This window comes from Streptomyces sp. NPDC012835 (assembly GCF_042900885.1).
Classification (GTDB): domain Bacteria; phylum Actinomycetota; class Actinomycetes; order Streptomycetales; family Streptomycetaceae; genus Streptomyces.
Map to the genome: position 1 here is coordinate 168,192 of NZ_JBIBBW010000009.1, position 56,544 is coordinate 224,735.

Below are 56,544 nucleotides of genomic sequence, written 5' to 3' on the forward strand. Positions count from 1 at the left end.
GGCGGGCAGCGGCGCGCTGCGGGACCTGTCGAACCCGGTGGGGCGCGGGGACCCGCTGGAGTCCGCGTATCTGCTGGCCTCGCGGAGCGGGCTGCGGGCGGAGGAGGCGTACGGCGCGGTGAGCACGGCGGCCCGGGCCGCGATGGGGCTGCCCGGGATCCGGGTGGAGGCGGGTTTCCCGGCTGAGCTGCTGGCCGTGCGCGGGGAGGACGTCGAGGGCGCGCTGTCGCTCGCGTACAGCAGGATCGTCATCCACCGGGGCCGGGTGGTGGCCCGCACGAGCGCGGTGCGGGAGTACTGCGACTCGGCGGCCGCCGTCGCCCTCGAACTGCCGCGACAGGGCCGTTCGGACCTCGGTACGTGAGCCGCGCGGGCCCACCCGGCGTACGGTCGTGATCATGCGAATCGTGATTGCTGGAGGACATGGTCAGATCGCGCTGCGGCTGGAGCGACGACTCGCCGCGCGCGGACATGGGGTCGCGGGGATCATCCGCGACCCCGGACAGGCGGACGATCTGCGGGCCTCGGGCGCCGAACCGGTCGTCCTGGACCTGGAGTCGGCCTCGGTGGAGCAGGTGGCCCGGGAGCTGGAGGGCACGGACGCCGCGGTCTTCGCGGCGGGCGCGGGCGGCGGCAGCGGAGCGGACCGCAAGGAGTCGGTGGACCGCGGCGCGGCGGTCCTCTTCGCGGACGCGGCGGAGCGCGCGGGGGTGCGGCGGTTCGTGGTCGTCTCCTCGATGGGCGCGGACCCCGACCACGAGGGCGACGAGGTCTTCGACGCGTACCAGCGCGCGAAGGGCGCGGCGGACGCGTACGTACGGTCGAGGACCGCGCTCGACTGGACGATTCTGCGGCCGGGGCAGCTGACGGACGACGCGGGCACCGGTCTCGTGTCGCTGGCGGAGTCAACGGGGCGCGGTTCGGTGCCCCGTGACGATGTGGCGGCTGTCCTGGCGGAGCTGCTGGAGACCCCGGAGACTGCCGGTCTGACGCTGGAGCTGATCAGCGGGTCGGTGCCGGTGGCGGACGCGACGAGGGCCGTGGCCGGTCCCCGTTCCTGATCCCGCGCTGGCCCACGAAGACGGCCCCCGATCCACGTTTCCGTGGGTCGGGGGTCGTTCTCGTCACGTGGCGGCGCCAGGATTCGAACCTGGGAAGGCTAAGCCGGCGGATTTACAGTCCGCTCCCATTGGCCACTCGGGCACACCGCCATGGGATTCGCTGCCGTCCGGATCATCCGCTGGTGGGCGGTGCTCCTTGGCAACGACGTAAACAATACCCGATGCCCGGGGGTGCTCCGCCACTGGATTGATCAGCGCTGGACGCGGGCGCGGGTGACTAGGCTTTGTGCCGGCGGTCGGCGGTGTCCGCTCGCGCGGCGGGATGCGCGGAGCACCCGCGCCGGCAGCCCACAGCAACCCCACAGCACCGATGACAAGGAGCCACAGGACATGGCCGACTCCAGTTTCGACATCGTCTCGAAGGTCGAGCGGCAGGAGGTCGACAACGCCCTCAACCAGGCCGCGAAGGAGATCTCGCAGCGCTACGACTTCAAGAACGTCGGCGCCTCGATCGACTGGTCGGGCGAGAAGATCCTCATGCAGGCGAACTCCGAGGAGCGCGTCTCGGCGATCCTCGACGTCTTCCAGTCCAAGCTGATCAAGCGCGGTATCTCGCTGAAGGCACTGGACGCGGGCGAGCCGCAGCTGTCCGGCAAGGAGTACAAGATCTTCGCCTCGATCGAGGAGGGCATCTCCCAGGACAACGCCAAGAAGGTCGCGAAGTTCATCCGCGACGAGGGCCCCAAGGGCATCAAGGCGCAGGTCCAGGGCGACGAGCTGCGGGTCAGCTCCAAGAGCCGCGACGACCTTCAGACCGTGATCGCCCTGCTCAAGAACCAGGACTTCGACTTCGCGCTGCAATTCGTCAACTACCGGTGACGAGGGTGGTACGGGGACGGAGCGGGGGAACCGCTCCCGTTCCCGCGCCCGTCTCCGCCTCCGTCCCCGTCAGGACATGACATGACATGACGTCGCGTCACGTCCGAATTTCCGCCGGCGCGGCCGACCGCGCGGGCGGAGACCCGTAGCGGCGGCGGGCGACGGGCGGCGGGGCCTTCGGTGGTCAGCGGGACCGCGAGTGGCCGAAGAGAATCCGGTACACGATGAGCAGGATGAGCGCTCCGCCGATGGCGGCGGCCCAGGTGGCGGCGTCGAAGAAGTTCGCGTTGATCGGGTGGTCGAGCCAACGGGACGACACCCAGCCGCCGATGAAGGCTCCCGCGATGCCGATGAGGGTGGTGCCGATGATGCCGCCCGGGTCCCGGCCCGGGAGCAGAATCTTGGCGACGGCTCCGGCGAGCAGTCCGAGAATGATCCAACCGATGATGCTCATGCCCTGAGCCCTGCCTTTCGTGCTGTGTGACCGGGAAGACGCCCCGGAGAGGGGTGACGGTTGCGCAAATCGGCAACCAACGGCGCGCACACGGGAAGTCACGGAAAACGTGCCCCCGATATCGCCCCGGCCGATGATCGATCGGCTACCCCGCATCCGCCGGGCACACACACGGGGCGAGCCCGATCGCGGGCGAATCGGGGGCGAATCGGGGTTCGCGAGGAGGCGGGCTCAGGGGGGAACCAGGGTTCTCCCCTGTTTCGTCTCAGGTGGTCAAGGCCGGATAATCGAGTTGGACAGCAGCTCACGGCGATCTCGCGGAAGGCAAGTGATCATGAAGCTCATCGAGCTGATCCTCAACATCCTGTGGCTGGTGTTCTGCGGCATCTGGATGGCGATCGGCTACGTCATCGCGGCGGTCATCTGCTTCGTCCTGATCGTGACGATCCCGTTCGGCATCGCTTCCCTGCGCATCGCCGGTTACGTCCTGTGGCCCTTCGGCCGCACCACGGTCGAGCGCCATGACGCCGGGGCGCCGTCCTTCGTCGGGAATGTTATCTGGGTGGTCTTCGCCGGCTGGTGGCTGGCCCTCGGCCATCTGCTCACCAGCATCCCGCTGTTCATCTCGATCATCGGCATCCCGTTCGGCTGGGCGAACCTGAAGCTGATCCCCATCTCGCTGATGCCGCTGGGCCGGGAAGTCGTCTCGACGGACGAGCGCTTCGGGGCCCGCTGAGCCGGGCACGGACCGAAGCCGGCCCGGCCCCGCGTCGGCTCACGGCCGGTGGCTCACGGCCGGTGGCTCACGGCCGGGGGCTCACGGCCGGGGGCTCACGGCCGGGGGCTCACGGTCGGTGGCTCACGGCCGGGGGCTCACGGTCGGCGCTGACCGCCCGCCATCCGCTCCAGTCGAGCGACGCGCTCCGCCATCGGCGGGTGCGTGGAGAACAGCTTCGAGACCTCGCCGGGCCGGAACGGATTGGCGATCATCATGTGGCTCGCGGTCTCGATCCGGGGCTCGGGCGGCAGCGGAAGCTGCCGCGTCCCGGCCTCCAGCTTGCGCAGCGCGCTCGCCAGGGCGAGCGGGTCGCCGGTGAGCTGCGCGCCGGAGGCGTCGGCCTCGTACTCGCGCGAGCGGCTCACCGCCAACTGGATGACGGAGGCCGCGAGGGGCCCCAGGATCATGATGAGCAGCATGCCGAGGATGCCGGGGCCGTCATCGTCGTCGGAGCGGCCGATGGGGATGAGCCAGGCGAAGTTCACCAGGAACATCACGACGGAGGCGAGCGCCCCGGCGACCGACGAGATCAGGATGTCGCGGTTGTAGACATGGCTCAGCTCATGGCCGAGGACTCCGCGCAGCTCGCGCTCGTCGAGGATCTGGAGGATTCCCTCCGTGCAGCACACGGCGGCGTTGCGCGGATTGCGGCCGGTGGCGAACGCGTTGGGCGCCTGGGTCGGTGAGATGTACAGCCGCGGCATGGGCTGGCGGGCCGCTGTCGAGAGTTCGCGGACGATCCGGTAGAGCTGCGGTGCCTCGAATTCGCTGACGGGGCGGGCCCGCATGGCGCGCAGGGACAGCTTGTCGCTGTTCCAGTAGGAGTAGGCGTTGGTGCCGAGCGCCACGACGAGCGCGATGATCAGGCCCGTTCGGCCGAAGAAGCTGCCGATCCCGATGATGAGCGCTGAGAGTCCTCCGAGGAGGACGGCGGTCTTCAACCCGTTGTGCCGGCGGTGCACGGTACGCCCTCCAAATGGTGCGGCAGGGGAACCCTTCGCTGGGCCCTGCCCGCCGGTCGACGCCGGGTGGACAGGACCTCGTGCTGCTCCACTCTCCAGTGGACCCTTCCGTACTGGTCAACGCCAGGCGAGCGGTACGGGTTCCCCGGGCGCGTCCGGGCGGGGGCGCGGGGGCGTGCGGCCCCCGCGCCCTCGGCGTCAGAAGAGGCCGGATCCGGCGAAGCGCAGCACCAGCTGGGGCGCTCCGGAGAGCACGATCCCGGCTACGGCCGTCAGGGCGATGGCGACGGTGAGGGCGGGCGCCGGGGCGGCGGAGACGGCCGGGACGGTGGTCCCCGCGGGAGCGCTGTCCTCGGGGGCCGGGAGGGTCTCGGGGGCCGGGCGTGCGTCGGAGGTGCGGAAGAGGAGGGCCGTCCACCGCAGGTAGTAGGAGAGCGCGATCACGACGTTGACGGCCATGACGACGGCCAGCCAGCCGAGGCCCGCGTCGACGGCGGAGGAGAAGACGGTGACCTTGGCGAACAGGCCGATGACGCCCGGGGGCAGTCCGGCCAGGCAGAGCAGGAAGAAGGCCATCGCGAGGGCGGCGAAGGGCCGTCGCGCGTACAGGCCCCGGTAGTCGCTGACGCGGTTGAGGCGGTGCGTACGGGCCACCAGGGCGACGACGGCGAAGGCGCCGAAGTTCACGACGGCGTACATCAGGGCGTACGCGACGGTGGAGCCGATCCGCCGCTCGCCCGCGTATCCGGCGGACGCGATCGGCACCAGGAGGTAGCCCGCCTGTCCCACGGACGACCAGGCGAGGAGCCGTACCGCGCTCCACGCGCGGGTGGCGGACTGCCGCAGCGCGGCCACATTGCCGACGGTCATGGTGAGCGCGGCGAGGACCGCGAGGAGCGGGCCCCACACCGTCCCGTACGAGGGGAAAGCGACGACGGCCACCAGGATGAGCCCCGAGAAACCGACCGCCTTCCCCACGACGGAGAGATACGCGGCGATGGGCAGGGGCGCGCCGACATAGGTGTCGGGGACCCAGAAGTGGAACGGCGCGGCGGCCGTCTTGAACGCGAAGCCGACGAGCGTGAGGGCCACACCCGCCTTGGCGAGCGTCTCCAGCGGGCCGGACACGTCGTACAGCCGCTCGGCGATCTCGCCGAGGTGCAGGGTGCCGGTGGCGGCGTAGACGAAGCTGACGCCCAGCAGCATCACCGCGGTCGCGGTGACCGAGGAGAGGAAGAACTTCAGGGCGGCTTCGGAGGAGCGCCGGTCACCGCGCCTGAGCCCGACGAGGGCGAAGGCGGGCAGGGAGGCGACTTCGAGGGCGACGACCAGGGTGGCGAGGTCCCGGGAGGCGGGCAGCAGGGCCGCGCCGGCGGCCGAGGCGAGCAGCAGGAACCAGTACTCCCCTACGGGGAGTTCCCTGGTGTCCGCGAGCGAGAGCAGGACGGTGAGCAGCGCTCCGCCGAGCACCAGTGCCTGGACGACCAGGGCGAAGGGGTCGGCGGTGTAGCTGCACACGTCGGCGTTGGTGGTGAGGCAGAACGTCCGGTGGCCGCCGTCGCGCAGCGGTACGAGCGCCAGGAGCGCGAGGACGAGACCGGCGACGGCGATCCCGCCGAGCAGGGGTTTGCGGCGGGCCGGTACGAAGAGGTCGGCGACCAGGACGATCAGGGCGACCGCCGCCGTGATGGTGGGGGGCGCGATGGCCCGCCAGTCGACGGACTGGACGAGGCTGGCGGCGCTCTCGGCGGCCACGGTCACGACTTGCCTCCTGCGAGGAGCTTCTGCACGGCCGGGTCGGTGAGGCCGAGGAGGACCGCGGGCCAGAGGCCGGCGATGACGGTCAGAGCGACGAGCGGGGACCAGGAGGCGATCTCGTAGGTCCGGATGTCGGCGAATCCGACCGCCGCGCGCCGCTGCCCGGCTCCGGGGAGCGGCGCGGCCGCCGGCGCGGGTCCGGATTCCGGTTCCGGTCGCGCCGTCGGCTCCGTCCCGGCCGTCTGCTCCGGCTCGACCGGCCGCACGCCCATGCACACGCGGCGTACGACGATCAGAAGGTAGGCGGCGGTGAGGAGCGTGCCGAACCCGGCGATGGCCATGAAGGTGAGGAAGGCGGGACGGCTGAGCCCTTCCGCCGGGTCGAACGCGCCGAACATGGTGAGCATCTCGCCCCAGAACCCGGCCAGTCCCGGCAGTCCGAGGGAGGCGACGGCGGCGAAGGCGAGCAGCCCGCCGAGGCGGGGCGCGCGGCCGTAGAGCGCGGCGCCCGTCGCCCCGGCGAGGGTGTCGAGGTCGGCGGTGCCGTAGCGGTCCTTGAGGGCTCCGACCAGGAAGAACAGCAGGCCGGTGATGAGCCCGTGGGCGACGTTGGCGAACAGCGCGCCGTTGACTCCGGTGGGGGTCATGGTCGCGATGCCGAGCAGCACGAAGCCCATGTGGCCGACGGACGAGTAGGCGATCAGGCGCTTGAGGTCGCCGCCCGCGCCCTCCTTGGCCAGCGCGAGGCAGGCCAGGGAGCCGTAGATGATCCCGGCGACCGCGAGGGCCGCGAGGTAGGGGGCGAAGGTGCGCATCCCGTCGGGGGCGACCGGAAGGACGATACGGACGAAACCGTACGTTCCCATCTTGAGCAGCACCCCGGCGAGGAGTACGGAGCCGACGGTCGGGGCAGCGGTGTGGGCGTCCGGCAGCCAGCTGTGCAGCGGCCACATCGGCGTCTTCACCGCGAGTCCGAGACCGATCGCGAGAACGGCGGTGACCTGCACGGACGTACTGAGTCCAGCGCCGTTGTCAGTGGCGAGTGCCACCATGTCGAATGTGCCCGCCTTCAGCCCGATGAGGAGGAGGCCGAGCAGCATGACCACGGAGCCGAGCAGGGTGTAGAGGATGAACTTCAGGGCGGCGGCCTGCCTGCCGCCCGGGACGCCTTCCGATCCGCCCCAGCGGGCGATCAGGAAGTACATCGGGATCAGCACCATCTCGAAGGCGAGGAAGAAGAGGAGCAGATCGAGGACGGCGAAGGTCGCGAGTGTGCCGGACTCCAGGACGAGGAGGAGCACGACGAACGCCTTGGGCGAGGGGCCCGTCGGCATCTTGAAGTAGCTGTACAGCGCGCAGAGGAAGGTCAGCAGCGCGGTCAGGACCAGAAGGGGGAGGGAAATGCCGTCCACACCGAGGTGGATCCGCACGTTGAGTGCCGCGATCCAGCTGATGTCCGTGGTGGCCTGCATCCTGGACGCGTGGTCGCGGTCGAAGCCGAGGGCCAGGACGATCGTGGCGACGAGGACCGCTCCGGTCACGGTGACGCCGTGGCGCAGCACCGCCTGGTCGGGGTTCTTGCCCCGGAGCCCCGGCGGGGCCGGCAGCAGCGCGGCGACGGCGCCGACGAGCGGCCCGACGAGGATCAGCGCGAGAAGGAACTGCATCACGGATTCACTGATATCGATCACGGCTCACGCTCCGGCGGCGACGAGTACGGCGGCGATCGCCAGGACGACGGAGCCGGCGAGCAGGGCGCTGAGGTAGGTCTGCACATTGCCGGTCTGCGCGCGGCGCACGAGGGCTCCGAGGCCGCGCGCACCGGTTCCCGCGCCGCGTACGTAGGTGTCGACGACCTCGCGGTCCAGGAAGCGGACCAGTCGGGCCGCCGCCAGTACGGGTCGTACGAACAGCTGGTGGTAGACGGCGTCGAGACGGAAGCCGGCCGCCGCGTGGCGGTGTAGCGGTCCCAGCAGGAGCCGGCCGGGGTCGGCCGGGTCGGCGGCGGCCGAGACGGAGCCGTAGATCCGGGTGTGGTTCTCCATCGCCTCCCTCTCCGCGAGCGCGGGCTCGGCGTCGGGGTGGGCGACGACGGCCCCCATGGGGACACGGGCGGCCAGCGCCGTGGTGTGGCGCCAGCCGGCGTAGGTGACCAGGCCGCCGACGAGGGCGACCCCGGTGGACAGGACGGAGGTGGTGAGGTTCGGAGCGAGGCTGTGTCCGTCGAACCAGTCGGCGAGATATCCCACGGCCAGCCCCAGGGCGAGGGAGGGGATGGCGAGCACCCACAGAACGGTGTTCATGGTGAGCGGCTGCCTGCCGTGGTCGGGCGCCTCGGCGCCGCGGCCCCGGAAGGCGAGCAGCCAGAGGCGGGTGGCGTAGGCGGCGGTGAGCAGGGCCGTCAGCAGGCCGGCCACGAGCACCGTCCAGCCGGCGGCTCCGGGGGCGGCGCCGGACGGGTCGAGCGCCGTGTGTTCGGCGGCGACCAGGACGGACTCCTTGGAGAAGAAGCCAGCGAAGGGAGGGATCGCGGCCAGCGCCAGCAGGGCGACGGTCATCGTCCAGTAGGCGTCGGGGATGCGCTTGGGCAGCCCGCTCATCCGGGACATCGTGGCGAGGGAGTTGGTGCCGGCCGCGTGGATGACCACACCGGCGCCGAGGAAGAGGAGGGCCTTGAACGCGCCGTGCGAGACGAGATGGAAGACGGCCGCGCCCCGGTCGCCCACGGCCAGGGCGCCCGCCATGTAGCCGAGCTGGCCGATGGTCGAGTAGGCGAGGACCCGTTTGATGTCGTCCTGGGCCAGGGCGGCGAGCGCCGAGCCGACCATGGTGATCGCCGCCATCACCGCCAGCACCACCAGGGCCGCCGCCGAGGCGGTGAACACGGGAAGGAGCCGGGCCACGAAGTAGATACCGGCGGTGACCATCGTCGCGGCGTGGATCAGCGCGGAGACGGGCGTGGGGCCCGCCATCGCGTCGGGCAGCCAGGTGTGCAGCGGGAACTGCGCGGACTTGCCCGCCACTCCGGCGAGCAGCAGCAGGGCGATCAGGGTGGGGTGGTCGAGGCCGCCGTCGGCGACGGTCTTCAGGATGCCGGTGATCCGGAACGTACCGGCCTCGGAGGCGAGGGCGAACAGCCCGATGAGGAAGGGGACATCACCGAGTTTGGTGACCAGGAACGCCTTGAGGGAGGCCGCGCGCGCCTCGGGGGTCTCCCAGTAGTGGCCGACGAGGAAGTACGAGCAGATGCCCATGATCTCCCAGCCGACCAGCAGCACCATCAGGTCGCCGGAGTAGACGACGAGCAGCATCGCGGAGGTGAAGAGGGAGACGAGGGCCGCGTACGACGGATAGCGCGCGTCGCCGCGCAGATAGCCGGTCGAGTAGATCTGCACACAGGAGGCGACGACACCGACGAGGACGGCGACCAGGGCCGCGAAGCCGTCGATGTGCAGGGCGAGGTCGACGGGGACCGAGCCGGTCGGGGTGAGCCGGGTCGCGGCGTCCAGCGGCGGTGTGCCGTCACCCGCGCCGCCGCCCTGGCGTACGGCCACGGCGACGGCGAACGCGGCGGCGGCCAGGGTCGGCAGGACGGCCAGGGGACGGACGAACCCGGGGGCGGTGCGCCCGAGCAGCAGACCGCTCACGGCGCCGAGGAACGGCAGGAGGGGGACGAGGACGGCGAGGGTCGTGGTGGTCACGCGGTGGCCTCAGCCTTCTTGGCCGGAGCACCGGTCTCCGCCGGGCCCTCGGGGTCGTGCGGGGCATCGGGGTCGTGCGGGGCGTCGGGGCCCTCTGCGTTGTCGTCGTCGGGGCCCTCGGCGTTGTCGCGGAGGCTGTCGATGTCCGAGGTGCCGCGGTTGCGGTAGACCATCAGGACGATCGCCAGACCGATGCCGATCTCGGCCGCCGCGATGGCGATGACGAAGAGGGTGAGGGACTGGCCGGTGTGCAGGGTGTCGCGGAGCCAGACGTCGAAGGCGACGAGGTTGAGGTTGACGGCGTTGAGCATCAGCTCGACGGACATCAGGACCAGGATCGCGTTGCGGCGCGCGAGCACTCCGTACAGTCCGACGCAGAACAGCAGGGCCGCGAGTACGGCGGGATAGGCGAGATGCATCAGCGCTGCTCCTTGTCGCCGCCGCTGTTCTTGCGGGAGAGGACGATCGCGCCGACGAGCGCCGCCAGCAGGAGCACGGACAGCGCCTCGAAGGGCAGCACCCAGTTCCGGAAGAGGAACTGGCCGGAGACCTCGGTGGAGCCCTGCGCGGGCCCGTCCAGGTCGATCCAGGTCGCGCGGAAGGCGTCCACGACCACCCAGACCAGGCAGACGGCGGAGACGGCGGCCACCGCGACGGCGGCGGGGCGGTTGCCCGAATCGGCGTCGGGCGAGCGGCCGATGGGCGCCTTGGTCAGCATCAGCCCGAAGAGCAGGAGGACCACCACGGAACCGACGTAGATCAGGACCTGCACCCAGGCGATGAACTCCGCCGTCAGCAGCAGGTACTCGACGGCCAGCCCGCCGAGCGCCACCACCAGCCAGAGGGCGGCGTGCACCAGTTGTCTGGTCGTGACGGTCACCAGGGCCGCGCCGAGGGTCACCAGGCCGACCAGGACGAAGGCGATCTCGACGCCGGCCGGTGACAGGAACCCGGGTCCGGCGGCGTCCGGGGCGGCGGTCATCAGGGTCACTGCGCCGTTCACTCCCCGGCCTCCCGATCCGTCGGCGGCTCGGCGGCGGCACCGGAGGCGGCGGCCGCAGCTTCCGCCGCCTCCGCCGCCTCCGCCGCCGCCGCCGCCGCCGCGAGCTTGTCGGCCGTCTTGCGGGCCGCGCCCAGCTCCTTCGGCTCCTCGGCGCCCGGGTCGAGCGCGGGCGGGGCGGGCACCGTCCACATCCACTCGCGGAGCTTGTCCCGCTCGTGGGTGAGTTCGAGGATGTCCGTCTCCGCGTACTCGAACTCCGGTGACCAGAACAGCGCGTCGAAGGGGCAGACCTCGATGCAGATCCCGCAGTACATGCAGAGGGCGAAGTCGATGGCGAACCGGTCGAGGACGTTACGGCTGCGCTCACGGCCGCCCGGGGCGGCGGCGGGCACCGTCTCCTTGTGGGAGTCGATGTAGATGCACCAGTCGGGGCACTCCCGGGCGCAGAGCATGCAGACCGTGCAGTTCTCCTCGAACAGCCCGATCACCCCGCGGGTGCGGGGCGGCAGTTCGGGCTGGTGTTCCGGGTACTGCGCGGTGACGGTCTTTTTCGTCATCGTCCGCAGGGTGACGGCCAGGCCCTTGGCGAGGCCCGATCCGGGGATGGGGGACATCTAGCTGATCGCCACCTTCACGATGCCGGTGAGCGCGATCTGCGCCAGTGCGAGCGGGATGAGTACGGTCCAGGCGAGTTTCTGCAACTGGTCCTCGCGCAGGCGCGGGTAGCTCACCCGCAGCCAGATCACGACGAAGGCGAGGACCGCGGTCTTCAGCAGGGTCCAGACCCAGCCGAGGCCGTCGCCGCCGAACGGACCGTGCCAGCCTCCGAGGAAGAGGACGGTGGTCAGGCCGCACAGAACGACGATGCCCGCGTATTCGGCGAGCAGGAACAGCGCGAAGCGCAGCCCCGTGTACTCGGTGTAGGCGCCGAAGATGATCTCGGAGTCGGCCACCGGCATGTCGAAGGGCGGGCGCTGGAGTTCGGCGAGTCCGGCCACGAAGAAGACCAGCGCGCCGATGATCTGCCAGGGCAGCCACCACCACGCGAACGCGTCGAGGATGCCGTGCAGGGAGACGGTGCCGGCCGCCATCGCGACGGAGGCGGCGGCGAGCAGCATCGGCAGCTCGTACGCGAGGAGCTGCGCGGCGGTGCGCAGACCGCCGAGGAGCGAGAACTTGTTGGCCGAGGCCCAGCCCGCCATCAGCGAGCCCAGTACGCCGACCCCCATCACCGCGAGCACGAAGAAGATGCCCGCGTCGACGGCCTGGCCGACCGCGCCCTCGCCCCGGCCGACCGGGATGACGAGCACGACGAGCAGGTACGGCAGGAGGGAGACGGCCGGGGCGAGCTGGAAGACGCGGCGGTCGGCGTCGGCCGGGACCACGTCCTCCTTCTGTACGAACTTCACCCCGTCGGCGACGAGCTGCGCCCAGCCGTGGAAGCCGCCCGCGTGCATGGGTCCGAGACGGCCCTGCATATGGGCCATCACCTTGTGTTCGGCCTGCCCGACCACGAGCGGGACCACCATGAACACCGCGAAGACGATGACCAGCCGGAGGGCGACGTCGAGTACGTCGTTCACGCGTCTCCTTCGGGGCGGCGGTCGTTCTCGGGACGGTCGGTCGCGGAACGGTCGGTCGCGGGACGGTCGCTCTCGGAACGGTCGGTCGCGGGGCCGTCGCTCTCGGAACGGTCGGCGGCGGGACCGGTCGGCGCCGGATCTGTCGGGCCGGGCTCGGCCGGGGGCGTATCGGCGGGGGCTGGCTCGGCCGGAGCGGGGGCGGGTTCCGTCACGGGCGCCGGCTTCTCCGCCGGTTTCTCCGCCGATGTCTCCGCCGGCTTCTCCACCGGAGCGGGTGTCCCACCCTTCTCCGCCGGAGCGGGTGTCCCACCGCTCTCCTCGCTCCCCTCCGCCGCCGGGCGTGGCGCGCGCCAGGGCGCGTCCGCCGGCTGGTGCCGCTGCTGGCTCGCCGAACCCTCCGAGACGCTGCGCGCGCGGCGGGCCGGACGCTCAGCACCGGCACCACCGGCACCACCGGCAGCGCCCCCGGCACGGGCCCCGCGTGCCGGGCGGGCCGGGGCGGGCGGCAGCTGGCCCTTGAGGGGTCCCCACTCGTTCGGGTCGGGCACGCCGGGCGGCAGCATCTGGCGCCGCTTCGGGCCGCCGTGCCCGGCGCCCGCCGCGGGCTCGCCCGGCTCCTTCGCACCGGGCCACGCCTTGGCGACCCGGGCCGCGAGGACGAAGTCCTTGCGCAGCGGATGCCCTTCGAATTCCTCGGGAAGCAGCAGGTGGACCAGGTTCGGGTGGCCGGTGAAGACGATGCCGAACATCTCGTACGTCTCGCGCTCGTGCCAGTCCGCGCCCGCGTAGACCCCGGTGGCCGTCGGCAGGGTGGCCGCCTCGTGCGGCACGGTCGTACGGACCAGCAGACGACGTACCGTGCCGGCCTCAAGGGCGGCGACATGGGCGCAGACGCGGAAGCCCGTGCCGGGTTCATCGACCGCGCTCAGCCAGTCGAAGTAGGTGCAGCCCAGTGCGGAGCGGGCGGTTTCGAGGGCGGTGAGCCAGGAGTCGGCGGGGACGTCGACCGTCATGAGGTCGTAGGCCAGTTCGGCCGTGGCGCCCTCGCCGAAGATGTCGGCGGCGGCGTCCGGGAGCCGGTCGTGGGCGTTCACGGGGCGGTCCCCCCACCCGGCGCCGGCGGCGGCGCGATCAGGCCGCTGCTCAGGGCGGCGGCCGAGGGGCGGCCGGCGGCGGCGTAGCGCTCGCCGAGCGACTCGCGGGCGATCTTCTCCTGGAGTTTCAGGATGCCCTGGAGCAGCGCCTCGGGGCGCGGCGGGCAGCCGGGGACGTAGACGTCGACGGGGATGATCTGGTCGACGCCCTTCGTCACTGAGTAGGAGTCCCAGTACGGGCCGCCGCAGTTGGAGCAGGCGCCGAAGGAGATCACGTACTTCGGCTCGGGCATCTGCTCGTAGAGCCGCTTCACGGCGGGCGCCATCTTGTCGGTGACGGTGCCGGACACGACCATCAGGTCGGCCTGGCGCGGGCCGGGCGCGAAGGGGATGACGCCGAGCCGGATGAAGTCGTGCCGGGCCATGGAGGCGGCGATGAACTCGATGGCGCAGCAGGCGAGTCCGAAGTTGAAGACCCAGAGGCTGTAGCGGCGGCCCCAGTTGAGGACCACCTTCATGGGCTCGGGGGCCAGCCGGGAGAGCACGCCGAGTTTCGGCTCGGGCAGCGGTACGGGGGCGGACCGGGCCACCGGCGTCCCTGGGGACGCGGGCGCGGCCACGGTGCCGGGGGTGGCGGCGGAGCCGGGGGTCACGTCCATTCCAGGACGCCCTTCTTCCATGCGTAGAGCAGTCCTACGGCCAGGAAGCCGAGGAAGATGAACATCTCGACGAGGGTCGTCGCGCCGTATCCCGGGGCCGCGAAGACGGTCGCCCACGGGAACAGGAAGATCGAGTCGACCGCGAAGATCACATAGAGGAACGCGTAGACGTAGTAGCGGACCTGCGTGTGCGCCCAGCCCTCGCCGACGGGGTCGACACCGCATTCGTACGTGAGCAGTTTCTCCGGCGTCGGCACCACCGGCCGCAGCAGTCGTCCCGCTCCGAAGGCCACGGCGACGAACAGCGCCCCGACGACCGCGAGCAGTCCGACCACCGAATAGCTCTGGAAGTAGTCCGACGCGAGAACGGTCGGTTGCGACACGTCCGCCCCTCGCTCCCTGACCTCGTAGCAACTTCATCGGCTTCTTCGACGATCTGTACGCACCGGAGTCTAGGCCCTGTTAAAGAAGTGGTAAGCAGTCGCGTCTCGGCCAAGGGGTGAGCAGGGGCACACAGGGGGGGGTAGCCCCATGTCGCCCGCACCGAGCCACCCCATGGCGTACGGCACCCCCGCCGGGCACGCTGGATCCTTATGAGCGTGAGCAGACCCGTGAACAGCAGCCTCCCCGGCGACGACCGGCCCCCGCCCGTGCGCTTCGGCTACGACCGGCACACGTGGAAGGAGGTCGCGCATCTTCTGACGAACTTCCCGGTGGCGCTGCTCGGTTTCCTGTACGCCGTCGTCACGGTCTCCACCGGGGTGGGGCTGTCGGTCACGGTGATCGGTCTGCCGTGGCTCGTGTGCGGTCTGGCCGGAGCCCGGTGGCTCGGCCGCTGGGAGCGTGCGCGGGCGCGGGCGCTGCTGGGGGTACGGATCGACGAGCCGAGTCCGTTGTACGGAAAGAGCCGGGGGCGCGGGCGGGGCGCGGGGCGGCGTACCGAGGGGGTGCTGAGCCGGGTGTGGACCGGGCTGAAGGATCCGGTGGCCTGGCGGACGCTGCTGTACTCGTTCATCCGGTTGCCCTGGGGGGTGGTGACGTTCGCGGTGACTCTGGTGGGGCTGCTCGTGCTGTGGCCGGTGCTGCCGTATCTGGTGCGCGGCCTCACCCAGGCCGACCGGGCGATGGTGCGCGGGCTGCTGTCGCCCTCGGACGAGCTGGAGCGGCGCATCGCCGAGCTGGAGTCGGACCGGGGCGTGGTGGTGGACACGGCGGCGGCCGACCTGCGCCGCATCGAACGCGATCTGCACGACGGGGCCCAGGCCAGGCTGGTGGCCCTCGCCATGGGACTGGGGCTGGCGAAGGAGAAGCTGCTGGAGGACCCGGAGGCGGCGGCAGCGATGGTCGACGAGGCGCACGGCGAGGTCAAGCTCGCGCTCCAGGAGCTGCGCGACCTCGCGCGCGGCATCCATCCCGCCGTCCTCACCGACCGGGGGCTCGACGCGGCGCTCTCCTCCATCGCCTCGCGCTGCACCGTACCGGTGCGGGTGACGGTGGATCTGGCCGGGCGGCCCGCCGAGGCGATCGAGGGCATCGCGTACTTCACCGTCTCCGAGCTGCTCCAGAACGTCAGCAAGCACAGCGGGGCGCGGAGCGCAGCCGTCGACGTGTGGCGCACGGACGACCGGCTGATGCTCCAGGTCACGGACGACGGGCGGGGCGGCGCGCGGCTGGACGGCGGTACGGGGATGTCCGGGCTGGCCGAGCGGCTGGGCGCGGTCGACGGTCTCTTCGTACTGGACTCCCCGGCCGGCGGCCCGACGGTCGTCACGGCGGAACTGCCGTGGCGCGAGCGCGACCGGACCTGACGGGCCCCGGGCGGGCGCCCGGTGGCTCCGGGGGTGGGGAAAACCCCAGGGCGAAGAGGGCGACCGGCCTCATGGTGCGCGGGGGCGGCGCCCCGGCAGCATGGACGGCAGCGGAGGGGGCGGCCCCAGGGGCACCTCCCGATCGCCCGGCACCGCATCCCTGATCACGCGCTCCCGGTCTCCGACCGACGGACCGCCCGCCTTCCCCGCTGCCCCGCCTTACCCGCCTTCCCCGCCTTCCTCGCTTCCTCGCTTCCAGAACGGACGACACCGATGGCCACGGATCACGCGTCGCAACCGCGCCCCCGTCTCCTCCCCCAGGTCCTGCGCGCGCCGGTCGAGGGGCGTGCCTGGCGGGAGTTGGGCTATGTGCTGCTGAGCCTGCCGATCAGCACGGTCCTGTTCGCTTACGCGATCACGATGATCTCGTTGAGCGCCGGGCTGCTGGTCACCTTCATCGGCATACCGCTCCTGGCGGTCGGGCTGATCGGCTGCCGGGGGTTCGGCGCGCTGGAGCGGGCCAGGGCGCGGGAGCTGCTGCGGGTCGAGGTGGCGACTCCGGCGCCGGCCCGGGGCGGGAAGAGCGGGCTGATGCCGTGGATCGGCGCGGTGCTCAAGAGCGGGGCGTCCTGGCGCCATCTGATGTACGCGGTACTGCACTTCCCGTGGGCGGTGTTCGCCTTCTCGGTGGCGGTGACGTTCTGGTCCGTCGGCTGGGCGCTGTTCCTCTATCCGCTGTGGCAGTGGGTGTTCCCCGAGAACTCCGGGCCCTCGGGCATCGCGCTGTTCTCCGACGGACAGGGCCATCAGATCTATCTCGACACCCCGTTCGACATCGCCGCCACCAGCGCCGTGGGGCTGGTGTTCGTCCTCGCCTCCCCCTGGCTGATCCGCGGTCTGACCACGGTGGACCGGGTCCTGGTCGTCGGGTTGCTCGGCCCTTCGCTGCTGGCCGGCCGGGTCTCGGAGCTGGAGTCGGACCGGGGTGTGGTGGTGGACACGGCGGCGGCCGACCTGCGCCGCATCGAACGCGATCTGCACGACGGGGCCCAGGCCAGGCTGGTGGCCCTCGCCATGGATCTGGGGCTGGCGAAGGAGAAGCTGCTGGAGGACCCGGAGGCGGCGGCGCGCATGGTGGACGAGGCGCACGGCGAGGTGAAGGTGGCCCTCCGGGAGCTGCGCGACCTCGCGCGCGGCATCCATCCCGCCGTCCTCACCGACCGGGGGCTCGACGCGGCGCTCTCCTCCCTCGCCTCGCGCTGCACCGTACCGGTACGGGTGGAGGTCGACCTGCCGGGCAGGCCGGCGGCGGCGATCGAGGGCATCGCGTACTTCACCGTCTCCGAGCTGCTCCAGAACGTCAGCAAGCACGCCCGGGCGAGCCGCGCCTCGGTGGACGTGTGGCACACGGAGGGCCGGCTGATGCTCCAGGTCACGGACGACGGCCGGGGCGGGGCCGACATCGCGGCCGGCACCGGGCTCGCCGGGCTCGCGGAGCGGCTGGACGCGGTGGACGGCGTCCTGGTCGTGGACTCCCCGGCCGGCGGCCCGACGACGGTCACGGCGGAGCTGCCCTGGCGCGGCTGAGCACCCGGCGCCGCCCCGTCGAACCGTGACCGGCACCCGTCACCGCCCCGCGCCCCGCGGCGCCCGCCCCGCGCGCCCAGGTCCGTACCGCGCCCCGGGTCCGTACCGCGCCCCACGCGCGTACCGCGCGCCCCCTCGTCCGCGCGCCCGATACCCGGAGGGTGGGCGCGCGGCGATCGTGATGCTGCGATGCTGGAGTCCACGGGTGCCCCACCGGGGCGCCGCGGGGACGGGACGGATTGCGGCAGTGGGGGCTTCGGATCACATGAGGGACAAGGACGACAGAGTGCGGGTGGTCATAGCCGAGGACTCGGTGCTGCTCAGGGAGGGCCTGACCAGGCTGCTCACCGACCGCGGGCACGAGGTGGTCGCCGGGGTGGGGGACGGCGAGGCGCTGGTCAGGACCGTCGGCGAGCTGGCGGACCGGGGCGAGCTGCCGGACGTGGTGGTCGCGGACGTACGGATGCCGCCGACCCACACCGACGAGGGCGTACGGGCGGCGGTGCGGCTGCGCAAGGAGCACCCCGGGGTCGGGGTGCTGGTGCTGTCGCAGTACGTCGAGGAGCAGTACGCCACCGAGCTGCTGGCCGCGAGCAGCCGGGGCGTGGGCTATCTGCTGAAGGACCGGGTCGCGGAGGTCAGGGAGTTCGTGGACGCCGTGGTCCGGGTCGCCGGGGGCGGTACGGCCCTGGACCCCGAGGTGGTGGCCCAGCTGCTCGGGCGCAGCCGTAAACAGGACGTACTCGCCGGACTGACGCCGCGCGAGCGGGAGGTGCTGGGGCTGATGGCGGAGGGCCGGACGAACTCGGCGGTCGCGAAGCAGCTGGTGGTGAGCGACGGCGCGGTCGAGAAGCACGTCAGCAACATCTTCCTGAAGCTCGGCCTCTCCCCCAGCGTCGGCGACCACCGCCGGGTGCTGGCGGTCCTGACCTATCTGAAGTCCTGACGCGTCCCAGGTCCGGCGTATCCGGAATACCCGACCCGTCCGAAGTCCCGAAGCCGTGAAGTTCCGGCCCCGAAGTCCAGAAGCCCCGGCACGGGCGGACCAGAAGCCCTAGAACTAAAGGATGAGAGCACAACCGCTCACTTCCAGGGCCTAGACAACTGCAAATCATGACAAATTGGTGCGCCGGGGCGTCTCAAAACGATGTCCACCATTCGACCGGTCAAGGGAAGGCGACCCTTACCGACGTAGGGTGGCCTCCGGGACCGCCGGGCGGCCGGCCGGTCCCGAGCCGCCGCCTCGAAGGAGGTCCAGTTCAGTGACCAGCCAGGTCAGTAGCCCGGCCGAGCAGGCCGATGAGGCCGACGACGCGAGTGAGCACGACCGCGCCGTCGGTGAACAGCGCGCCGAGCGGCGCGACCCCGCACGAGAGGGTACGGGCGAGAAGGAGGTCCGCCGTCTCGACCGGGTGATCATCCGTTTCGCAGGCGACTCGGGCGACGGGATGCAGCTGACGGGTGACCGGTTCACCTCGGAGACGGCGTCGTTCGGGAATGACCTGTCGACCCTGCCGAACTTCCCCGCCGAGATCCGGGCGCCCGCAGGGACCCTGCCGGGCGTGTCCTCGTTCCAGCTGCACTTCGCGGACCACGACATCCTCACGCCGGGTGACGCGCCGAACGTGCTGGTCGCGATGAATCCGGCCGCGCTGAAGGCCAACATCGCCGATGTGCCGCGCGGCGCCGAGATCATCGTGAACACCGACGAGTTCACCAAGCGCCCGATGGCCAAGGTCGGCTATCTGACCTCGCCCCTCGAAGACGGCTCGCTCGACGCGTACCAGGTCCACCCGGTGCCGCTGACGACGCTGACGATCGAGGCGCTCAAGGAGTTCGGGCTCTCCCGCAAGGAGGCCGAGCGCAGCAAGAACATGTTCGCGCTCGGGCTGCTGTCGTGGATGTACCACCGGCCGACGGAGAGCACGGAGCGCTTCCTGCGCGCCAAGTTCGCCAAGAAGCCGCAGATCGCCGAGGCGAACGTGGCCGCGTTCCGCGCGGGCTGGAACTTCGGCGAGACGACCGAGGACTTCGCGGTCAGCTACGAGGTGGCCCCGGCCGGTTCCGCGTTCCCGACCGGCACCTACCGCAACATCTCGGGGAACCTGGCGCTCTCCTACGGTCTGATCGCCGCCGGCCACCAGGCGGACCTGCCGCTGTACCTCGGCTCGTACCCGATCACCCCGGCCTCGGACATCCTGCACGAGCTGTCCAAGCACAAGAACTTCGGCGTACGGACCTTCCAGGCCGAGGACGAGATCGCCGCCATCGGGGCGGCGCTGGGCGCGGCCTTCGGCGGTTCGCTCGCCGTCACCACCACCTCGGGCCCCGGGGTTGCGCTCAAGTCGGAGACGATCGGGCTCGCGGTCTCGCTGGAGCTGCCGCTGCTCGTCGTCGCCATCCAGCGCGGCGGCCCCTCCACCGGGCTGCCCACCAAGACGGAGCAGGCCGACCTGCTCCAGGCGATGTACGGGCGCAACGGCGAGGCCCCCGTCCCGGTGGTCGCGCCGCGCACCCCGGCGGACTGCTTCGACGCGGCCCTGGACGCCGCCCGGATCGCGCTGACCTACCGCACCCCGGTCTTCCTGCTCTCCGACGGTTACCTCGCCAACGGCTCCGAGCCCTGGCGGATCCCGGAGACCGAGGAACTGCCCGATCTGCGGGTCCGGTTCGCCACCGGCCCCAACCACCAACTGGCCGACGGCACCGAGGTGTTCTGGCCGTACAAGCGCGACCCGCAGACCCTGGCCCGCCCGTGGGCCGTGCCCGGGACGCCCGGTCTCGAACACCGGATCGGCGGCATCGAGAAGCAGGACGGCACGGGCAACATCTCGTACGACCCGGCCAACCACGACTTCATGGTGCGTACCCGCCAGGCCAAGATCGACGGAATCCAGGTGCCCGATCTGGACGTGGACGACCCGGACGGCGCCCGCACCCTGGTGCTGGGCTGGGGTTCCACGTACGGGCCGATCACCGCCGCCGTACGCCGGCTCCGCAAGGACTCCGTCCGGATCGCCCAGGCACATCTGCGCCATCTCAACCCCTTCCCGCGCAATCTCGGGGAGGTGCTGAGCCGCTACGACAAGGTCGTGGTGCCGGAGATGAACCTCGGCCAGCTCGCCACGATGCTCAGAGCCAAGTACCTGGTGGACGCCCACTCGTACAACCAGGTCAACGGCATGCCGTTCAAGGCCGAACAGCTCGCCACGGCCCTCAAGGAGGCCATCGATGCCTGACACGACGACCTCGGCGATCACCAACGAGCTGCTGACGCTGGTCCCCCGGGCCGAGGCCAAGCAGTCCATGAAGGACTTCAAGTCCGACCAGGAGGTCCGCTGGTGCCCCGGCTGCGGTGACTACGCGGTGCTCGCCGCCGTCCAGGGCTTCATGCCGGAACTCGGCCTCGCCAAAGAGAACATCGTGTTCGTCTCCGGCATCGGCTGCTCCTCCCGCTTCCCGTACTACATGAACACCTACGGGATGCACTCGATCCACGGCCGCGCGCCGGCCATCGCCACCGGGCTCGCCACCTCGCGCCGGGACCTGTCCGTCTGGGTCGTGACCGGCGACGGCGACGCGCTCTCCATCGGCGGCAACCACCTGATCCACGCGCTGCGCCGAAACGTCAATCTGAAGATCCTTCTGTTCAACAACCGGATCTACGGACTGACCAAGGGCCAGTACTCCCCCACCTCCGAGGTCGGGAAGATCACCAAGTCGACGCCGATGGGCTCGCTCGACGCGCCCTTCAACCCGGTGTCGCTGGCGATCGGCGCGGAGGCGTCGTTCGTGGCCCGTACGGTCGACTCGGACCGCAAGCACCTCACCGAGGTGCTGCGGCAGGCGGCCGAGCACCCGGGCACGGCGCTGGTGGAGATCTACCAGAACTGCAACATCTTCAACGACGGCGCCTTCGAGGTCCTCAAGGACAAGGACCAGGCGGCGGAGGCCGTGATCCGGCTGGAGCACGGGCAGCCGATCCGCTTCGGCACCGACGGCGCCAAGGGTGTCGTACGGGACCGCGCCACCGGCGACCTGGAGGTGGTCGCCGTGACGCCCGAGAACGAGGCGGACATCCTGGTCCACGACGCGCACGCGGCAAGCCCCACCACCGCGTTCGCGCTGTCGCGGCTCGCCGACGCCGACACGCTGCACCACACGCCCATCGGGGTGCTGCGGAGCGTGGAGCGGCCCGTCTACGACACGCTGATGTCTGACCAGCTGGACGCGGCGGTCGAGCGGCACGGCAAGGGCGACCTGTCGAGCGTGCTGGCGGGCGGCGACACCTGGACCGTCGTCGGCTGAGACGCGCCGGAAGTTCCCCCGAGGCCCGGACCTCCTGTCCTGTCAGGAGGTCCGGGCCTTTGGCCTGTCAGGAGGTCCGGGCCTTGTCGTCGGCGCGGGGCCGCGCATGGGCGCCATCGGTGCCTGCCGCTCCGTCGGCACGGGCGCGCGTCTCGTCGTACGCCTGCCGCGCCCGGAACACCTCGTCGAGCCGCCGCTCGGTCCAGCGCGCCAGCCCCCACACCTGCTCGGCGGCCTCCCGGCCCAGACCGGTGAGGCTGTAGTCGACGCGCGGCGGGATGACGGGCCTGGCGTCACGGTGGACGAAACCGTCGCGCTCCAGCGTGCGCAGGGTCTGCGCGAGCATCTTCTCGCTGACGCCGCCGACCTCGCGGCGCAGCTCGCTGAAGCGGTACGGGCGCTCCAGCAGCGCGGCGAGCACCAGCACGCCCCAGCGGCTCGTCACGTGCTCCAGAACCAGCCGGGAGGGGCACATCGCCCGGTTGACGTCAGGTATCGGACCGCCGCTCACGTTCATTCCAGTACCTTACTTCAAAGTGGGTACTTTCGATTGGTTAGTGTGCGTCGTAGGGTGAGCGGCAGAGCGCAACGAATCCCAGCGAATACGCACGAACTGGAGAATCCCCCCATGAGCATCGTCGTCACCGGAGCCACCGGACACCTCGGCCGTCTCGTCGTGGAAGCCCTGCTGGCCGCCGATGTCCCGGCCGACGGCATCGCCGCCGCCGTACGGAACAAGGACAGGGCCGCGGATCTCGGGGCGCTCGGCGTGGAGCTGCGGACCGCCGACTACAGCCGCCCCGAGACGCTGAAGGACGCCTTCAGGTCCGGCGACCGCGTCCTGCTGGTCTCCGGCAGCGAGGTCGGGCAGCGGGTGGCGCAGCACACCGCCGTCGTCGAGGCCGCGAAGGAGGCGGGGGTGGCGCAGCTCGCGTACACCGGCGTCCTGGGCGGCCCCGAGGCCGATTTCGAGCTGGCCGCCGAGCACAAGGTCACCGAGCAGCTGATCCTGGACTCCGGGCTGCCGTACACCTTCCTGCGCAACGGCTGGTACACCGAGAACTACACGGACAACCTCGCCCCGGTGCTGGAGCACGGCGCCGTCGTGGCGGCCGCGGGCACCGGCCGGGTCGCCTCGGCGACGCGCGCGGACTACGCGGCGGCGGCCGCCGCCGTACTGACCGGCGAGGGGCACCTCGGCAAGGCGTACGAGCTGAGCGGCGACACGGCGTGGTCCTTCGAGGAGTACGCGGCCGAGCTGTCCCGGCAGACCGGTCGCACGATCGTCTACAACGACGTGCCGGCCGAGACGCTCCTCTCCATCCTCACCGGGGCGGGCCTGCCGGAGCCGTTCGCCGCGATCCTGGTGGACGTGGACGCGGCGATCGGGCGCGGCCGGCTCGCCGCCACACCCGGTGACCTGGCACGACTGATCGGCCGCCCGACCACCCCGCTCGCGGAGTCGGTGGCCCGGGCCGTCAAGGGCTGACACCACCAGCACGACGCTCTCCCGGCGTCATGACCGTATGACGATACGAACATGACATCCCGACCCGCGCGGCGCTACCTTCATCGAGGATTCGCATGTCCCGACGGGGACGGCGCGCGTGGGACGGGGAGGGCCGAGTGAAGACGGACGGCGAACAGCGGACAGGACTGCTGTACGGGGTCGGTGCCTATGTCATGTGGGGGCTGGTGCCGCTCTTCTGGCCGCTCCTCCAGCCGGCCGAGGCGATGGAGATCCTCGCCCACCGGATGGTCTGGTCGCTGGGCGTCGTCGTGATCGCCCTGCTGGCGCTGCGCCGCTGGGGCTGGATACGGGAGCTGCTGCGGCAGCCGCGCAAGATCGCGCTGATCGCCGTGGCGGCCTCCACGATCACCGTCAACTGGGGCGTCTACATCTGGGCCGTCAACTCCGGCCGGGTCGTGGAAGCGTCCCTCGGGTACTTCATCAATCCGCTGGTGACCATCGCCCTGGGTGTCCTGCTGCTCAAGGAGCGGCTGCGGGCGGCCCAGTGGGCGGCGGTCGGCATCGCCGTCGTCGCGGTGCTGGTCCTCGCTCTCGGATACGGGCGACCGCCGTGGATCTCACTGGTCCTCGCCTGCTCGTTCGCGACGTACGGACTGTTCAAGAAGAAGATCAACCTCGGCGGGCTGGAGTCGCTGGCGGCCGAGACGGCGGTGCTGTTCCTGCCCGCGCTCGGCTATCTGGTGTGGCTGAGCGCGACCGGCGCGGCCACGATGGGCTCGCAGGGCCCGGGCCATGTGGCCCTGCTCGCCAGCACGGGCCTGGTCACCGCGGTGCCGCTGATCTGCTTCGGCGCGGCGGCCATCCGCGTGCCGCTGTCGATGCTCGGGCTGCTCCAGTATCTGGCTCCGGTCTTCCAATTCCTGCTGGGCATCACGTACTTCCACGAGGCGATGCCGGCCGAGCGCTGGGCCGGATTCTCGCTGGTCTGGCTGGCGCTGACGATCCTGACCTGGGACGCGCTGCGCACGGCCCGCCGCAACCGGGGCGAGGCGCTGCGGCTGGCGGCGCGGGCCGCGCGGCGGACGGCAGCGGAGCAGGCGCGAGGGCAGGGGCAGGGGCAGGAGCAGGAGCAGGGGCAGGGGCGGGGGCAGGGGCAGGCGCGAAGGCAGGGGCAGGAACGGGGGCAGGAGGCGGCCCCGGTCGCCGCGCCGTCGCCGGAGCCCCGCGCCTGACCCGGCGGCGGGGGGCGGGCGGGTCCCCATCCGTGCGGCCCGGCCGCTGTTCGGTCAGCGGACACCGGTGACCGGTTAAGGCTCTTGACGGGGGGTCAAGCTCTCGTTGACCATTCAGCACGCCGCATCCGCACGTCGTACCCGTACGTTCCACCCCGAACCGCACCGGTACCACTCGCCACACCAGTCCCACCCGCACGCCTCACGTCGTTGTCGTCGTGGGGCGTTCGACGCTCCACCCCCCATTCCCGTACGGAAACCGGAGCCCCCCATGAAGTTCTCCGTTCCCGCCGTCGTCGGTCTCGCGCTCGCCGGGCTGATCGCCACCACCGCGCCGAGCGCGTCCGCCGCCCCCACCCTCGCGGCGCCCGACATACCGGTCGCCAACGTCAAGGCGCACCTGACCCAGTTCTCATCCATAGCGGCGGCCAACGGCGGCAATCGCGCCCACGGCAGGGCCGGTTATCTGGCGTCGGTCAACTACGTGAAGGGCAAGCTGGACGCGGCGGGGTTCACCACCACCGTGCAGCAGTTCACCTCCAGCGGCTCCACCGGATACAACCTGATAGCGGACTGGCCGGGCGGCGACACGGGTCAGGTTGTCATGTCCGGGTCGCATCTGGACTCGGTGACCGCGGGCGCCGGCATCAACGACAACGGCTCGGGCTCCGCCGCCGTGCTGGAGACCGCTCTCGCCGTCTCGCGGGCGCAGCTCAAGCCCACGAAGCACCTCCGCTTCGCGTGGTGGGGCGCGGAGGAGCTGGGCATGGTCGGCTCCCGGTACTACGTCAACAGCCTCGCGACCGCCGACCGGGCGAAGATCAGCGGCTATCTCAACTTCGACATGATCGGCTCCCCGAACCCCGGCTACTTCGTCTACGACGACGACCCGACGATCGAGCAGACCTTCAAGAACTACTACGCGGGTGTCGGCATCCCCACCGAGATCGAGACCGAGGGCGACGGACGATCGGACCACGCCCCGTTCAAGAACGCGGGCATACCGGTGGGTGGCCTCTTCAGCGGCGCCGACTACATCAAGACCGCCGCGCAGGCGCAGAAGTGGGGCGGCACCTCCGGGATCGCCTTCGACCGCTGCTACCACCGCTCGTGCGACACCACGGCGAACATCAGCGACACCGCCCTCGACCGCAACAGCGACGCCATCGCGTACGCCGTCTGGTCGCTGTCCGGCGCCAGCTGAGCCCCTGGTGGCCGGTGGGTACCGTCCGGCGGACGGTACCCACCGGCTCCGCGCCGGGCGGTGCGCACCCGGCCCGGTTGCGGGTCAGACCGTGATGTCGCGCGTCGTGAACCGCGCCCACGCCGCTGAGCCGAACACCGCCGCGTACAGCGCCTGGATTCCCAGGTTCGTGAGGATGTCGTCCCAGTAGAAGGGCGCGCGCAGCAGATCCGCGAACGACAGCCAGTAGTGCGAGAAGAGATACGGCTGTACCGCGCGCAACTGCGGGATCGTGTCCAGGATCTGCACCGTGATCAGCAGCCCGACCGTCGCCGCCATGGCCGCGACACCGCTGTCGGCGAGCGTGGAGACGAACAGGCCGACCGCCGCGAGGCCGATCAGTGAGGCGGCGACGACCAGCGCGATCAGCAGGGCCCGTATCAGCCCGTCACCGAACGAGATCCGGGTGCCCGAGATCGTGGTGACCTCGCCGAGCGGGAACAGCAGCGCGCCGACGACGAGCGCGGAGACCGCCACGACCGCCGTCGCCGCCACGCAGAAAGCCGTCGTGGCCGCGTACTTGACGAGCAGCAGCCGGGTCCGGCCCGCCGGTGCCACGAGCAGATAGCGCAGCGTGCCGCCGTGGGCCTCCCCGGCGATCGCGTCGCCCGCGACCACGCCCACGGCCATCGGGAGGAAGACGGGCAGCGTCGCGGCGAGTGCGGCGAAGACGAGGAACAGGCCGTTGTTGGTGATCTGGGTGAGGAAGGCGGGTCCGTGCGCGGCGGCCCCCTCGCCCATCCCGCCGCCCCCGCCCGTCTCGATCTTCACGGCGATACCGATGAGGACGGGTACGGCGGCGAGCACGCCCAGCAGGGCGAGGGTGCGCCCGCGCCGGAAGGTGATGACCAGCTCGGAGCGGAGCAGCCCGAGCGTCCACCACGGCCGGGGCGGCCGCCCGCCCACGCCGTCGACCGCCCCGGCCGTCCCGGACACCTCAACCGGCCCGACCGCCCCAGCCGTACCGGATACCTCGACCGCCCCGGCCGTCCCGTCCGCCCCGGCCGTCCTGTCCGCCCCAGCCGTGCCGGCGCCCCCGGCCGCCTCAGCCCGCGACATCGAACCCCTCCCCCGTCAGCGCCACGAACGCGTCCTCCAGCGAGGCGTGTTCCGGGCCGAACGCCCTCACCCGCACCCCCGCCAGCACCAGCGCGGCGTTCAGCTCCGCGAGATCCGCGCCCGCCGGGGGCTCGCAGGTCAGCCGGTCCTCCGTCACCACCACATCGGCGGCGCCGCGCTCCTTGAGGACGCGGGCCGCCGCACCCGGATCGGGAGTGGTGACGCCCAGTCGGCTCCGGGCACCGGCCGCCAGCCCCGCGACCGTCCCCTCGGTGATCAGCCGCCCCTTGGTCATCACGGCGACATGCGTGCAGATCTGCTCGATCTCGTCCAGGAGGTGGGAGGAGAGGAAGACCGTCGTGCCGTCCGCCGCCAGCTCCCGCACCAGCGATCTGATCTCCCGCATGCCCTGCGGGTCGAGCCCGTTCGTCGGTTCGTCGAGCACCAGCAGCCGCCGGGGCCGGAGCAGCGCGGCGGCCAGCCCGAGCCGCTGCTTCATACCGAGGGAGTACGCCCGCGCCCTCTTTCCCGCCGCCGCCGTCAGCCCGACGCGGTCCAGGGCGGCGGAGACCCGGGCGCTCCGGGTGCGGGGGTCGGCGCTCGGGTCGGCCGAGTCGTACCGTACGAGATTGTCCCGGCCGGTCAGATACCCGTACAGCGCGGGCCCCTCGATCAGGGCTCCCACCTGCGGCAGTACGGCGCGGGCCGAGCGCGGCACCGGGCGGCCGAGCAGGGCGGCGGAGCCCGCTGTCGGCTCGATGAGGCCCAGCAGCATCCGGATCGTGGTGGTCTTGCCGGAGCCGTTGGGGCCGAGGAAGCCGAAGACGCTCCCGGCGGGCACGGTCAGATCGAGGCGGTCGACGGCGAGCTGTCCGCCCCGGTAGCGCTTCGTCAGGCCGCGTGTCTCGATGACCGCCTCGGCCGTGTCCGCCCCGGCGCGCGACTCAGGGGCCGAGCCGGTGTCCCGTCCGACGAGATCCGCCATCTCCAGACCCCCTTCGCCTTCGCCGCGCCACGCGGCGGCCACCCCGAGAACGGACCGGCCCCGGTCAGCGTTCCGCCCCGCCGCACGGTTCACGCGGCGGGGCGGTGGGCCGTCGCGTCAGTTCGCCTGGTTCGCGACCTTGACCAGCGCGTCCTTGGTGACCGCACCGGCGTAGACCTTCCCGTCGTCCGTCATCAGGACATTGACGAGGCGGGTCTGGAAGACCGTGCCCGAGCCGAACGTGCCGCTGACCTCGGCGCCCAGGGAGTCCATCAGGCCCTCCGCCGCGCCACCGAGGTCGCCCGGCCCGGACGCGCCGGACCCGGAGACACCGGAGCCCTTGCCCGCCGGAGCGTCCGAGCCCTCCGGGGCCGTCAGCTCGTAGACCGTGCTCCAGCCCTTGCCGATCGCCTTCACCTCGCCGGATTCCCCGGCTCCGCCCAGCTCGTCCAGCAGCCCGAAGGCGTGGCCCTCGGCGCGGTCGGCGCCGCCCGTCCCGTTCTTCCCGCTCGCGCCGCCCTTGCCGTGCGTCGCGTCGTCCTCGTCCGCCTCCGTCACCCGCGTGCCCTTGGGCGGTGTGAAGTCGAAGGTGCCGGCGGCCGGCTCGGCGAAGTCGACCTTCGTGAAGCCCACGTCGACGATGGCCTTGCCGCCGCCGCTGGACGCGAGCGTGAACTTGAGCGGGGTACCGGTCTTCGCGTCGACCGCGATCGCGATCGAACCGACCGTCGAGCCGGTCTGCTTGGGCTTGACGAGCAGCCGGTACGCGTCGTGGCCGGCGACCCGCGTCGTTCCGTCGACCGTCACGGAGGTCGTGTCGTCCGCCGCCTTCAGCACCTGCGCGGCGAGGTCCGAGGGCGTCACCCCCGGCTCCTTCGCGCCCTTCGCGCCCGCGTCCTTCTCCCGCTCGCCGCCCTGCGGAGCCGTCCCGTGGTACGCCTGGTTGGAGGCGCTGTCGTAGGCCCACACCTCGTCGCCGTTGCGGATGAGGCTGTACTCGGCGGCGTCCCCCACGATGGAGAGCCGCTGCTTGTCAGGGCCGTCGGCCGCGACCCGCAGGGTGTGGGAGCCGGAGGCGAGTTCCATCAGCTTGGCGCTCGGATCGGCGGTGGCCCCACCGACCCCGGCGCCGGAGTCGCCGAGCGCGCCGGTCAGGCCGTCGAGACCGCTGAGCGCCGGCAGCCCGAGATCCGTGGTGATCTTCACGGAACCCGAGAGCCGCTGGGTGTCCGAAGCGGCGATCTTCTCGACGAGCCGCTGTGCGCTGATGTCCGCCAGCTCGGGGTCGCCACCGCCCGCCGCTGCGAGTGCCGGTACGAGCCCGATGGTCGCCGCGGCCACCCCCGCCACCGCGACGGGGAGCGCGTAACGCGTCGCCCTGCGGCGGAAGGTGCCGGGCTCCTCGCCCGCCTCGGTGATCTGCGCGTTGTCGTTCGGTGCCATGTGTGCCCTACCTCCGTGGTCGGCGGCCGTCCGTCCGTTGCACTCGTCCACTCCGTGCCGCCATTCTCACCCGATGTGGTCAGGAGTGGTGTTGTCCATATGACCAAATCGGCGGCGCGGAAGCGTCAGACCTCGGGAGCAACTTCCCGTACGGCCAAGGGATGAGGAACACGCCGGACACCCCGGCCTCTTCCCCTAGGGGAGAAGGCCGGGACAGGGCCAACCGAGGGGGCTCAGCCCGCGCGGTGGACCACCGCGTCGCACAGCTCCACCAGCGCGGACTTCGCGTATCCCTCGGGCAGCGGCGTCAGGGTCGCCCGCGCCGCCTCCGCGTACCGCACGGTCTCGCGCCGCGCCTGCTCCAGCGCCGGATGGGCCCGCAGCCGGCCCAGGGCCTCGGCGAGCTTGGCGTCGTCCGCCAGATCCCCGTCCAGCAGCGCGACCAGCTCCAGGTCCTCCGGCCGGCCGTGCGCCTCGGCCTGGGCGCGCAGCAGCAGCACCGGCAGCGTCGGGATGCCCTCGCGCAGATCGGTGCCGGGGGTCTTGCCGGACTCGTGCGAGTCGCTCGCGATGTCGAGGAAGTCGTCGGCGAGCTGGAAGGCGACGCCGAGCCGCTCCCCGTACTGGGTGAGGATGTCCACGACCGACTCGTCCGCGCCGGCCGCCATCGCGCCGAACCGGCCCGAGACGGCCATCAGCGAACCGGTCTTGCCGCTGAGCACGTCCAGGTAGTGCTCGACGGGGTCGCGGCCGTCGCGCGGACCCGCCGTCTCCAGGATCTGGCCCGTCACCAGCCGCTCGAACGCCTCCGCCTGGACCCGTACGGCGTCGGGGCCGAGGTCGGCCAGGATGTGCGAGGCGCGGGCGAAGAGGAAGTCACCGGTGAGGACGGCGACCGAGTTGCCCCAGCGGGCGTTGGCGCTGGGGACGCCCCGGCGGACGTCCGCCTCGTCCATCACGTCGTCGTGGTAGAGCGTCGCGAGGTGCGTCAGCTCGACGACCACGGCCGCCGGAACGACGCCGGGCGCGTACGGATCGCCAAATTGTGACGCGAGCATGACCAACAACGGGCGAAAACGCTTGCCCCCCGCCCGCAGCAGATGCTGGGCGGCCTCCGTAATGAAGGGCACATCGCTCTTGGTGGCATCGAGCAGGCCCGCCTCGACGGCCGCCAATCCGGTCTGGACATCGGCCTCAAGAGCCTGGTCCCGCACGCTCAGCCCGAACGGCCCGACGACGGTCACGAGAGGTACTCCTGTCTGCTGACGATCACACGGATTGTCGATGTGTCGCTGTCATCCCTCAAGTCAGCGTATCCGGTCCCCTTTCGATCATCATGGGCGGCTTCCCGGCACCGCCGGTATGTTCGAGATCAGCCATACGATCGGGAGTAGCTGTTTTGTCCGGAACCACGACCGACCCCGTAGCCGACGGGGACACTCCGCCCCCTCGCGACGACCGCGCCTTTCTCGGCCACCCCAGGGGGCTGCTGACCCTCTCGGGTCTGGAGGTCTGGGAGCGCTTCTCGTTCCTCGGGATGCAGGCGGTCCTCGTCCTCTATTTCGTGGCCACCGCGCAGGACGGCGGCCTCGGTATGGAGGCCGGCACCGCCGCCTCGATCTCGGCCGCGTACGGGACCCTCGTCTATCTGCTGTCCGTGGCCGGCGGCTGGCTGGCCGACCGCATCCTCGGCTCGTACCGCGCGGTGCTCTGGGGCGGTGTCCTCATCGCGCTCGGCCACTACGCCATGGCCGTCCCCACCGACGCCATGACCTGGGCGGGCCTCGGACTGATCAGCGCCGGTACGGGCCTGCTCAAGCCGAACGTCTCCGCCATGGTCGGCAAGCTCTACCGGACGGAGGACCAGCGCAGGGACGCCGGTTTCGCCCTCTACTACATGGCCATCAACATCGGCGCCTTCCTGGGCCCGCTGGTCACCGGCTGGCTCGGCGACCACGCGAGCTGGCACTGGGCGTTCTCGGCCGCCGCGGCCGGAATGACACTCGGGCTGATCCAGTACGTGGTGGGCCGGCGTCACCTGGCCGGGCGCAAACACGCCGCCGAGTTCGCCCTCGCGCCGGAGCCGATGCGCCGGGCCGTCCGGCTGATGGCCGTCGGCGCGGGCGTGGTCGCCGTGCTGGCGGTGGCGCTTTCGCTGGCCGGATGGCTCACGATCGGCCGCTTCGCCGACGTGCTCACCGTGATGGCGGTGATCGCGCCGGTCGTCTACTTCGTGGTGATGTTCAAGAGCCCCCGGGTGACCGCGGAGGAGCGCGGCCGGCTGCGCCCGTACGTGGTGCTGTTCCTGGCGTCCGTCTTCTTCAACTTCATCCTCTTCCAGGCGTACTCGACGATGATCCTGCTGGCCTCGACCAACGCCGACACCTCGATCCTGGGATTCACCTTCCCGGCCGGCTGGTACGCGTCCGCCCTCGGCGCCTTCGAGGTGGCGCTCGCGCCCGTCGTGGCGGCGGTCTGGGTGCGGATGGGCAGGAACCAGCCGCACGCCTCCAACAAGATCGCGATCGGGGTGATCCTCGGCGGGCTGTCGTTCCTGCTCATGGTCCTGCCCACCTCGGGACACGGCGGCGGCGACTACCGGATGGCCGCCTGGTGGATCGTCGGCTCGTATCTGCTGCTGGGCCTCGGCGACATCCTGGTCGAGACCTCCGGCCTCTCCGCCTCCACCAAGCTCGCCCCGAGCGCCTTCGCCAGCCAGACCATGGCGCTCTGGTTCCTCTCGCTGGCGCTCGCCAACGGCATCCAGGCCCAGACGGTGAAGCTGTACGGCCAGGTCTCGCAGCCCGCGTACTTCGGCGTCAACGGCGCCGTCGCCGTCGTCGCCGGACTCGCCGTGATCGCGGCGGCGCCCTGGATGCGCCGCACGATGCACCCCGTCCACTGAAGGACCCGCACCCCGTCCACCGGCGGTCCCCGTCCACCGCCCCCGAACCCCGCCCCGAGGTGACCGGCATGTCCCCCACCATCCGCACCGACTTCCCGTACGGGACGACCCGCGAGGACGTACGCGTCCCGCTCTCCGACGGCACCCTCCTCTACGCCAGGATCTGGCGCCCGGTCACCGACGAGCCCGTCCCCGTACTGCTCGAATACCTGCCCTACCGGCTGAGCGACTGGACGGCGCCGCGCGACTGGCAGCGCCACCCCTGGTACGCGGGCCACGGCTACGCCTCCGTACGGGTCGACGTGCGCGGCCACGGCAACAGCGAGGGGCTGCCCGGCGACGAGTACGACGCGACCGAGCTGGCCGACGGGGTCGAGGTGATCAACTGGCTCGCCGCGCAGCCGTGGTCCAGCGGCAGGGTGGGCATGTTCGGCATCTCGTGGGGCGGCTTCAACTCGCTCCAGCTCGCCGCCCTCGCACCCGAACCGCTGAAGGCGATCGTCACCGTCTGCTCCACCGACGACCGCTACGACAACGACGTCCACTACATGGGCGGCTCGGTCCTCGCCGTCGACATGCACGCCTGGGCGGCCACCATGCTGGCCTTCGTCAGCCGGCCGCCGGACCCGCTGTACGTCGGGGACGCCTGGCGCCCGATGTGGCTGGAGCGCCTCGAAGCCGTCGATCCGTTCATCCACACCTGGCTGGACCACCAGACCCGGGACGCGTACTGGAAGCACGGCAGCGTCTGCGAGGACTACGGCGCGATCAAGGCGGCGGTCCTGGCCGTCGGCGGCTGGCACGACCCGTACCGCGACACCGTGCTGCGGCTGGTCGAGCGGCTGCCGGCGGGCCGGGTACGGGGCCTGATCGGGCCGTGGTCGCACCAGTACCCGGACCGGGGGCTGCCGCCGGGGCCCTCCATCGGCTTCCTCCAGGAGACGCTGCGCTGGTGGGACCACCACCTCAAGGGAGCGGAGACGGGGATCATGGAGGAGCCGCTGCTGCGCTCCTGGATCAGCGCCTCGCACCCGCCCGCGACCGTCTACCCGGAGCTGCCGGGGCGCTGGGTCGGCGACAACGCGTGGCCCTCGCCGAACGTCACGGCCGTGCCGTACGCCTTCCGGGGCGAGCCGGTCGTCGTCGACTCGCCGCACCACACGGGGCTGGACGCGGGCCGCTTCTTCCCGTTCGGCAACGACGCGGACCTGCCGCCGGACCAGCGGGACGAGGACGCCAAGTCGGCGTGTTTCGACTTCCGGGTCGAGGGCGAACGGATCGAGATCCTCGGCCGCCCCCGCGTCCGGCTGCGGCTGCGGCTGGACGCCCCGGCGGGGCAGGCGATCGCCCGGCTCTGCGATGTCGCGCCGGACGGCTCGTCCACCCTGGTCACCCGCGGTGTGCTCAACCTCTCGGCCAGGCACGGCCGGGACCGCGCCGAGCCGTGGCCGCCGGGCGCGACCGAGGACGTCACCATCGAACTGAACGGCATCGGGCACACCTTCCCGCCCGGCCACCGCGTCCGGCTCGCCGTCTCGTCCGCGTACTGGCCGTGGATCTGGCCGCGGGCGGACTCGGCGGGCTTCACCCTGGACCCGGCGGGCAGCTCGCTCGAACTGCCCGTGCGGGCACCGGTGGCGGAGCCGCGCGCCCTCTCGTTCGAGCCCGCCGAGCAGGCGGAGCCGCTGGGCGTGGCCTTCCCCGCGACGCTGGACGAGGAGCGGCCCGAGCGGCTGGTGGTCCGCGATGTCGCCGAGGGCACCTGGCGGCTGGAGGTCGATCCGCGCTACGGCGGTTCCCGCGTCTACCCGGACGGTCTCGAATTCGCCGAGGACGCGCTGGAGACGTACACGATCCAGGAGAGCGACCCGCTGTCGGCGCGCACCCGCTCCGACTGGGCGATCCGGCTGCACCGGCCCGAGCTGGGCTGGGACACCCGGGTACGGACCCGCTCCGAGATCAGCTGCGACGCGGAATCCTTCCTCACCACCAACGAGGTGATCTGCCACGACGGCGACGAGGTGGTCTTCCACCGGACCTGGGAGAAGCGGATCCCGCGCACGGCGGGCTGAGACCCGGGAGCCGGCAGGGGCGGCGGAAGGGGAGGGCCGCGGAGGGCCGAGGGCGGGCGGCCGGGGTGATCAAGAGGGGGCTACCACCGGTAGCCCCCTCGACGGACCGCGACAGCGGCCTCCCCGCGGTCATTGCGGGCTTTTCGCCACTGCCGCCACGGGGCAACACCCACGTAACGTGTCCTGCATCGATCCGGAAAGCGAGGCGCCACCCCATGCCCGAGCAGAGCCCGCTCGAACCGGCCGAGGGCGACCCCTTCGGCCCGCACAACCTGCCGTACGGAGTCTTCTCCACGCCCGACGAGCCCGACCGCCGCCGGCTCGGGGTCCGCATCGGCACCTACGTACTGGACGCGGGCGCGGCGGCGCACGCCCTGGGCTCCCCGTACGCCGCGCTGCTCGACCGGCCGAGCCTCAACCCCCTGATGAGCGCCGGGCGTACGGCCTGGCGCGATGTGCGCCGCGCCCTCACCGCGTGGGTCACGGTGCCCGCGTACCGGCCCGCCATAGAGCCGCTCCTCCACCCGCTGGACTCGGTCACCCCGCATCTGCCCTACGAGGTCGCGGATTACGTCGACTTCTACGCGAGCGAGCACCACGCCACCAACGTGGGCCGGATCTTCCGCCCCGACGACGGGGCACTGACCCCCAACTGGAAGCATCTGCCCATCGGTTACCACGGCAGGGCCGGTACGGTCGTGGTCTCCGGCACGGAGGTGCGGCGCCCGTCCGGGCAGCGCAAGGCACCCGGGGACCCGGTGCCCGTCTTCGGCCCCTCCGTGAAGCTGGACATCGAGGCGGAGGTCGGCTTCGTCGTCGGCACGCCGTCCCGGCAGGGCGACCCGGTGGAGCTGACCTCGTTCCGCGACCACGTCTTCGGTCTTTCGCTGCTCAACGACTGGTCGGCGCGCGACATCCAGGCGTGGGAGTACGTGCCGCTCGGCCCGTTCCTGGGCAAGTCCTTCGCCACGTCCGTCTCCGCGTGGGTGACCCCGCTGGAGGCCCTGGACTGGGCCCGGGTGACTCCCCCGGCGCGTACCGAGGGACTGCTGCCCTATCTGGACGACACGGACGAGGAGGAGCCGGGCGGCCTCGACCTGCGGATCTCCGTCGCGCTCAACGGCGAGCTGATCTCCGAGCCGCCCTTCTCCACGATGTACTGGACGGCGGCCCAGCAGCTGGCCCATATGACGGTCAACGGCGCCTCGCTCCGCACGGGCGACCTCTTCGCCTCCGGCACGGTCAGCGGCGCCGCCCGCGAGCAGCGCGGCTCCCTGCTGGAGCTGACCTGGAACGGCACCGAGCCCCTCGAACTCCCCGGCGGCGAGCGGACCTTCCTGGAGGACGGCGACGAGGTGACCCTGACGGCCTGGGCCCCCGGCCCGGACGGCACGAGGGTCGGCCTCGGCGAGGTGACGGGCCGGATCGCCGCCGCGTGAGCCCGAGCCCCCGTACGGACAGGCGGGCCCGGCACCCCCCGGTGCCGGGCCCGCCGCCTGGTGCGCGTGGCCGTACCGCCGCCGCTACCGCACGAAGACCCCCGCCTGGCCCGCCAGGTCCAGGAAGTACTGCGGGGCCACGCCCAGGACCAGGGTGACGAGGACGCCCACGGCGATGGCCGCCGTGGTGAGCGGTGACGGTACGGCGACCGTCGGGCCCTCCGGCTTGGGCTCGCTGAAGAACATCAGCACGATCACGCGGATGTAGAAGAACGCGGCGATGGCGGAGGCGATCACACCGACCACCACCAGCGCGCCCGCGCCGCCCTCGGCCGCCGCCTTGAACACCGCGAACTTGCCCGAGAAGCCCGAGGTCAGCGGGATACCGGCGAAAGCGAGCAGATAGACCGCGAAGACCGCGGCCACCAGCGGCGAACGCCGCCCCAGCCCGGCCCACTTGGACAGGTGCGTCGCCTCGCCGCCCGCGTCGCGCACCAGCGTGACCACCGCGAAGGCGCCGATGGTGACGAACGAGTAGGCGGCCAGGTAGAAGAGGACGGACGAGATGCCGTCGGCCGTCCCGGCGATCACCCCGGCCAGGATGAAGCCGGCGTGCGCGATGGACGAGTACGCCAGGAGCCGCTTGATGTCGGTCTGGGTGATGGCGACGATCGCACCGCCCAGCATCGTGACGATGACGACGCCCCACATCACCGGGCGCCAGTCCCAGCGCAGCCCCGGCAGCACCACGTACAGCAGGCGCAGCAGCGCGCCGAAGGCGGCGACCTTGGTGGCGGCGGCCATGAAGCCCGTGACCGGGGTGGGCGCGCCCTGGTAGACGTCCGGGGTCCACATGTGGAACGGCACAGCGCCGACCTTGAAGAGGAGCCCCATCAGGACCATCGCGCCGCCGATGAGCAGCAGCGCGTCATTGCCCATGGTGTCGGCGAGCGCCGGGCTGACGCTCTTGACGGTGCCGTCGACGACCTCGGCGATGCGCGCGTACGACACGGAGCCCGCGTACCCGTACAGCAGGGCGATGCCGAAGAGGAGGAACGCCGAGGAGAAGGAGCCGAGCAGGAAGTACTTGACCGCCGCCTCCTGCGACATCAGCCGCTTGCGGCGGGCGAGGGCGCACAGCAGGTAGAGCGGGAGGGAGAAGACCTCCAGCGCGACGAAGAGCGTCAGCAGGTCGTTGGCCGCCGGGAAGACCAGCATGCCGGCGACCGCGAACAGCGCGAGCGGGAACACCTCCGTGGTGGTGAACCCGGCCTTGACCGCGGCCTTCTCGCCGTCGCTGCCCGGCACGGCCGCGGCCTGCGCGGCGAAGGAGTCGACCCGCTTGCCGTGGCTCTCCGGGTCGAGCCGGCGCTCGGCGAAGGTGAACACGGCGACGACCGAGGCCAGCAGGATGGTGCCCTGGAGGAAGAGCGCCGGGCCGTCGACGGCGATGGCGCCCATCGCCGCCAGGTGCTTCCTGGTGGTGCCGTATCCGTCGGCCGCGAGGGCGACCACCGCCGCGAAGGAGGCGGCCAGCGCGACCAGGGAGAGGAACAGCTGGGCGTGGTAGCGGCCCTTGCGGGGCACGAACGCCTCGACCAGGATGCCGAGGACGGCGGCGCCCAGCACGATGAGCACCGGGGACAGCTGCGCGTACTCGATTTTCGGGGCCGGGATCGTGGCGATTCCCTCGGCCGCCGCGCTTGTCCACAGGCTGTGGACGACAGTCGCACTCATGGAGCGGCCTCCACCTCGGGCTTGGGATCGGTCTGCTGTACGTCGGACATCGTGTGCTCCACCGCCGGGTTGACGATCTCGGTCAGCGGCTTCGGATAGACGCCGAGGAAGAGAAGCAGCGCGATCAGCGGGGTGACCACCACCAGCTCCCGGACGCGCAGATCCGGCATGGCCTTGACCGCGTCCTTCACCGGTCCGGTCATGGTGCGCTGGTAGAGGACCAGGACATAGAGCGCGGCGAGGACGATGCCGACGGTGGCGATGACGCCGACCGCCGGATACCGGCTGAACGTCCCGACCAGGACCAGGAATTCACTCACGAACGGGGAGAGCCCCGGCAGCGAGAGCGTGGCGAGTCCGCCGATCAGGAAGGTGCCGGCGAGGACCGGCGCGACCTTCTGCACCCCGCCGTAGTCCGCGATGAGACGGGAGCCGCGCCGCGAGATCAGGAACCCGGCGACCAGCATCAGCGCGGCCGTCGAGATCCCGTGGTTGACCATGTAGAGCGTGGCGCCCGACTGGCCCTGGCTGGTCATCGCGAAGATGCCCAGGATGATGAAGCCGAAGTGGGAGATCGACGCGTAGGCGATCAGCCGCTTGATGTCGCGCTGGCCGACCGCGAGCAGCGCCCCGTAGACGATGCTGATCAGCGCCAGTACGAGGATGGCCGGTGTGGCCCACTTCGAGGCTTCGGGGAAGAGACCGAGGCAGAAGCGGAGCATCGCGAACGTGCCGACCTTGTCGACCACGGCGGTGATCAGTACGGCGACGGGAGCGGTGGCCTCGCCCATGGCGTTGGGCAGCCAGGTGTGCAGCGGCCAGAGCGGCGCCTTCACCGCGAACGCGAAGAAGAAGCCGAGGAACAGCCACCGCTCGGTGCCGGTCGCCATCGACAGCGAGCCGGACGCCCGCGCCTCGGCGATCTCGGAGAGCGAGAAGGTCCCGGCGACCACGTAGAGGCCGATGACGGCGGCCAGCATGATCAGGCCGCCGACCAGGTTGTAGAGGAGGAACTTGACGGCGGCGTAAGAGCGTTGGGTCGCCGCCGCCTCGTCGCCTCCCGAGTGAGCGCGGTCGCCGAAGCCGCCGATGAGGAAGTACATCGGGATGAGCATGGCTTCGAAAAGGATGTAGAAGAGGAAGACGTCGGTGGCCTCGAAGGAGAGGATCACCATCGCCTCGACCATCAGGATCAGCGCGAAGAAGCCCTGCGTCGGCCGCCAGCGGCGGTTGGGGCGGGCCTCTTCGAGCGGGTCGGCGTCGTGCCAGCCGGCCAGGATCACGAACGGGATCAGCAGGGCGGTCAGCGCGAGCAGCGCCACCCCGATCCCGTCCACCCCCAGCTCGTAGCGGACGCCGAAGTCCGCGATCCAGGCATGCGACTCGGTGAGCTGATAGCGGGCGCCGCCGGGTTCGAAGCGGACCAGGACGAGGACGGCCAGCGCGAGCGTGGCGAGCGAGAAGAGCAGCGCCAGCCACTTGGCGGCGGTGCGCCGGGCCGCCGGGACGGCCGCCGTGGCGATCGCGCCGACGGCGGGGAGGACCGCCGTCGCGGTGAGGAGAGGGAACGACATATCCGGTTACACCGCCCTCATCAGCAGGGTCGCGGCGATGAGCACTGCCGTACCTCCGAACATCGAGACCGCATAGGTGCGGGCGTAGCCGTTCTGCAGCTTGCGCAGCCGGCCGGAGAGCCCGCCGAACGAGGCCGCGGTGCCGTTGACCACTCCGTCGACCAGGGTGTGGTCCATGTAGACGAGCGAGCGGGTGAGGTGCTCGCCGCCGCGCACCAGGACCACATGGTTGAAGTCGTCCTGGAGAAGGTCGCGGCGGGCGGCGCGGGTGAGCAGCGAGCCGCGCGGCGGGGCGACCGGTACGGACGCGCGCCCGTACATCAGCCAGGCGACGGCGACCCCGATCACCAGGACGACCATGGTGGCGCCGGTGACGACGCCCGCGCTGATCGGCGCGTCCCCGTGGTCGTGTCCCGTGACGGGCTCCAGCCAGTGCAGGAAGCGGTCGCCGATGGAGAAGAATCCGCCGGCGAACACCGAGCCGAAGGCCAGGATGATCATGGGGATGGTCATCGACTTCGGGGACTCGTGCGGCTTCGGCTGCTTCCCCTGCGCGTCGGGCTGCCAGCGCTTCTCGCCGAAGAAGGTCATCAGCATCACGCGCGTCATGTAGAAGGCGGTGATCCCGGCGCCGATCAGGGTGACGGCGCCGAGGATCCAGCCCTCCGTGCCGCCCTTGGCGAAGGCCGCCTCGATGATCTTGTCCTTGGAGAAGAAGCCGGACAGCCCCGGGAAGCCGATGATCGCCAGATAGCCGAGACCGAAGGTGACGAAGGTGACCGGCATATACGTCCGCAGGCCGCCGTACTTGCGCATGTCCACCTCGTCGTTCATGCCGTGCATGACCGAACCGGCGCCGAGGAAGAGCCCGGCCTTGAAGAAGCCGTGCGTCACCAGATGCATGATCGCGAAGACGTACCCGATCGGGCCGAGGCCCGCCGCGAGGATCATGTAGCCGATCTGCGACATCGTCGAACCCGCGAGGGCCTTCTTGATGTCGTCCTTCGCGCAACCGACGACCGCACCGAACAGCAGCGTCACCGCGCCGACCACCACGACCACCAACTGGGCGTCGGGAGCCGCGTTGAAGACGGCACTCGACCTGGTGATCAGGTAGACGCCCGCGGTCACCATCGTCGCCGCGTGGATCAGGGCCGAGACCGGGGTCGGGCCCTCCATCGCGTCACCGAGCCAGGACTGGAGCGGCACCTGGGCGGACTTGCCGCACGCGGCCAGCAGCAGCATCAGGCCGATCGCCGTCAGCTTGCCCTCGGTCGCGTCCCCCGTGGCGGCGAACACCGGGCCGAAAGCGAAGGTCCCGAAGGTGGTGAACATCAGCATGATGGCGATCGACAGACCCATGTCGCCGACCCGGTTGACGAGGAACGCCTTCTTAGCGGCGGTGGCCGCGCTGGGCTTGTGCTGCCAGAACCCGATGAGCAGGTACGAGGCGAGCCCCACACCCTCCCAGCCCAGGTACAGCAGCAGGTAGTTGTCGGCGAGGACCAGGATCAGCATCGCCGCCAGGAACAGGTTGAGATAGCCGAAGAAGCGGCGGCGCCGCTCGTCGTGCTCCATGTACCCGATGGAGTAGATGTGGATCAGCGTGCCCACACCGGTGATCAGCAGGACGAAGGTCATCGACAGCTGGTCGAGCTGGAAGGCGATGTCCGCCCGGAACCCCTCGACGGGGACCCAGCTGAACAGGTGCTGGTGCAGCGAGCGGTCGTCGCCGCTCCTGCCGAGCATGTCGCTGAAGAGCACGACGCCGATCACGAAGGACGCGGCGGCCAGCAGTGTGCCGAGCCAGTGGCCCGCGCGGTCGAGCCGGCGGCCGCCGCACAGCAGGAGCGCCGCTCCGAGCAGAGGCGCCGCGATGAGCGGCGCAATCAAGTTCTCCACGATTCAGCGACCCCTCAGAGCTTCATCAGGCTGGCGTCGTCGACCGAGGCCGAGTGGCGGGAACGGAACAGCGACACGATGATCGCGAGCCCGACCACGACCTCCGCGGCGGCGACGACCATCGTGAAGAAGGCGATGATCTGGCCGTCGAGATTGCCGTGCATCCGGGCGAAGGTCACGAACGCGAGATTGCAGGCGTTGAGCATCAGCTCGATGCACATGAACACCACGATCGCGTTGCGCCTGATCAGCACACCGGCCGCGCCGATGGTGAACAGCAGGGACGCGAGATAGAGGTAGTTGACCGGATTCATCGCTTCGCCTCCTCCTCGTCCCGGCCGAGCCGGTCCGCCGACCGCTGCTCCAGCGCCTTGATGTCGGCGATGGCCTCGGCGGACACGTCGCGGATCTGGCCCCGGCCCTTCAGCGTCCTGTTGACCGTCAGCTCGGACGCGGTGCCGTCCGGCAGCAGACCGGGGATGTCCACCGCGTTGTGCCGGGCGTAGACGCCGGGCGCGGGCAGCGGCGGAAGCTGGGTGCCCTCACGGACCCGGGCGGCGGCCATCTCACGCTGCGTCAGCGCGCGTTCGGTGCGCTCGCGGTGGGTGAGCAGCATCGCCCCGACGGCCGCGGTGATCAGCAGCGCGCCGGTGATCTCGAAGGCGAAGACGTACCTCGTGAAGATCAGCGCGGCCAGGCCCTGCACGTTCCCGCCGGCGTTGGCCTGGCCGAGCCCCGTGAAGGAGTTGAGCGAGGCGTTGCCGATCCCGGCGATGAGCAGGATGCCGAAGCCGAGCCCGCAGGCGGCCGCCCACCAGCGCTGCCCCTTGAGCGTCTCCTTCAGGGAGTCCGCGGCGGTGACGCCCACCAGCATGACCACGAAGAGGAACAGCATCATGATCGCGCCGGTGTAGACGACGACCTGGACGACGCCCAGGAAATACGCCCCGTTGGCCAGGTAGAAGACCGCGAGGACGATCATCGTCGCGGCCAGACAGAGCGCGCTGTGCACGGCCTTCTTCATCAGGATCGTGCAGAGCGCGCCGACCACCGCGACCGTGCCGAGAATCCAGAACTGGACGGCCTCACCGGTCGAAGCGGCCGAGGCGGCGAGGGTGTTCATGCCTCCACCCCCTCGTCGCGGGGCTTCTCGCCCTTGGAGACGGCGATCTGCGGAACCGTCCCCGGCGCGGCCTCGGTGACCAGGCCCCGGTAGTAGTCCTGCTCGTCCGTCCCCGGGAAGATCGAGTGCGGCGACTCGACCATGCCCTCCTCCAGTCCCGCGAGGAGCTGCTCCTTCGTATAGATGAGGCTCTCGCGGCTGCTGTCGGCCAGCTCGAAGTCATTGGTCATCGTGAGCGCCCGGGTGGGGCACGCCTCGATGCACAGTCCGCAGAAGATGCAGCGCGCGTAGTTGATCTGGTAGACGCGGCCGTAGCGCTCGCCCGGCGAGTAGCGCTCCTCCTCCGTGTTGTCCGCGCCCTCCACGTAGATCGCGTCCGCCGGACAGGCCCAGGCGCACAGCTCGCAGCCGATGCACTTCTCCAGGCCGTCCGGATGCCGGTTCAGCTGGTGGCGGCCGTGGAAGCGCGGTGCCGTCACCTTCTGCTGCTCCGGATACTGCTCGGTCAGCCGCTTCTTGAACATCGCCTTGAAGGTCAGCCCGAAGCCGGCCACCGGATTGCGAGGGGGACGTGGCACGTCTCCCTCATGGGACTCCCGCGAAGAGTCAGACACTGTCAGCCTCCTTTCCGTCACTCTCGGATCCGTCACTCACAGTATTGACCCCACCACTGACAATCAGCTCCCGCTCACGTCGGGGCTGCCTCCGCGGTACGGGCGGCAGGGTCTGCCCCGGCAGCGGTGGCACGGGGAAACCGCCGGCCATCGGGTCGAAGGCGGGCGGCTCCGCCTCGTTCTCCGCCGCCGCCTTCTCCTTGCGGTCGTGGAAGATGTCCACGACGAAGGAGAGCAGCAGGAGGGCGATGATCGCCCCGGCGACGTACAGCAGGATCTGCTGGAAGCCGTAGTTCTCGTTGCGCAGGACCCGTACGGTCGCGACGAGCATCAGCCAGACCAGCGAGACCGGGATCAGGACCTTCCAGCCGAGCTTCATCAGCTGGTCGTAGCGCACGCGGGGCAGCGTGCCGCGCAGCCAGATGAAGAAGAACAGCAGCAGCTGGACCTTGAGGACGAACCAGAGCATCGGCCACCAGCCGTGGTTCGCGCCCTCCCAGAAGGTGGAGATCGGCCACGGGGCCCGCCAGCCGCCCAGGAAGAGCGTGATGGCGACGGCCGAGACGGTGACCATGTTGATGTACTCGGCGAGCATGAACATCGCGAACTTGATGGACGAGTACTCGGTGTTGAAGCCGCCGACGAGGTCGCCCTCGGACTCCGGCATGTCGAACGGGTTGCGGTTGGTCTCCCCGACCATCGTGATGATGTAGATGATGAAGGAGACCGGCAGCAGCAGGACGTACCAGCGGTCGGCCTGCGCCTCGACGATCGCCGAGGTCGACATCGACCCGGAGTAGAGGAAGACCGAGGCGAACGCGGCGCCCATGGCGATCTCGTACGAGATCATCTGGGCGCACGAGCGCAACCCGCCGAGCAGCGGGTACGTCGACCCCGAGGACCAGCCGGCGAGGACGATGCCGTAGATGCCGACCGAGGCCACCGCGAGGATGTAGAGCATCGCGATCGGCAGGTCGGTGAGTTGCATCGTGGTGCGCTGGCCGAAGATCGAGACCTCGTTGCCCGCCGGGCCGAACGGGATCACGGCGATCGCCATGAACGCGGGGATCGCGGCGACGACCGGCGCGAGGACGTACACCACCTTGTCCGCGCGGCGCACGATGATGTCCTCCTTGAACATCAGCTTGGCGCCGTCGGCGAGCGACTGGAGCATGCCCCAGGGGCCGTGCCGGTTGGGGCCGATGCGCAGCTGCATCCAGGCGACGACCTTGCGCTCCCACACGATGGCGAAGAGCACGGTCAGCAGCAGGAACGCGAAGCAGAACACGGCCTTGACGACCACAAGCCACCACGGGTCGCGGCCGAACATCGACAGGTCCTCGGCGGCCAGCACGGCCGGTGGCGCCGCCGCGAGTCGGTCGAGGGCGGTCATGCGCGCACCTCCGGTGTCACGTCGGCCGGGGCGGCCGGGCCTGCTGGGGCGATACGGACCAGGGTGCCGGGGGTGGCCCCGGTGTCCGCGAGGATTCCGGAGCCCGTGGAGTTCAGCGGCAGCCAGACCACCCGGTCGGGCATCGGCGTCACCCGCAGCGGGAGCGTGACCGCGCCCGCCGGGCCGCTGACGGTGAGTTCGTCGCCGTCCTTGACGCCGGTCTCCTCGGCCGTCGCGGCGGAGAGCCGGGCGACCGCCGCGTGGCGCGTGCCCGCCAGAGCGGCGTCGCCCTCCTGGAGCCGTCCCCGGTCGAGCAGGAGCCGGTGGCCGGCGAGGACCGCCTCGCCGGTGGCGGCGCGCGGGACCGGCCGGGCCGGTTCCAGCGGCTCGGTGGCGCGCGGCCCGTCCCAGCCGCCGAGCCGGTCCAGTTCACCGCGTACGGCCCGCAGGTCCGGCAGTCCCAGATGCGTGTCGAGCGCGTCGGCCAGCATGTGCAGGACACGCGCGTCGCTCGGGGCGAGACGCCGTGTCATCTGCTCCGGCTTCAGCGACGCCTCGAACAGCCGCGCCCGGCCTTCCCAGTTGAGGAAGGTGCCGGGCTTCTCCGCGACGGCGGCCACCGGGAAGACCACGTCCGCCCGGTCGGTGACCTCGCTCGGCCGCAGCTCCAGCGAGACGAGGAAGCCGACCGCGTCCAGCGCGGCCCGCGCGCCCGCCGGGTCGGGCAGATCCGTGACCTCGACACCCGCGACGAGCAGGGCGGCCAGCTCGCCGGTGGCGGCGGCCTCCACGATCTGGCCGGTGTCGCGCCCGTACCGGTGCGGCAGTTCGCGTACGCCCCAGACCGCCGCCGTCTCCTCACGGGCCCTCGGGTCGGTCGCGGGACGCCCGCCGGGCAGCAGCGAGGGGAGCGCGCCCGCCTCCAGGGCGCCGCGCTCGCCCGCCCTGCGCGCAATCCACACCAGCCGGGCGCCGGTCGCCGTGGCCGCGCGCGCGGCGGCCGTCAGCCCACCGGGCACGGCCGCCAGCCGCTCGCCGACGACGATGACGGCGCCGGGCTCGCGCAGCGCCCCGGCCGCCCGCTCGCCGTCCTCGTCGAGACCGGTACGGGACGCCAGGGCGTCCAGCCACTCGGTCTCGGTGCCGGGCGCCGCTGGCAGCAGCGTGCCGCCCGCCTTCGCCAGGCCCCGGGTGGCGAACGGCGCGAGCGCGAAGGCGCGCTGGCCGCGCTTGCGGTGCGCCTTGCGCAGCCGCAGGAAGACGCCGGGCGCCTCCTCCTCGGACTCGAAGCCCGCGAGCAGGACCGCCGGTGCCTTCTCCAGCGTGGTGTACGTGATCCCCGTACCGTCCAGATCCCGGCCCCGGCCCGCGACATGGGCGGCCAGGAAGTCGGCCTCCTCGCTGCTGTGCACCCGCGCGCGGAAGTCGATGTCGTTCGTGTCGAGGGCGACCCGCGCGAACTTGGCGTACGCGTAGGCGTCCTCGACGGTGAGCCGGCCGCCGGTCAGCACCCCGGCCCGGCCGCGCGCGGCGCTCAGCCCGCGCGCGGCGGCCTCCAGCGCCTCGGGCCAGCTCGCCGGTTCGAGGACCCCCTCGGCGTTGCGCACCAGCGGGGTGGTCAGCCGGTCGCGCTGCTGCGCGTACCGGAAGCCGAAGCGCCCCTTGTCGCAGATCCACTCCTCGTTGACCTCGGGGTCGTCGGCCGCCATCCGCCGCATGACCTTGCCCCGCCGGTGGTCCGTACGGGTCGCGCAGCCACCCGCGCAGTGCTCGCAGACGCTGGGCGAGGACACCAGGTCGAAGGGGCGGGAGCGGAAGCGGTAGGCCGCCGAGGTGAGCGCGCCGACCGGGCAGATCTGGATGGTGTTCCCGGAGAAGTACGACTCGAACGGGTCGCCCTCGCCGGTGCCGACCTGCTGGAGCGCGCCGCGCTCGATCAGCTCGATCATCGGGTCGCCGGCGATCTGGTTGGAGAAGCGGGTGCAGCGGGCGCACAGCACGCAGCGCTCGCGGTCCAGCAGCACCTGGGTGGAGATCGGCACCGGCTTCTCGAAGGTGCGCTTCCTGCCCTCGAAGCGGGAGTCGGCGGAACCGACCTGCATCGCCTGGTTCTGGAGGGGGCACTCGCCGCCCTTGTCGCAGACCGGGCAGTCCAGCGGGTGGTTGATGAGCAGCAGCTCCATCACCCCGCGCTGGGCTTTCTCCGCGACCGGCGACGTCAGCTGCGACTTGACGACCATGCCGTCGGTGCAGGTGATCGTGCAGGAGGCCATCGGCTTGCGCTGGCCCTCGACCTCGACGATGCACTGGCGGCAGGCGCCGGCCGGGTCGAGCAGCGGATGGTCGCAGAAGCGCGGGATCTCGATGCCGAGCAGCTCGGCCGCACGGATCACCAGCGTCCCCTTGGGGACGGAGATCTCCACGCCGTCGATGGTCAGCGAGACGAGGTCCTGGGGCGGGACCGCCGCCTCGCCGCCGCCTGCGGGGGCGGATGCGGTGACTGTCATGCGTTCACCTCCAGGTGCGGGTTCTGGTCAGCCCACGCGGTGGACTTGGCGGGGTCGAAGGGGCAGCCCTTGCCGGTGACGTGCTGCTCGTACTCCGCGCGGAAGTGCTTGAGCGAGGAGAAGATCGGGGAGGCGGCGCCGTCCCCGAGCGCGCAGAACGACTTGCCGTTGATGGTGTCGGCGATGTCGTTCAGCTTGTCGATGTCCGACATCCGTCCCCGGCCGGCCTCGATGTCGCGCAGCAACTGGACGAGCCAGTAGGTGCCTTCGCGGCACGGTGTGCACTTGCCGCACGACTCGTGGGCGTAGAACTCGGTCCAGCGGGTGACGGCCCGCACGACGCAGGTCGTCTCGTCGAAGCACTGGAGCGCCTTGGTGCCGAGCATGGAACCGGCGGCGCCCACGCCCTCGTAGTCCAGCGGGACGTCGAGGTGTTCCTCGGTGAACATCGGGGTGGAGGAGCCGCCCGGGGTCCAGAACTTGAGGCGGTGGCCGGCCCTGATGCCGCCGCTCATGTCGAGCAGCTGGCGCAGGGTGATGCCGAGGGGCGCCTCGTACTGGCCGGGGTTGGTGACATGGCCGCTGAGCGAGTACAGCGTGAAGCCCGGGGACTTCTCGCTGCCCATCGACCTGAACCAGTCCTTGCCCCGGTTGAGGATCGCGGGAACGGACGCGATGGACTCCACGTTGTTCACCACGGTGGGGCAGGCGTAGAGGCCCGCCACCGCCGGGAAGGGAGGACGCAGCCGGGGCTGTCCGCGACGGCCCTCCAGGGAGTCCAGCAGCGCGGTCTCCTCGCCGCAGATGTACGCGCCCGCGCCCGCGTGCACGACGACGTCGAGGTCGAGTCCGCTGCCGAGGATGTTCTTGCCGAGATAGCCCGCCACGTACGCCTCGCGCACCGCCTCGTGCAGCCTGCGCAGGACGGGGACGACCTCGCCGCGCAGATAGATGAACGCCTGCTGCGAGCGGATCGCGTAGCAGGCGATCACGATGCCCTCGATGAGGGCGTGCGGATTGGCGAAGAGGAGGGGGATGTCCTTGCAGGTGCCCGGCTCCGACTCGTCCGCGTTGACGACGAGATAGTGCGGTTTGCCGTCGCCCTGCGGGATGAACTGCCACTTCATGCCGGTGGGGAAGCCGGCGCCGCCCCTGCCGCGCAGCCCGGCGTCCTTGACGTACGCGATGAGGTCGTCGGGCGCCATCGCGAGCGCCTTCTTGAGCCCCTCGTACCCGTCGTGCCGCTCGTAGGTGGCCAGGGTCCAGGACTCGGGCTGGTCCCAGAAGGCCGACAGGACGGGGGCGAGGAGCTTCTCCGGGCTGGTTCCGTTCTCGCCGAGCTGCGTCGCCATGGTCATCACTCCCCCTCCTCGGCGGCGGGCCCGGCCGGGTGGTCCGGGTCGGAGGCCGAGGTCTGCTGCGGCGCGTCGTGCGAGCTGAGGTGCTGCGCGCCGGGCTGCGGTTCGTCCTGCGGACGCGCGCCGTCACGGGGCCGGACCACCCGCTGCGGGGCCTCGCCCTTGGCGAGACGCAGCCCGGTCAGCGACGCGTGCCCGGCGCCTCCGGTCGCCTCGACGGCGCCGGGACGCTCGTCGGGGAAGCCGGCCAGTATCCGCGCGGTCTGCTGGTACGTGCACAGCGGCGCGCCCCGGGTGGGCTCGACGGTGTGGCCGTCGCGCAGGTCGTCGACGAGCCGCTTGGCGCTCTGCGGCGTCTGGTTGTCGAAGAACTCCCAGTTGACCATCACCACCGGGGCGAAGTCGCAGGCGGCGTTGCACTCGATGTGTTCGAGGGTGATGCTGCCGTCCTCGGTGGTCTCGTCGTTGCCGACGCCGAGGTGCTCCTTCAGCGCGTCGAAGATGGCGTCGCCGCCCATCACCGCGCAGAGGGTGTTGGTGCAGACCCCGACCTGGTAGTCGCCGCCCGGCCTGCGCCGGTACATGGAGTAGAAGGTCGCCACGGCGGTGACCTCAGCGGTCGTCAGGCCGAGCAGTTCGGCGCAGAAGGCCATCCCCGTACGGGAGACGAAGCCCTCCTCCGACTGGGTCAGGTGCAGCAGCGGAAGCAGCGCGGACCGGCTGTCCGGGTACCGGGCGATGATCTCCTTCGCGTCGGTCTCCAGCCGGGCGCGCACATCGGCCGGGTAGTCCGGGGCGGGCAGCTGGGGCATGCCCAGGCTGACCTCGGAGTTGGGCGGTGTGGCTGTCACCGGTCGACGCCTCCCATCACGGGGTCGATGGACGCCACGGCCACGATGACGTCGGCGACCTGGCCGCCCTCGCACATCGCCGCCATGGACTGGAGATTGGTGAACGACGGATCGCGGAAGTGGACCCGGTAGGGGCGGGTGCCGCCGTCGGAGACGACATGCGCGCCGAGTTCGCCCTTGGGCGACTCCACGGCCGCGTACGCCTGACCGGCCGGGACCCGGAAGCCCTCCGTCACCAGCTTGAAGTGATGGATCAGAGCCTCCATGGACGTGCCCATGATGTTCTTGATGTGGTCGAGCGAGTTGCCGAGCCCGTCGGGTCCGAGCGCCAGCTGCGCGGGCCAGGCGATCTTCTTGTCGGTGACCATCACCGGACCCGGCTCCAGGCGGTCGAGGCACTGCTCGACGATCCGCAGCGACTGGCGCATCTCCTCCAGCCGGATCAGGAAGCGGCCGTACGCGTCGCAGGTGTCGGCGGTCGGGACGTCGAAATCGAAGGTCTCGTAACCGCAGTACGGGTCGCTCCGGCGCAGATCGTGCGGCAGCCCGGCGGAGCGCAGGATCGGCCCGGTGGCGCCGAGCGCCATGCAGCCGGTCAGGTCGAGATGTCCGACGTCCTGCATACGGGCCTTGAAGATCGGGTTGCCGGTGGCGAGCTTGTCGTACTCCGGCAGGTTCCGGCGCAGCGTCTTCAGCAGCTCGCGCAGCTGGTCGGTGGCGCCGGGGGGCAGGTCCTGGGCGAGTCCGCCGGGGCGGATGAACGCGTGGTTCATCCGCAGTCCGGTGATCAGCTCGTAGGCGTCGAGGATCAGTTCACGATCGCGGAAGCCGTAGATCATGATCGTCGTCGCGCCCAGCTCCATACCGCCGGTGGCGATGCAGACGAGGTGCGAGGAGAGGCGGTTCAGCTCCATCAGCAGGACGCGGATGAGGGTGGCCCGGTCGGGGACGGTGTCCTCGATGCCGAGCAGCTTCTCGACGCCCAGGCAGTACGCCGTCTCGTTGAAGAACGACGTCAGATAGTCCATGCGCGTGACGAAGGTGGTGCCCTGCGTCCAGTTGCGGAATTCGAGGTTCTTCTCGATACCGGTGTGCAGATAGCCGATTCCGCAGCGCGCCTCGGTGACGGTCTCGCCGTCGATCTCCAGGATCAGCCGCAGCACTCCGTGGGTGGAGGGGTGCTGGGGGCCCATGTTGACGACGATGCGTTCGTCGTCGGCCTTGGCGGCGGACTGGACGACCTCGTCCCAGTCGCCGCCGGTGACCGTGTACACGGTGCCCTCGGTGGTCTCCCTGGGGGTGGCGTCCTCGGGGAACGTGTCGCCGGGTGCCTCGCCTTGGGGTGCGTGGGGTGCAGACATCAGGAGTACGACCTCCGCTGGTCCGGAGCCGGGATCTGGGCGCCCTTGTACTCGACGGCGATGCCGCCGAGCGGGTAGTCCTTGCGCTGCGGGAAGCCCTGCCAGTCGTCCGGCATGAGGATTCGCGTCAGCGCGGGGTGGCCGTCGAAGATCAGGCCGAAGAAGTCGTACGTCTCGCGCTCGTGCCAGTCGTTGGTCGGATAGACGGAGACCAGGGACGGCACATGCGGGTCGGCGTCCGGTGCGGAGACCTCGACGCGGATCAGCCGGCCGTGGGTGAGCGAGCGCAGGTGGTGGACGGCGTGCAGCTCGCGGCCCTGGTCACCGGGGTAGTGGACGCCCGACACCCCCGTACACAGCTCGAAGCGCAGCGCCGGGTCGTCGCGCAGGGTGCGGGCGACCTGGACGAGGTGCTCGCGGGCGATGTGGAAGGTGAGTTCGCCCCGGTCGACGACCGTCTTCTCGATGGCGGTCCCGGGGGCGAGGCCCTGTTCCTCCAGCGCGCCTTCGAGTTCGTCGGCGATCTCGTCGAAGACCCCGCCGGGACCGCCGTACGGCCGGGGGCTCGCGCCCGGGAGCGTCACGGTCCTGACCAGTCCGCCGTACCCCGAGGTGTCGGCGCCGTTCTTGGCCCCGAACATGCCCTTCTGTACGCGGATGGCGTCGCCGGTGTCGTCGCGCGGGGTGGGAACGGCGTTCCCCGGTCGCTGCTCGTCGCTCACCGGAGGAGCCCTTTCATCTCGATCAACGGCAGCGCGTTGAGGGCGGCTTCCTCCGCCTCCCGGGCTGCTTCCCGCGCGTTGACCCCGAGCTTCGATCCCTGGACCTTCTCGTGGAGCTTGAGAATGGCGTCCATCAGCATCTCCGGTCGGGGTGGACAGCCGGGCAAATAGATGTCAACCGGGACGACATGATCCACACCCTGCACAATCGCGTAATTGTTGAACATCCCGCCCGATGATGCGCAAACCCCCATGGAAATGACCCACTTGGGGTTGGGCATCTGGTCGTAGACCTGTCGCAGTACCGGCGCCATCTTCTGGCTCACCCGTCCGGCCACGATCATCAGATCGGCCTGGCGCGGCGAGCCGCGGAAGACCTCCATGCCGAACCGCGCCAGGTCGTATCGGCCGGCGCCGGTCGTCATCATCTCGATGGCGCAGCAGGCGAGGCCGAAGGTCGCGGGGAACATGGACGACTTCCGCACCCAGCCGGATGCCTGTTCGACGGTGGTCAGCAGAAAACCGCTCGGCAGCTTCTCTTCGAGTCCCATTGGGTCCCCCTCAGCCCTTCAGTCCCATTCCAGACCGCCGCGCCGCCACACATACGAGTAGGCGACGAAGACGGTGAGCACGAAGAGCAGCATCTCCACGAGCCCGAAAATCCCCAGGGAGTCGAAGGTGACCGCCCAGGGGTAAAGGAAGACGACCTCGATATCGAAAATGATGAAGAGCATCGCCGTCAGGTAGTACTTGATGGGGAATCGGCCGCCCCCGGCCGGCGTAGGCGTCGGCTCGATGCCGCACTCGTACGCGTCAATCTTCGCCCGGTTGTAGCGTTTTGGGCCGATAAGCGTGGCCATGACCACGGAGAAGATCGCAAACCCGGCCCCCAGGGCGCCGAGCACGAGGATGGGTGCGTAGGCATTCACGCCCCTCAGCTCCTTCCAGTCGTCCTTGACCGTTGGATCGCACCGGGCGGTTCGCATCGCCGCCTCGACACGGATCACCGAAGATCGCGTACATGTGAGGCAGTTCACAAGCCCGACTGCCCCGCATCCTATGCCGAGTGGTCTGTGATCTGCGACACGGGGTACAGCAACGCCCTTGTGATCTCCACCACCTGACGAAGGATCATGAAGTCGGATGAGCGGTGATCTTCACACGCGAAGCCGCCACGTGATCACCAGACGTGACATTCGGGCTCGTCACCGCTGGTCGGAGGCGTGTCGCTCTATCAAGAGGTGCAACCTACAAACAAATTGGCGATGAGACGCTCCCGAGTGATAAGGGACCGGGTCCTCACTCGGGCGAGCGGAGGACGAGGCACGGAGTGGACACGTGCGCGCGTTCACGAGCGAGGGGGGAACGGGGAGAGTGCGACGCGCACGGACCCTTCGGCGACCGTGATCACGCCGACCCCCGAACGGTGACCTTCCTGTGACCTGCACCACTCGGCTCCATGGCCCGGAGAAGCGGGCTTGGCCATGAGTTCAAAGGGGTGGTAGGTGGCGGGCAATTCGGACCTTTAGCGGAAAGAGCGTGATCAAGCCCATGATCACGCTTGCCCGGTTTGACCGTTACGGCGTCAATAAGGGCCATCGCTAAGCGGATTCATAGATTCCGAACGTAACTGTGGCGCAACCCACGTTTCTTGACGAGAACCGGGTTCCGCCTGATAGCCGTGTACTCATGTCCCACACCGCTCACATACCCAGCCACCGGAAACCCCGCCGGAGCGCCCCCAAGGTCACCGTTCTCCGCGCCGGAGTCGCCGGTGGCGTTCTCAGCACGATCGCGGTGGCCGGTGCCGCCGGACCGGCCAACGCCGAGCCGGTGACCCAGACCATCGAGATGCCGACCCTCACCTCCGGGCTCGCGAGCGACTTCGCCAAGTCCGCCGACGCCACCCAGCGGGTCGCCAACAACCTGGACCTGCGGGCCCAGGAGAGCGCCGCCATCACCAAGGCCGCGAAGGCCGCCAAGACGGCCCACGCCGAGGCGGAGCGCAAGGCCGAGGCCGAAAAGAAGAAGAAGGCCGCCGCGGAGGCCCGTGCCAAGGCCGCTGCCGAGGCCGAGCGCGCCTCGCGCGCCGCCCAGCGCACCACGCTCGCCGCCACCGCCTCTTCCGCCGACTCGGGCTCGGGCTCGAACCAGACCTCCTCGGGGTCCGGCTCCACCGGTTCCGCCTCCACCACGGCGCCGGCCACCAGCTCGCCCGCCACCGGCTCCGCCGCGGCCGTCGTCTCCTTCGTGCAGTCGCACGTCGGCGACGCGTACATCATGGGCTCCACCGGCCCCAACGCGTGGGACTGCTCGGGCCTCGTCCAGGCCGCGTACAGCCAGATCGGGGTGGACCTCCCGCGTGTCTCGCAGTCGCAGTCGACGGCCGGCACGCAGGTCTCCCTGGACAACCTCCAGCCCGGCGACATCCTCTACTGGGGCGGCGCGGGCAGCGCGTACCACACCGCGATCTACATCGGCGGCGGCCAGTTCGTCGGCGCGCAGAACCCCAGCAAGGGCGTTGTCCAGGCATCTTTGGACTACGACCCGCCGAGCGGCGCCGTCCGCGTCCTCTGACGCGTACCGCCGTCCGCGTCCTCTGACGCGTACCGCCGGCCGCTCCGCCGCAAGTTCGGCCGAGGCCCGTACCCCGCTGCTCGGGGGGTACGGGCCTCAGTCGTACCCGAGTTCGAGGAATCCCCGGCACGGATGGCGGACACCCGACAGAGGCGCACCGAGGGGCCCGGCGTGGGTATGAGATGAACAGCCGTCCACCGGGACGGTGGTGAACAGATCCGATCGCTCGCGCGTAGTAGTGAGTCAGTACCGCCTCGGATCACACCTCGCACCAAGGGCGATCTTCATGCCCGGGAGGAACCCCCCACATGACCACCAAAGGCATCGACGTCTCGTCCCACCAGAGTTCCACCTACAGCACGGCGGGCCTCGACTTCGTGTTCGTCAAGGCCACCGAGGGCACGTCGTACATCAACCCCCGGATGTCCGCACAGGCCGCGCACGCGCGGGCCGCCGGACTGGTCGTCGGCTTCTACCACTTCCTGCGGCCGGGCGACATGAAGGCGCAGGCGCGGTACTTCGTGGAGAAGTGCGCCAGCCTCACGCACGACCCGCTGTTCGCCGACTGGGAGGACGACGGTGTCTCCAACGCCCAGAAGGACGCCTTCCTCGCCGAGGTGAAGCGGCTGCGCGGCGCCACCCACCGCGTCGGTCTCTACTGCGGCCAGTACTACTGGCTGCACCGCGACACGACGAGCAACGCGGGCGACGCGCTGTGGATCGCGGACTACGTGACCGCCGGAAAGCCCCGGATCAAGGCCGCGTGGAAGTTCCACCAGTACACCGACAGCCCGGTCGACACGAACGTCGGAGCGTTCGCCGACCGGGCCGCGCTGCGCAGCTGGGCGAAGAAGGGCTGACGGACATGGCCGCCCGCCGCCCCTCCCGCCGCTCAGGCCTTCGGCGCCACCTTCGAAAGTCCGTTGATCACACGGTCCATCGCGTCGCCGCCCGTCGGGTCGGTCAGGTTCGCCAGCATCTTCAGGGTGAACTTCATCAGCAGCGGATGGGTCAGCCCGCGCTCGGTCGCGATCTTCATGATCTTCGGATTGCCGATCAGCTTCACGAAGGCACGGCCCATCGTGTAATAGCCGCCATAGGTGTCCTTGAGCACCTTCGGATAGTGCAGCAGGGCCAGTTCGCGCTGGGCGGGGGTGGCGCGGGCGTGGGCCTGGACGATCACATCGGCCGCGATCTGCCCCGACTCCATGGCGTACGCGATGCCCTCGCCGTTGAACGGGTTGACCATGCCGCCCGCGTCACCGACCAGCAGCAGGCCCTTGGTGTAGTGCGGCTGGCGGTTGAACGCCATCGGCAGCGCGGCGCCCCGGATCGGCATCGTCATGTTGTCCGGGACGTATCCCCACTCCTCCGGCATCGACGCGCACCACGCCTTGAGCACCTCGCGCCAGTCCAGCTCCTTGTACGCGGAGGAGGAGTTGAGGATGCCCAGGCCGACGTTGGAGGTGCCGTCGCCCATGCCGAAGATCCACCCGTAGCCGGGCAGCAGCTTGTCCTCGCCGGGACCGCGCCGGTCCCACAGCTCCAGCCAGGACTCCAGGTAGTCGTCGTCGTGGCGGGGCGAGGTGAAGTACGTGCGCACGGCCACACCCATCGGCCGGTCCTCGCGCCGGTGCAGCCCCATGGCGAGCGACAGCCGGGTCGAGTTGCCGTCGGCCGCGACGACCAGGGGCGCGTGGAAGGTGACCGGGGTCTTCTCCTCGCCGAGCTTGGCGTGCACACCGGTGATACGGCCGGTGCGCTCGTCCAGGATCGGCGCGCCGACGTTGCAGCGCTCGTGCAGCCGCGCGCCGGCCTTCTGCGCCTGCCGGGCGAGCTGTTCGTCGAAGTCGTCCCGCTTGCGGACCAGCCCGTAGTCCGGATATGCGGCGAGATCGGGCCAGTCGAGCTGGAGCCGGACGCCACCGCCGATGATCCGCAGGCCCTTGTTGCGCAGCCAGCCGGCCTCCTCGGAGATGTCGATGCCCATCGACACCAGCTGCTTGGTGGCGCGCGGTGTCAGGCCGTCGCCGCAGACCTTCTCGCGCGGGAAGGCCGTCTTCTCCAGCAGCAGGACGTCCAGGCCGGCCTTGGCCAGGTAGTACGCGGTGGTCGAGCCGGCCGGCCCCGCGCCGACGACGATCACATCCGCGGTGTTCTCGGAGAGGGGCTCGGTCACAGCGGGTTCTCCCGAAAACTCGAAATGGTGTACCGACTGGCACTCGACATGTGCAGTCTATGGGTGCGACCGATCTCTCCAGTGAAGGGCTGCCCTCGTGGACCACATGACCAAGCCGCTCCCCGTGGTACAGCTCCGCGTCCCCACGGACGAGGACGCGTTCCACTGGCACCGGGTCTTCAACGACCGTGAGGTGATGGAGTTCCACGGCGGCGCGCCCGCCGAGCTGTCGGTGTACGCGGAGCTGACCGCGCGCCAGCGCAGACACGACGCGGAACGCGGCTTCTGCTTCTGGACGATGCTCGACGAGCACGGTGAGGTCATCGGCTTCACCGGCGCCCAGCCCTGGCCGCACGAGACCCGGGGACCGGTCGGCGAGATCGAGATCGGCTGGCGGCTGGGCCGGGCGTACTGGGGCCGGGGCTATGCGACGGCCGCCGCGCGGACCACGGTCGAGCGGGTACGGGCGGCGGGCGTCGAGCGGATCGTGGCGATGGTCAACTCCCGCAACGAGCGCTCGGCGGCGGTGGCGCGGCGGCTGGGCATGGAGCTGGCCGAGACGTATCCGTTCACCTCGGCGACGTTCGCGACGGAGCAGCGGGCGCACTGCTTCCGGCTGGAGCTGTGAGACACGGGTGGGGCCGGGGGCGCGCCCCTACGGTCGCGCCCCCGGCCCGTGCGGCTCAGGCGCGTACGCCCCGGTGCAGCGCCACGATCCCGCCCGTCAGGTTGCGCCAGGCCACCCGGGACCAGCCCGCGTCCTGGAGCCGCGCGGCGAGGCCCGGCTGGTCGGGCCAGTCGCGGATCGACTCGGCGAGATAGACGTACGCGTCGGGGTTGGAGGACACGGCGCGCGCGGTCGGCGGCAGCGCGCGCATCAGGTACTCCTCGTAGACGGTCCGCAACGGCGCCCAGGTCGGGTGGGAGAACTCGCAGATCACGACCCGCCCGCCCGGCTTCGTCACCCGGCGCAGCTCGCGCAGCGCGAGGTCCGTGTCCTGCACGTTGCGCAGTCCGAAGGAGATCGTCACCGCGTCGAAGACCTCGTCGGCGAAGGGCAGCTTCGTCGCGTCCCCCGCCGTGAACGGCATCCAGGAGTGCCGCTTCTTGCCCTCGCGCAGCATGCCGAGCGAGAAGTCGCAGGGCACGACGTACGCACCGG

Annotated in this window: 50 protein-coding genes, 1 tRNA gene and 1 pseudogene (2 of these 52 running past the window's edge); 18 read left to right on the forward strand and 34 right to left on the reverse strand. The window is 70.9% G+C overall.

Annotated features, from left to right (window positions below; all coding sequences use genetic code 11):
- Window positions 1-364: the 3' portion of an amidohydrolase family protein gene (locus ACFY6S_RS29635; RefSeq protein WP_388828168.1), read on the forward strand. 920 nt of this gene lie to the left of the window's left edge; the window shows 364 of its 1,284 coding nt (coding positions 921-1,284); the start codon falls outside the window, past its left edge; the stop codon is at window positions 362-364.
- A gap of 34 nt (window positions 365-398) precedes the next feature.
- Window positions 399-1,061: an SDR family oxidoreductase gene (locus ACFY6S_RS29640; RefSeq protein ID WP_388828171.1), complete on the forward strand. Its 663-nt coding sequence runs from the start codon at window positions 399-401 to the stop codon at window positions 1,059-1,061.
- Window positions 1,062-1,129: 68 nt separating this feature from the next.
- Here the strand turns inward: ACFY6S_RS29640 and ACFY6S_RS29645 are convergent.
- Window positions 1,130-1,211, reverse strand: a tRNA-Tyr gene (locus ACFY6S_RS29645).
- 240 nt (window positions 1,212-1,451) lie between these two features.
- On the opposite strand from ACFY6S_RS29645, the gene ACFY6S_RS29650 reads away from it, so the two are divergent.
- Window positions 1,452-1,940 (forward strand): YajQ family cyclic di-GMP-binding protein, encoded by a 489-nt coding sequence (locus ACFY6S_RS29650; protein ID WP_388828174.1) that lies wholly within the window; start codon window positions 1,452-1,454, stop codon window positions 1,938-1,940.
- Window positions 1,941-2,124: 184 nt separating this feature from the next.
- Here the strand turns inward: ACFY6S_RS29650 and ACFY6S_RS29655 are convergent, their stop codons facing one another.
- Window positions 2,125-2,394: a GlsB/YeaQ/YmgE family stress response membrane protein gene (locus ACFY6S_RS29655; RefSeq protein ID WP_388828177.1), complete on the reverse strand. Its 270-nt coding sequence runs from the start codon at window positions 2,392-2,394 to the stop codon at window positions 2,125-2,127.
- Window positions 2,395-2,728: 334 nt separating this feature from the next.
- Between ACFY6S_RS29655 and ACFY6S_RS29660 the strand changes: the two genes are divergently transcribed.
- Window positions 2,729-3,130, forward strand: a complete 402-nt coding sequence (locus ACFY6S_RS29660; protein WP_388828180.1) for a YccF domain-containing protein — start codon at window positions 2,729-2,731, stop codon at window positions 3,128-3,130.
- Window positions 3,131-3,267: 137 nt separating this feature from the next.
- Here ACFY6S_RS29660 and htpX read toward each other — a convergent pair whose 3' ends face one another.
- From htpX to ACFY6S_RS29715, 11 genes are all read right to left on the reverse strand, one after another.
- Entirely contained in the window at window positions 3,268-4,134 is an 867-nt protein-coding gene (gene htpX / locus ACFY6S_RS29665; RefSeq protein WP_388828183.1) for a zinc metalloprotease HtpX, read from the reverse strand.
- A 198-nt stretch (window positions 4,135-4,332) separates the two neighbouring features.
- The gene (locus tag ACFY6S_RS29670) at window positions 4,333-5,895 is read right to left on the reverse strand and encodes an NADH-quinone oxidoreductase subunit N (protein WP_388828186.1); all 1,563 of its coding nucleotides are present in this window, start codon (window positions 5,893-5,895) and stop codon (window positions 4,333-4,335) included.
- The gene (locus ACFY6S_RS29675) at window positions 5,892-7,559 is read right to left on the reverse strand and encodes a NuoM family protein (RefSeq protein ID WP_388828579.1); all 1,668 of its coding nucleotides are present in this window, start codon (window positions 7,557-7,559) and stop codon (window positions 5,892-5,894) included. Before ACFY6S_RS29675 ends, ACFY6S_RS29670 begins: the two co-directional genes overlap by 4 nt.
- A 27-nt stretch (window positions 7,560-7,586) precedes the next feature.
- Entirely contained in the window at window positions 7,587-9,593 is a 2,007-nt protein-coding gene (locus ACFY6S_RS29680) for an NADH-quinone oxidoreductase subunit L (protein WP_388828189.1), read from the reverse strand.
- Complete coding sequence (gene nuoK, locus ACFY6S_RS29685; RefSeq protein ID WP_388828192.1) at window positions 9,590-10,012, reverse strand: NADH-quinone oxidoreductase subunit NuoK; 423 nt, start codon at window positions 10,010-10,012, stop codon at window positions 9,590-9,592. The genes ACFY6S_RS29680 and nuoK (ACFY6S_RS29685) overlap by 4 nt, the downstream gene beginning before the upstream one ends.
- Window positions 10,012-10,575, reverse strand: coding sequence for an NADH-quinone oxidoreductase subunit J (locus tag ACFY6S_RS29690; protein WP_388828582.1), 564 nt, complete (start codon window positions 10,573-10,575; stop codon window positions 10,012-10,014). Before ACFY6S_RS29690 ends, nuoK (ACFY6S_RS29685) begins: the two co-directional genes overlap by 1 nt.
- Before the next feature lie 17 nt (window positions 10,576-10,592).
- The gene (locus ACFY6S_RS29695; protein ID WP_388828195.1) at window positions 10,593-11,210 is read right to left on the reverse strand and encodes a NuoI/complex I 23 kDa subunit family protein; all 618 of its coding nucleotides are present in this window, start codon (window positions 11,208-11,210) and stop codon (window positions 10,593-10,595) included.
- Entirely contained in the window at window positions 11,211-12,179 is a 969-nt protein-coding gene (locus ACFY6S_RS29700) for an NADH-quinone oxidoreductase subunit H (protein ID WP_388828198.1), read from the reverse strand.
- Window positions 12,176-13,273, reverse strand: a complete 1,098-nt coding sequence (locus ACFY6S_RS29705) for an NADH-quinone oxidoreductase subunit C (RefSeq protein WP_388828201.1) — start codon at window positions 13,271-13,273, stop codon at window positions 12,176-12,178. Before ACFY6S_RS29705 ends, ACFY6S_RS29700 begins: the two co-directional genes overlap by 4 nt.
- Window positions 13,270-13,932, reverse strand: coding sequence for an NADH-quinone oxidoreductase subunit B (locus tag ACFY6S_RS29710; RefSeq protein WP_388828204.1), 663 nt, complete (start codon window positions 13,930-13,932; stop codon window positions 13,270-13,272). Before ACFY6S_RS29710 ends, ACFY6S_RS29705 begins: the two co-directional genes overlap by 4 nt.
- On the reverse strand, window positions 13,923-14,315 hold the full coding sequence (locus ACFY6S_RS29715; protein WP_329067296.1) for an NADH-quinone oxidoreductase subunit A: 393 nt from the start codon (window positions 14,313-14,315) through the stop codon (window positions 13,923-13,925). The genes ACFY6S_RS29710 and ACFY6S_RS29715 overlap by 10 nt, the downstream gene beginning before the upstream one ends.
- A 210-nt stretch (window positions 14,316-14,525) precedes the next feature.
- On the opposite strand from ACFY6S_RS29715, the gene ACFY6S_RS29720 reads away from it, so the two are divergent.
- The 5 genes from ACFY6S_RS29720 (at window position 14,526) to ACFY6S_RS29740 (ending at window position 21,635) form a co-directional block, all read left to right on the forward strand.
- The gene (locus tag ACFY6S_RS29720; protein ID WP_388828207.1) at window positions 14,526-15,740 is read left to right on the forward strand and encodes a sensor histidine kinase; all 1,215 of its coding nucleotides are present in this window, start codon (window positions 14,526-14,528) and stop codon (window positions 15,738-15,740) included.
- A gap of 273 nt (window positions 15,741-16,013) precedes the next feature.
- Window positions 16,014-17,327, forward strand: coding sequence for a sensor histidine kinase (locus ACFY6S_RS29725; RefSeq protein ID WP_388828210.1), 1,314 nt, complete (start codon window positions 16,014-16,016; stop codon window positions 17,325-17,327).
- Window positions 17,328-17,613: 286 nt separating this feature from the next.
- Window positions 17,614-18,273: a response regulator gene (locus tag ACFY6S_RS29730; RefSeq protein WP_388828585.1), complete on the forward strand. Its 660-nt coding sequence runs from the start codon at window positions 17,614-17,616 to the stop codon at window positions 18,271-18,273.
- Between the two features lie 316 nt (window positions 18,274-18,589).
- Window positions 18,590-20,566: a 2-oxoacid:acceptor oxidoreductase subunit alpha gene (locus tag ACFY6S_RS29735; RefSeq protein WP_388828213.1), complete on the forward strand. Its 1,977-nt coding sequence runs from the start codon at window positions 18,590-18,592 to the stop codon at window positions 20,564-20,566.
- Window positions 20,559-21,635 (forward strand): 2-oxoacid:ferredoxin oxidoreductase subunit beta, encoded by a 1,077-nt coding sequence (locus ACFY6S_RS29740; protein WP_388828216.1) that lies wholly within the window; start codon window positions 20,559-20,561, stop codon window positions 21,633-21,635. The genes ACFY6S_RS29735 and ACFY6S_RS29740 overlap by 8 nt, the downstream gene beginning before the upstream one ends.
- Before the next feature lie 67 nt (window positions 21,636-21,702).
- On the opposite strand, the gene ACFY6S_RS29745 is transcribed toward ACFY6S_RS29740, so the two are convergent.
- On the reverse strand, window positions 21,703-22,152 hold the full coding sequence (locus ACFY6S_RS29745) for a winged helix-turn-helix transcriptional regulator (RefSeq protein WP_388828219.1): 450 nt from the start codon (window positions 22,150-22,152) through the stop codon (window positions 21,703-21,705).
- A 111-nt stretch (window positions 22,153-22,263) separates the two neighbouring features.
- Here ACFY6S_RS29745 and ACFY6S_RS29750 point away from each other — a divergent pair, with 111 nt between their 5' ends.
- From ACFY6S_RS29750 to ACFY6S_RS29760, 3 genes and pseudogenes are all read left to right on the forward strand, one after another.
- A complete protein-coding gene (locus ACFY6S_RS29750; RefSeq protein WP_388828222.1) occupies window positions 22,264-23,124 on the forward strand; it encodes an SDR family oxidoreductase in 861 nt (286 codons plus the stop codon).
- A 137-nt stretch (window positions 23,125-23,261) separates the two neighbouring features.
- Window positions 23,262-24,338, forward strand: coding sequence for an EamA family transporter RarD (rarD, locus tag ACFY6S_RS29755; RefSeq protein WP_388828225.1), 1,077 nt, complete (start codon window positions 23,262-23,264; stop codon window positions 24,336-24,338).
- Between the two features lie 271 nt (window positions 24,339-24,609).
- Window positions 24,610-25,539 (forward strand): annotated as a pseudogene (locus ACFY6S_RS29760) (M28 family metallopeptidase); the annotation flags it as partial.
- Between the two features lie 87 nt (window positions 25,540-25,626).
- Here the strand turns inward: ACFY6S_RS29760 and ACFY6S_RS29765 are convergent.
- The 4 genes from ACFY6S_RS29765 to ACFY6S_RS29780 all read right to left on the reverse strand — a co-directional run bounded on the left by ACFY6S_RS29765 (window position 25,627) and on the right by ACFY6S_RS29780 (window position 30,312).
- Window positions 25,627-26,640: an ABC transporter permease gene (locus tag ACFY6S_RS29765; RefSeq protein ID WP_388828228.1), complete on the reverse strand. Its 1,014-nt coding sequence runs from the start codon at window positions 26,638-26,640 to the stop codon at window positions 25,627-25,629.
- On the reverse strand, window positions 26,627-27,625 hold the full coding sequence (locus ACFY6S_RS29770; RefSeq protein ID WP_388828231.1) for an ABC transporter ATP-binding protein: 999 nt from the start codon (window positions 27,623-27,625) through the stop codon (window positions 26,627-26,629). Before ACFY6S_RS29770 ends, ACFY6S_RS29765 begins: the two co-directional genes overlap by 14 nt.
- Window positions 27,626-27,742: 117 nt before the next feature.
- A complete protein-coding gene (locus tag ACFY6S_RS29775) occupies window positions 27,743-29,068 on the reverse strand; it encodes an outer membrane lipoprotein carrier protein LolA (RefSeq protein ID WP_388828234.1) in 1,326 nt (441 codons plus the stop codon).
- Window positions 29,069-29,301: 233 nt separating this feature from the next.
- Window positions 29,302-30,312, reverse strand: a complete 1,011-nt coding sequence (locus ACFY6S_RS29780; protein WP_388828237.1) for a polyprenyl synthetase family protein — start codon at window positions 30,310-30,312, stop codon at window positions 29,302-29,304.
- 155 nt (window positions 30,313-30,467) lie between these two features.
- On the opposite strand from ACFY6S_RS29780, the gene ACFY6S_RS29785 reads away from it, so the two are divergent.
- From ACFY6S_RS29785 to fahA, 3 genes are all read left to right on the forward strand, one after another.
- A complete protein-coding gene (locus tag ACFY6S_RS29785) occupies window positions 30,468-31,973 on the forward strand; it encodes a peptide MFS transporter (protein ID WP_388828240.1) in 1,506 nt (501 codons plus the stop codon).
- A 68-nt stretch (window positions 31,974-32,041) separates the two neighbouring features.
- Window positions 32,042-34,045, forward strand: a complete 2,004-nt coding sequence (locus ACFY6S_RS29790) for a CocE/NonD family hydrolase (protein WP_388828243.1) — start codon at window positions 32,042-32,044, stop codon at window positions 34,043-34,045.
- A gap of 215 nt (window positions 34,046-34,260) precedes the next feature.
- Window positions 34,261-35,484 carry a fumarylacetoacetase gene (gene fahA, locus ACFY6S_RS29795; RefSeq protein ID WP_388828246.1) on the forward strand — a complete coding sequence of 408 codons (1,224 nt, stop codon included), beginning with the start codon at window positions 34,261-34,263 and terminating at the stop codon, window positions 35,482-35,484.
- Window positions 35,485-35,568: 84 nt separating this feature from the next.
- Here the strand turns inward: fahA and nuoN are convergent, their stop codons facing one another.
- The 14 genes from nuoN to ACFY6S_RS29865 are packed head-to-tail and all read right to left on the reverse strand — an operon-like array spanning window position 35,569 to window position 51,555.
- Entirely contained in the window at window positions 35,569-37,221 is a 1,653-nt protein-coding gene (nuoN, locus tag ACFY6S_RS29800; RefSeq protein WP_388828249.1) for an NADH-quinone oxidoreductase subunit NuoN, read from the reverse strand.
- On the reverse strand, window positions 37,218-38,795 hold the full coding sequence (locus tag ACFY6S_RS29805) for an NADH-quinone oxidoreductase subunit M (protein ID WP_388828252.1): 1,578 nt from the start codon (window positions 38,793-38,795) through the stop codon (window positions 37,218-37,220). The genes nuoN and ACFY6S_RS29805 overlap by 4 nt, the downstream gene beginning before the upstream one ends.
- A gap of 6 nt (window positions 38,796-38,801) precedes the next feature.
- On the reverse strand, window positions 38,802-40,697 hold the full coding sequence (gene nuoL / locus ACFY6S_RS29810; RefSeq protein ID WP_388828255.1) for an NADH-quinone oxidoreductase subunit L: 1,896 nt from the start codon (window positions 40,695-40,697) through the stop codon (window positions 38,802-38,804).
- Window positions 40,698-40,711: 14 nt separating this feature from the next.
- Complete coding sequence (nuoK, locus tag ACFY6S_RS29815; RefSeq protein ID WP_114622923.1) at window positions 40,712-41,011, reverse strand: NADH-quinone oxidoreductase subunit NuoK; 300 nt, start codon at window positions 41,009-41,011, stop codon at window positions 40,712-40,714.
- On the reverse strand, window positions 41,008-41,820 hold the full coding sequence (locus ACFY6S_RS29820) for an NADH-quinone oxidoreductase subunit J (protein WP_388828258.1): 813 nt from the start codon (window positions 41,818-41,820) through the stop codon (window positions 41,008-41,010). Before ACFY6S_RS29820 ends, nuoK (ACFY6S_RS29815) begins: the two co-directional genes overlap by 4 nt.
- The gene (nuoI, locus tag ACFY6S_RS29825) at window positions 41,817-42,398 is read right to left on the reverse strand and encodes an NADH-quinone oxidoreductase subunit NuoI (RefSeq protein ID WP_388828261.1); all 582 of its coding nucleotides are present in this window, start codon (window positions 42,396-42,398) and stop codon (window positions 41,817-41,819) included. Before nuoI ends, ACFY6S_RS29820 begins: the two co-directional genes overlap by 4 nt.
- A gap of 28 nt (window positions 42,399-42,426) precedes the next feature.
- Entirely contained in the window at window positions 42,427-43,827 is a 1,401-nt protein-coding gene (nuoH, locus tag ACFY6S_RS29830; protein ID WP_388828264.1) for an NADH-quinone oxidoreductase subunit NuoH, read from the reverse strand.
- Window positions 43,824-46,334: an NADH-quinone oxidoreductase subunit G gene (locus ACFY6S_RS29835; protein ID WP_388828267.1), complete on the reverse strand. Its 2,511-nt coding sequence runs from the start codon at window positions 46,332-46,334 to the stop codon at window positions 43,824-43,826. The genes nuoH and ACFY6S_RS29835 overlap by 4 nt, the downstream gene beginning before the upstream one ends.
- Window positions 46,331-47,692: an NADH-quinone oxidoreductase subunit NuoF gene (nuoF, locus tag ACFY6S_RS29840; protein ID WP_388828270.1), complete on the reverse strand. Its 1,362-nt coding sequence runs from the start codon at window positions 47,690-47,692 to the stop codon at window positions 46,331-46,333. The genes ACFY6S_RS29835 and nuoF overlap by 4 nt, the downstream gene beginning before the upstream one ends.
- Window positions 47,692-48,504 (reverse strand): NADH-quinone oxidoreductase subunit NuoE, encoded by an 813-nt coding sequence (gene nuoE / locus ACFY6S_RS29845; RefSeq protein ID WP_388828588.1) that lies wholly within the window; start codon window positions 48,502-48,504, stop codon window positions 47,692-47,694. The genes nuoF and nuoE overlap by 1 nt, the downstream gene beginning before the upstream one ends.
- Before the next feature lie 35 nt (window positions 48,505-48,539).
- Window positions 48,540-49,904 carry an NADH-quinone oxidoreductase subunit D gene (locus ACFY6S_RS29850; RefSeq protein ID WP_388828273.1) on the reverse strand — a complete coding sequence of 455 codons (1,365 nt, stop codon included), beginning with the start codon at window positions 49,902-49,904 and terminating at the stop codon, window positions 48,540-48,542.
- Complete coding sequence (locus ACFY6S_RS29855; RefSeq protein ID WP_388828276.1) at window positions 49,904-50,626, reverse strand: NADH-quinone oxidoreductase subunit C; 723 nt, start codon at window positions 50,624-50,626, stop codon at window positions 49,904-49,906. Before ACFY6S_RS29855 ends, ACFY6S_RS29850 begins: the two co-directional genes overlap by 1 nt.
- The gene (locus ACFY6S_RS29860) at window positions 50,623-51,177 is read right to left on the reverse strand and encodes an NADH-quinone oxidoreductase subunit B family protein (protein WP_329067240.1); all 555 of its coding nucleotides are present in this window, start codon (window positions 51,175-51,177) and stop codon (window positions 50,623-50,625) included. The genes ACFY6S_RS29855 and ACFY6S_RS29860 overlap by 4 nt, the downstream gene beginning before the upstream one ends.
- Window positions 51,178-51,195: 18 nt before the next feature.
- Window positions 51,196-51,555 (reverse strand): NADH-quinone oxidoreductase subunit A, encoded by a 360-nt coding sequence (locus tag ACFY6S_RS29865; RefSeq protein WP_388828591.1) that lies wholly within the window; start codon window positions 51,553-51,555, stop codon window positions 51,196-51,198.
- Between the two features lie 760 nt (window positions 51,556-52,315).
- Between ACFY6S_RS29865 and ACFY6S_RS29870 the strand changes: the two genes are divergently transcribed.
- Both ACFY6S_RS29870 and ACFY6S_RS29875 read left to right on the forward strand, forming a co-directional pair.
- A complete protein-coding gene (locus ACFY6S_RS29870) occupies window positions 52,316-53,203 on the forward strand; it encodes a C40 family peptidase (RefSeq protein WP_388828281.1) in 888 nt (295 codons plus the stop codon).
- Between the two features lie 308 nt (window positions 53,204-53,511).
- Window positions 53,512-54,063: a glycoside hydrolase family 25 protein gene (locus tag ACFY6S_RS29875; RefSeq protein ID WP_388828284.1), complete on the forward strand. Its 552-nt coding sequence runs from the start codon at window positions 53,512-53,514 to the stop codon at window positions 54,061-54,063.
- A gap of 32 nt (window positions 54,064-54,095) precedes the next feature.
- Here the strand turns inward: ACFY6S_RS29875 and ACFY6S_RS29880 are convergent, their stop codons facing one another.
- The gene (locus ACFY6S_RS29880) at window positions 54,096-55,382 is read right to left on the reverse strand and encodes a geranylgeranyl reductase family protein (RefSeq protein WP_388828287.1); all 1,287 of its coding nucleotides are present in this window, start codon (window positions 55,380-55,382) and stop codon (window positions 54,096-54,098) included.
- A gap of 106 nt (window positions 55,383-55,488) precedes the next feature.
- Here ACFY6S_RS29880 and ACFY6S_RS29885 point away from each other — a divergent pair, with 106 nt between their 5' ends.
- Entirely contained in the window at window positions 55,489-56,010 is a 522-nt protein-coding gene (locus tag ACFY6S_RS29885; protein WP_388828290.1) for a GNAT family N-acetyltransferase, read from the forward strand.
- A gap of 55 nt (window positions 56,011-56,065) precedes the next feature.
- On the opposite strand, the gene ACFY6S_RS29890 is transcribed toward ACFY6S_RS29885, so the two are convergent.
- Window positions 56,066-56,544 carry the 3' portion of a demethylmenaquinone methyltransferase gene (locus tag ACFY6S_RS29890; RefSeq protein ID WP_388828295.1) on the reverse strand. 214 nt of this gene lie beyond the right edge of the window, so only the last 479 of its 693 coding nucleotides appear in the window; its start codon lies beyond the right edge, outside the window; the stop codon is at window positions 56,066-56,068.

What these genes read in the sequence shown, in the direction of transcription:
- ACFY6S_RS29690 (WP_388828582.1), bottom strand. Translation starts at nt 10,575, where the DNA reads ATGACCGCCGCCCCGGACGCCGCCGGACCCGGGTTCCTGTCACCGGCC.
- ACFY6S_RS29820 (WP_388828258.1), bottom strand. Translation starts at nt 41,820, where the DNA reads ATGAACACCCTCGCCGCCTCGGCCGCTTCGACCGGTGAGGCCGTCCAG.
- ACFY6S_RS29790 (WP_388828243.1), top strand. Translation starts at nt 32,042, where the DNA reads ATGTCCCCCACCATCCGCACCGACTTCCCGTACGGGACGACCCGCGAG.
- nuoN (WP_388828249.1), bottom strand. Translation starts at nt 37,221, where the DNA reads ATGAGTGCGACTGTCGTCCACAGCCTGTGGACAAGCGCGGCGGCCGAG.
- ACFY6S_RS29765 (WP_388828228.1), bottom strand. Translation starts at nt 26,640, where the DNA reads ATGTCGCGGGCTGAGGCGGCCGGGGGCGCCGGCACGGCTGGGGCGGAC.
- ACFY6S_RS29710 (WP_388828204.1), bottom strand. Translation starts at nt 13,932, where the DNA reads ATGGACGTGACCCCCGGCTCCGCCGCCACCCCCGGCACCGTGGCCGCG.
- ACFY6S_RS29805 (WP_388828252.1), bottom strand. Translation starts at nt 38,795, where the DNA reads ATGTCGTTCCCTCTCCTCACCGCGACGGCGGTCCTCCCCGCCGTCGGC.
- nuoK (WP_114622923.1), bottom strand. Translation starts at nt 41,011, where the DNA reads ATGAATCCGGTCAACTACCTCTATCTCGCGTCCCTGCTGTTCACCATC.
- ACFY6S_RS29655 (WP_388828177.1), bottom strand. Translation starts at nt 2,394, where the DNA reads ATGAGCATCATCGGTTGGATCATTCTCGGACTGCTCGCCGGAGCCGTC.
- ACFY6S_RS29750 (WP_388828222.1), top strand. Translation starts at nt 22,264, where the DNA reads ATGAGCATCGTCGTCACCGGAGCCACCGGACACCTCGGCCGTCTCGTC.
- ACFY6S_RS29850 (WP_388828273.1), bottom strand. Translation starts at nt 49,904, where the DNA reads ATGTCTGCACCCCACGCACCCCAAGGCGAGGCACCCGGCGACACGTTC.
- nuoK (WP_388828192.1), bottom strand. Translation starts at nt 10,012, where the DNA reads ATGCATCTCGCCTATCCCGCCGTACTCGCGGCCCTGCTGTTCTGCGTC.
- ACFY6S_RS29770 (WP_388828231.1), bottom strand. Translation starts at nt 27,625, where the DNA reads ATGGCGGATCTCGTCGGACGGGACACCGGCTCGGCCCCTGAGTCGCGC.
- nuoF (WP_388828270.1), bottom strand. Translation starts at nt 47,692, where the DNA reads ATGACCATGGCGACGCAGCTCGGCGAGAACGGAACCAGCCCGGAGAAG.
- ACFY6S_RS29740 (WP_388828216.1), top strand. Translation starts at nt 20,559, where the DNA reads ATGCCTGACACGACGACCTCGGCGATCACCAACGAGCTGCTGACGCTG.
- ACFY6S_RS29835 (WP_388828267.1), bottom strand. Translation starts at nt 46,334, where the DNA reads ATGACAGTCACCGCATCCGCCCCCGCAGGCGGCGGCGAGGCGGCGGTC.
- ACFY6S_RS29860 (WP_329067240.1), bottom strand. Translation starts at nt 51,177, where the DNA reads ATGGGACTCGAAGAGAAGCTGCCGAGCGGTTTTCTGCTGACCACCGTC.
- ACFY6S_RS29725 (WP_388828210.1), top strand. Translation starts at nt 16,014, where the DNA reads ATGGCCACGGATCACGCGTCGCAACCGCGCCCCCGTCTCCTCCCCCAG.
- fahA (WP_388828246.1), top strand. Translation starts at nt 34,261, where the DNA reads ATGCCCGAGCAGAGCCCGCTCGAACCGGCCGAGGGCGACCCCTTCGGC.
- ACFY6S_RS29675 (WP_388828579.1), bottom strand. Translation starts at nt 7,559, where the DNA reads ATGCAGTTCCTTCTCGCGCTGATCCTCGTCGGGCCGCTCGTCGGCGCC.
- ACFY6S_RS29870 (WP_388828281.1), top strand. Translation starts at nt 52,316, where the DNA reads ATGTCCCACACCGCTCACATACCCAGCCACCGGAAACCCCGCCGGAGC.
- ACFY6S_RS29885 (WP_388828290.1), top strand. Translation starts at nt 55,489, where the DNA reads ATGACCAAGCCGCTCCCCGTGGTACAGCTCCGCGTCCCCACGGACGAG.
- ACFY6S_RS29775 (WP_388828234.1), bottom strand. Translation starts at nt 29,068, where the DNA reads ATGGCACCGAACGACAACGCGCAGATCACCGAGGCGGGCGAGGAGCCC.
- ACFY6S_RS29745 (WP_388828219.1), bottom strand. Translation starts at nt 22,152, where the DNA reads ATGAACGTGAGCGGCGGTCCGATACCTGACGTCAACCGGGCGATGTGC.
- ACFY6S_RS29875 (WP_388828284.1), top strand. Translation starts at nt 53,512, where the DNA reads ATGACCACCAAAGGCATCGACGTCTCGTCCCACCAGAGTTCCACCTAC.
- nuoE (WP_388828588.1), bottom strand. Translation starts at nt 48,504, where the DNA reads ATGCCCCAGCTGCCCGCCCCGGACTACCCGGCCGATGTGCGCGCCCGG.
- ACFY6S_RS29695 (WP_388828195.1), bottom strand. Translation starts at nt 11,210, where the DNA reads ATGTCCCCCATCCCCGGATCGGGCCTCGCCAAGGGCCTGGCCGTCACC.
- ACFY6S_RS29650 (WP_388828174.1), top strand. Translation starts at nt 1,452, where the DNA reads ATGGCCGACTCCAGTTTCGACATCGTCTCGAAGGTCGAGCGGCAGGAG.
- ACFY6S_RS29640 (WP_388828171.1), top strand. Translation starts at nt 399, where the DNA reads ATGCGAATCGTGATTGCTGGAGGACATGGTCAGATCGCGCTGCGGCTG.
- ACFY6S_RS29720 (WP_388828207.1), top strand. Translation starts at nt 14,526, where the DNA reads ATGAGCGTGAGCAGACCCGTGAACAGCAGCCTCCCCGGCGACGACCGG.
- nuoH (WP_388828264.1), bottom strand. Translation starts at nt 43,827, where the DNA reads ATGACCGCCCTCGACCGACTCGCGGCGGCGCCACCGGCCGTGCTGGCC.
- ACFY6S_RS29660 (WP_388828180.1), top strand. Translation starts at nt 2,729, where the DNA reads ATGAAGCTCATCGAGCTGATCCTCAACATCCTGTGGCTGGTGTTCTGC.